The organism is Nocardia sp. NPDC004568 (genome assembly GCF_040609955.1).
In the GTDB taxonomy this organism is placed as follows: domain Bacteria; phylum Actinomycetota; class Actinomycetes; order Mycobacteriales; family Mycobacteriaceae; genus Nocardia.
The window spans coordinates 57,672-106,318 of the sequence record NZ_JBEXLL010000013.1 but is presented as its reverse complement, the minus strand read 5'-3'; the positions used below and the strand labels follow the sequence as shown (position 1 = coordinate 106,318).

Below are 48,647 nucleotides of genomic sequence, written 5' to 3'. Positions count from 1 at the left end.
GTCATCTGGGCGCTCGTTCGTGACAACCGCACCTTCACCATCGAGGCACCAACCCCGATCAGCGTGGCGGCTTGACACGATCATTGAAACTCCTAGCGAACGCTGTGGGGCTCCGGGTGCCTGTCACGTGCTCACGGCATGTCGATCTTCAAGGATTCCATGGTGGGGGCGGCAGCGGCGGTGTCGACACTGTTTCGTAGCCATCTCGCAGTACGGCCGCAATCCGGTCGATAAGAAGCAGGCGGGGCAGGGGCCCGGACCCCGTCGATACCGCAGCGGTGCGAACACTCGCGGGTATCGCAACCGTCGGCGATATCGCGGATCAGGCGGGCGAAGCGTCGCGGTTCGGCCAGCGGTAGGTAGTGCCCGGCCCCGGGCACCACGAGCAATCTTGCCCGGGGCGCGGCCGCGACGAAACGCGTCTCGTGACCGCGGAAATGGTCGCGACTTCCGTTGATCAGCCAGACGGGCCCGGGGTATCGACGGAGTTCGCCGAGCGGATCGAAAGTTGCGGCGGCCCGCACGATATCGGGTATCACCTCGGTGGCGATACCGCCCGCCGCGACAGCTGCGGCGACCTGCGCGGGGAGGGCGGCGTCGAAGATCCGGCGACTGAGCCGCTCCCCTCCGTCGCGTTGAGCCGACAGGACAAGATGAGCGACCCGGAAAGGAATCGTCAGGGCGCCGTTCGGAATACGCGTCGATCCGGCGACCACCAGACCGGCCACCTGTTCGCCGAGTTCGGCGGCCGCCGCAATGGCGACGTATCCGCCCAGCGAGTGGCCGACGACCAGGGCACGGCCACCGACGGAGTCGATCGCCGCGCGGACGGTGTCGATCGCCGCGGGCATGGTGAAACGCTCGCCGCGATACTCACCGTGCCCGGGAAGATCCGGGGCCGCCACCGATCGCTCGGTGCCGATATCGGCCTCGACGGCGACCCAGCAGCGGCCGCTCAGCCGGATGCCGTGCACCAGAACCACGGGAAGAGTCATAACGCCTCCAAAAGCAACGCAACGTTGCGTTGCACTGTAGCGCCATGGAGATATACAACGCAACGTTGCGTTGTATTGTCGGCATATGGACGAGCCGACCGATACGAGCACGACTGCCCGGCCCCGGCGGGCCGAGGCGATCTTCACGGCCACCCTCGAAATTCTCGCCACCGCCGGCTACGAGGGGTTGACCATGGAGTCGGTCGCGCTGCGCGCCGGTGTCAACAAGACGACCCTCTACCGGTGGTGGAAATCCAAGGACGAGGTGCTCGCCGCCGCGCTGACCGGGTCTGACCTGCTCACCTTCCCGGTGCCCGATACGGGAAGCCTCCGGGGCGATCTCGTCGAAACGACCCGGAGCATCCACAGTCTGCTCACCGATGCCGCGACCGCCCCCATCGCGGCCGCCGTCCTGGCGGCCTCCCCCGGCCGGCCGTCGCTGGCGGCGATCGGCCGCATGTTCTTCGCCGACCGCGCCGCCCGGGAACATCCTGTCTTCCGCCGGGCGGTCGAACGAGGGGAGCTCGGTGACGAGACCGATCCCCGCTTGGTCATGGATATGCTCGCCGGGGCGATCTGGTTCCGCCTGTTCCTACGCGCCGAACCGGTCGAGCCGGCCGATATCGACGCGGCTGTCGATATGGTGCTCGGCGGCGTGGCGCCTTAGCAGCGCGAAGCGGCCGGCGGATGCTCGCAATGCGCCGGGAGCCCGATTCGCCGGGTCGGTCCACGGCACAGCTCGACCCCACGACCCGGCTCGGTTACCCCCGTAGGTTGCGGTCGAACAGGGCCAGCAGTTCGCGATAGTGCCGTTCGGCGAACTCGGCGTCGTAGGCGGCGGTATCCGCCTGGGTGTAACCGTGTTTCGCGCCCTCGTACACCTCGGTGCGGTGGCGCTCACCGGCCGCCGCGACCGCCTTGTCGAACCGATCGAAATTGTCGGGCGACTTCTCCACGTCTTCGCCGGCGTGGCCGAAATACAACTTCCCCGTGATGTTCCCGACGAGCAGATGCGGGCTGTCCGCGCTCTCGGTGATCAGCGGTCCGCCGTGGAAGCCGGCCACCGCCGCGACCCGATCGGGGAACCCGGCCGCGACCAGCACCGCGAGGCGCGCACCCATGCAGTAGCCGGTGACACCGACCTTCCCCGCGGCGACCTGGGGCGCCGCGGCCAGCCAGTCGAGATAGGCGGCGGCATCGGACCGCAGCAGTTCGGGTGTCAGCTCGCGGATCATCGGGAGCTGCTGGAAGAGCTCCGGCCGCGCCTCCGGGTCGATGAAATCCGGTAGCTCGAGCACCGGAGCGGGCCCGTGCCGGTAGAAGGCGTTCGGCAGCAGGACGGTGTAGCCGTGCGCGGCGATTCGGTCGGCCATGGCTCGCAGGCTGGGCCGCAGTCCGAAACCGTCCTGGATCAGCAGTACTCCCGGATGGACGGCCCCGTCGTCCGGGTGGGTGACGTACGCGTCGGCGACACCGTCGGGGGTCCGGATTTCGACCGGCATACCGTGGACTTCGGTCATCGTGATCCTCCTGTGGTGTCGAGCGATCTCGAACATACCGGGTTCGCGTCGGCCGATTCGATACGGCGTGGGGCCGACCGACCGTGATTCGGCGCGGACGTTGTCGGCCGTCGACGCCACACGTCGACCCCCCGGCGCCACTTCAGCTCGTACGTGAACGGGCCTGTCCGCCTTCTGCTTCCTGATCGAACCGCATGCGGGCACGTTCGACCTCGGGCAGTGTGCCGGTGGCCCAGTGCAGGAGCGCATCGATGAGGTCCTGTAGGGACCGGCCGAGCGGGGTCAGCCGGTACTCGACGGCGACCGGCCGGGTGTTCGTGACGACCCGGTCGACCATCCCATTGCGTTCCAACCGCCGCAGCGCGGCCGTGAGCGACTTCTGCGTCACCACCGGGATGGCCCGGCGCAAGTCGTTGAAGCGCAGCGGCCCGTGCTCGCACAGCGCGTCGAGCACCTGCAGCGACCATTTGTCGAGAACCTGATCGAGCAGTTCACGATGGGCCTGGGTGAGTTGCGGGCTGCTCGGGGGCAGGGGCGCGGTTTCCGGCATGACACCTAGTCTCGTTGAAGTTCCCTTTGGACACCAGGTAGATATCGGATACCTTGCTCGATCAGCGAAAGGATATCCATGGCAGTCCAGCTGCTCACCCCCGAAGGCATGTTCGCGCCCGTCCCGTACCACCATGTCTCGATCGGCTCGGGCACCCGCCAGGTACACGTGGCCGGCCAGATCGCGCGCGACGCCGACGGCAATCCCGTCGCGACCGGTGATCTCGCGGGCCAGGTCGCCCACGCCCTGCGCAATACGGCACGCGGGCTGGCGGGAGCGGGGGCGAGTTTCGCCGATGTCGTCCGCCTGCGCTTCTTCGTCACGCACTGGACCCCGGACAAGTACGACGACTTCGTCGCGGGTATCGAGCGCGTCGTCGAGGAGCTCGGCATACCCCAACCGTTGCCGCCCTTGTCGGCGATAGGTGTCGACTACCTGTTCGAGCCCGATGTACTGGTCGAGGTGGAGGCGTACGCCGTGCTGGACTGAGTTGCGGTAGGAGCGCGCCCGAAGGTTACGCGTGCAGGGTGGGACGGTAGATGAGCTCTTGGATATCGCCGTCGAGCGTCCGGCTCTCGATCAGCTCCAGATCGAAATCGGCGGCGCCGCCGAAGATCGGGTCGGTGCCGGTCCGCCCGGTGATCACCGGGAAGATCGTCACCTGCACCTGGTCGACGAGGCCGGCGGCCAGCAGCGCCCAGTTCAACGACAGGCTGCCGTGTGACCGCAACGGCACCTCGGACTCCTCCTTGAGCCGGGCGACGATCTCGACGGCGTCGCCGCTCGCGACGGTCGCGTCCGGCCAGTCGAGCGGCCCCGCCAAAGTGCTCGACACCACCGTCATGGGCAGGTTTCGCATCCGGGTGACCCAGGGGTCGCCCACCCCGGACTCTTCGGTGCTCGAGCCCAGCATCTCCACGAACTGCCGGAAAGTGTTGGCGCCGAATATCATCCGTTGCTCGGTGCCGAACAGTTCGTATCGGCGGTCGAGCAGTTCGGGACCCTGCTTCCCCCAGTAGCCGCCCCAGTCGCCGCCTTCTCCGTAGGAGCCGTAGCCGTCGAGGCTGGAGAAGATGTCGAAGGTGTAGGTGGCGGTCATAATGCTCTCCTCGGGTGCGGTGATCGGGCATGTACGGGTACAGACCCGGCACCACGGCGAAACTCATCGGGGGTCGGGCTCCGGATAAGGCCGAGGCGCTCACCCGAGCGGCGCATCGGCGCCACGTTGCTGAAAGGGGCCCTCCCGCAACTTGCGGAAGGGCCCCTTTCGGCGCTGAATCAGCGAACCGCTCAGGCGGTTTCGGTGATCGGCCGGTCGGCCCAGCTCATCAAGTCGTGTCCACCGACGTCATCGGGAACGGCCGAGAGTGGCCAGGAGGTCTTCGTGCAGTTCGAACCAGACACGGTGGGCGGACTCGCGGTCGGTCGCGGTCAGCCAGGCGGGATCCGTTCGAGCGCGATCCACGGCCGTATCGAATCGCTCGTGGTAGCCGCTGTACCGTGGCAAGCGGTTCACCAGACGCTCCTCGAGCACCGCCCACCCTGCGCTGCCGCGGGCGAGGCTCGAGAGGACATCCGCAAGGCTCGCGGGCGGTTCGGTGATGCCCATCTCGGTCAACTGCCAGCGCGTGCACGCGTCGACCACCAGACGGTTGAGTGGCTCGAACTCGGCCATCACGGACTCGACCAGGGGCCGGGCATCCGCGCTCTCCAGCTCCTCCGCCAGAAGTTTTTCTCCCAGCGTCTTACCCGCTTCGGTCAGCGACCATCCGCCGTCGTCCTCGAATCCGCTCCGGGTCACCTGCCCGGCCGCCTGGGCCTCGCGCAGGAATTCCGCAGCCTCGGCGGGCAGGATGCCCGCGCGCTCGCTCACGGGGGTGGTTCCGGCGTAACCGAGGAGGCGCAGTGCGTGGAGGACCTGTCGCCGGACGTCGTGTGGTGAGTTCATCGGGCCTTCTGTGCGGTGATGGTTCCGGTGCTGCCGTCGACGTCGACGAGCATGTCATCGGGCAGGTCCATAGCTGAAGTAACGTCGGTGACGGCGGGGATACGCAATTCGCGGGCGACGATCGCGGCATGGGCGAGCACCCCTCCACGCGTGGTGACGACGGCCGCGGCCCGAGCGAGCAGTGGTGCCCAGGCCGGTGACGTGGCCCGGCACACCAGCACTTCACCCGGTGTGAACCGAGCGAAGTCGTCCAGGCCGTTGACGATGCGTAGAACGCCCCGCGCCTTGCCCGGGCTCGCCGGTGTTCCCGAAGCGACGGTCATCGCGTTCATCACCGGGAGACAGGCCGGACTTCGGTCGCTCCTCGGGGTCGATGTGATCGGCCGGGCTTGCAACACCCAGACCTGACTGCCCGTGAGCGCCCACTCCAGGTCTTGGCCGCCACCGAGGAGTCCCTCCGCGCGCGTCGCGACCCGGCTCACCGTGACCGCCTGCTCGGCGCTGAGGACCTCGGGCGTCTCCGCGGACCCGAGGCCGCGTCGAAGAGTTGACAGGTCTGCGGCCGCCGCCGCTCCGGATTCCAGGATTTCGTGCCGCCTTTCGCAACGTGCGCAACGATATCGCCGAGTTCCATCTCGAGATCGGCAACGATCTCGTGGATGCTGCGGAACTCGATCCGGCACTCCACCATTTCGAGGCGGCCTGCGCGCTGCGTCGCCGCAGCGTCGGCGAATCGCGTAACCCCATCCACCTGATGTTCTTCCTCGAGGCGTTGGCGTCTCGAGCGGATTGCCTGACCCGTCAGGGCCGACTGACCGAAGCGTTGGCGGTGGGCGAGAGGAGGAACTCCGCCTCGGACGCCGACTCCTCAGAGGTTCCGGGAGGCGAGACAGGCTCAAACCGCAGGCCCGGCCGTTCGTGAAGAAGGGTCTGCACAGTTCCTTGACGCGACAGGCCGATCGGTTGTGGCAGCTCGGCCGTGGTGCGGAAGCCGACGAACTCACCGCCGAGGCGCAGTCGCTGGATCGTACGTTATGACGGAGCGGCTCACCCCCTCATCACTCCCGCCATGTTCCTACCGCACGCCCGGTGGATTTACGGCCCCGGCTGCCACCTGCCACCCTGAACTGCCGATCCGCTACGGGCGATTGGGCTGTGTGCGGGTGAACCCACCGTTGCGACCGGACAGCCTGTTGCACAACTCGTCCCGAACACCCACCGGCCGTCGGCCGACTCGCCGATCTCCGCAGCCGCGCAGGAGACCGGACCGGCACGGTAACGTCGACAAGTCACATCGATGGATGTTCCGGCTATTCGGGGCGACGCAACGTGTCGGCCAGAACGAGCAGCACTGTGACATCGGGAATTTCGGACACCGGGACCTTCGACCATTTCAGCCACTTTCCGGCCTGTTCGATCCGGACGACCCCGGCGTTCACATCGATCGTCCCGATCTCGCTCCACGTGAGGGTGCCCCGGCGACCGGACAAACCATGGATATCGACGCTCAGGTCACCGAAGTCCAGCTGTTTCCCTGCCGCCAGCGCTTCCAGCGCTCGCGGCAGGCGTACGGCGCTGATCCGCTGCTCGGCCGCCTCGCCGAGTACGCCCACTTCCCCGCTCGGGAAATGAGCACTGTCCAGTACGAGTTTCGAGCCGTCCTGCCGCAGGAACGTGTACTTGTGGATTGTCTCCCTATAGACACCGTTGTGGTATTTGTCGACGACGGACCGCAGCAGCCGCACCTCATCCCACGCCAACGCGGTCATCGTATCGTCGCCGTCGCGATGAACCAGACCGTGCTCGAACAGGTAGACCTGCTCGGTCACGGCAGGCCGGTCGAAGAACGCGCCCCAGACGAAAAAGGCCACCACCAGTGCCGCGATCACGAACATCACGAGCGACCACACACCGGAGACGAAAACGCCGATCACGATGAACACGGCGGCTACCACCGCACCGAACCCGAGGGCCCAGGCCGGCGAGGGTAGCGTGAAGTTGCCGAACAATTGTTCCGGTGCACCCAGGTTCTTCGAGGTAGCGGCCTGCTGTGCCTCCTTCGGTATGTGCTCGGTCTGCGGTCCACGTTGTGCTAGGCGCTGACGAGCCCGGCGACGGGCGGACTCCGCGGGCGACGAAGCGTTCACGAGATGTCTCCCTTACCCGCCCACCAGTCACTGTCACGCGGCTCGGGCCGCGCCGGACGTTCGCCGGTAAGTATGACGAACCGCGCGATCCAGCCGACTGCCCCCACCGCGGTGAGCACACCGCCGACTGCAACGATGCGTGGGGACCAGCGTGCGTCGGTCGCTTCACCGTCACGTCTGCGCGCGACAAGCTCGTCGTAGGTTCCGGATCTATAGGATTCGGTACTGATGCAGCGGTCACCGGGACGCATCTGCTGACCGTCGCAGAGGATCTTGTCGGAGTCCGGGGTCAGCAGGAAGAACAGCCCCGCCGCGAGGATCAGAATTCCCGCACCGAGGATCATCGCCGCCATAGAGGCGATAGTGTCCGACTTCATCAAAATCCTCCCGTTGTGCCGCACTATACTCTCGTCGAGTACTTTCGTCGTCCGCCGCGGAATACTCGGTCCAGGGCGAGCCGCGCACGGGCACATCCGCCCGGCTACCCGGCCCCGGAGCCGACGCGGCTGGGTATGCGGCACACTCCGGTTCGGACGCCCTCGGGTGGATCGCTGTAGAGCGATGCCGCGGTGCAGGTCGGACCGTTCCCGGCAGTATCATGATCGATGCCGGCGAACCACCCACGATGCAGAAAGGGGCCCTCCCGCAACCCGCGGGAGGGCCCCTTTCTGCCCTGGATCAGCGAACCGCTCAGGCGGTTTCGGTGATCGGCCGGTCCACCCAACTCATCAGATCGCGCAGCTTCTTACCGGTGACCTCGATCGGGTGCTCGGCGTTCTGCTTGCGCAGGCCCTCGAGCTCCTTGTTACCGCCCTCGACATTGGCGACCAGGCGCTTGACGAAGGTGCCGTCCTGGATGTCCTTGAGGATGTCCTGCATCCGCTTCTTGGTGTCGGCGTCGATGACCCGCGGGCCCGACAGGTAGCCACCGAATTCGGCGGTATCGGAAACCGAGTAGTTCATCCGGGCGATACCGCCCTCGTACATCAGGTCGACGATGAGCTTCAGCTCGTGCAGCACCTCGAAGTAGGCCATCTCCGGGGCGTAGCCGGCCTCGACCATGACCTCGAAACCGGTCTTGACCAGTTCCTCGGTGCCACCGCACAGCACGGCCTGCTCACCGAAGAGGTCGGTTTCGGTCTCTTCCTTGAAGGTGGTCTTGATGACGCCGGCGCGGGTACCGCCGATGCCCTTGGCATAGGACAGCGCCAGGGCCTGGCCCTCGCCCTTCGGGTCCTGCTCGATGGCGATCAGGGCGGGGACACCCTTGCCGTCGACGAACTGGCGGCGCACCAGGTGGCCGGGGCCCTTGGGGGCGACCATGCCGATGGTGATCTCGGCGGCCGGCTTGATCAGGCCGAAGTGGATATTGAGGCCGTGGCCGAAGAACAGGGCGTCGCCGTCCTTCAGGTTGGGCTCGATGTCATTGGTGAAGATCGACGCCTGGGCGGTGTCGGGGGCGAGCAGCATGATGACGTCGGCCCACTCCGAGACCTCGGCGGGGGTGCCGACGGTCAGCCCGGCCTCTTCGGCCTTGGCCCGCGACTTGGAGCCTTCCTTGAGGCCGATGCGGACCTCGACACCGGAGTCGCGCAGGCTCAGCGAATGCGCGTGCCCCTGGCTGCCGTAACCGATCACCGCGACCTTACGGCCCTGGATGATCGACAGGTCGGCATCGTCGTCGTAGAACATCTCGACTGCCACTTGGTGGTATCCCTTCTGACTTATTCGAACCCGCGAAACGCGGGAAACGGTAAACGAGGCACGTAATGCGGCCGGGCGCGGGGTGCGCCCGGCCACGGTTCAGCGGGTGGCGGTGATGGACTTGGGCCCGCGGCCCACGGCCACCACGCCGGATTGCACGATCTCCCGGATGCCGTACGGCTCGAGCATGCGCAGCAGCGCGTCGAGCTTGGACCGGGTGCCGGTCGCCTCGACGGTGAGGGCGTCGGGCGAGACGTCGATGACCTTGGCGCGGAACAGGTTGACCGATTCGATCACCTGGGTGCGCACGCTGGCGTCGGCGCGGACCTTCACCAGGATCAGTTCACGGGCCACGGAGGTCTCCGGGTCCTGTTCGACGATCTTGATCACGTTCACCAGCTTGTTGAGCTGTTTGGTGACCTGCTCGAGCGGAAGATCGTCCACTGTGACCACGATGGTCATCCGGGAGATCTCCTTGACCTCGGTGGCACCGACGGCCAGGGATTCGATATTGAATCCGCGGCGGGAGAACAGGCTGGCCACCCGGGCCAGCACACCCGGCTTGTCCTCGACCAGGACGCTGAGGGTGTGGGTGGTGCTCATGACGGGTTCCCCTCGGTCTCGGCCTGCTCGCGGTTCATGGCCTCGTGGATGATGGCGGGTTCGGCGGCCGTCTCGTCCTCGTCGAACAGCGGGCGGATCCCGCGGGCGGCCATGATCTCGTCGTTGCTGGTGCCCGCGGCGACCATCGGCCACACCTGGGCATCCTTGCCGACGATGAAATCGATCACCACGGGACGGTCGTTGATCGACTGTGCCTCGCGGATCGCGGCCTCGACGTCCTCTTCCTTCTCCACCCGGATACCGTGGCAGCCCAGCGCCTCGGCGAGCTTCACGAAATCGGGGATGCGCAGGCCGTGGGTCTTGAGGTCGGTATTGGAGTAGCGCTGGTCGTAGAACAGGGTCTGCCACTGGCGGACCATGCCCAGGTTGCCGTTGTTGATCAGCGCGACCTTGATCGGCACACCCTCCACCGCGCAGGTGGCGAGTTCCTGATTGGTCATCTGGAAGCAGCCGTCACCGTCGACCGCCCACACCTCACGGTCGGGCGCACCCATCTTGGCACCCATCGCGGCCGGAACCGCGTACCCCATGGTTCCGGCACCGCCGGAGTTCAGCCAGGTCCGCGGCTTCTCGTACTTGATGAACTGGGCGGCCCACATCTGGTGCTGGCCGACACCCGCGCAGTAGATGGCATCGGGGCCGGCCAGACGGCCCAGGGTCTCGATGACGTACTCCGGCGACACCGACCCGTCCGACGGCTTGCTCCAGCCGAGCGGGTAGGAGTCGCGGATGCCGTCGAGGTAGGTGCGCCAAGCGGTCAGATCGAGTTCGAAACCGGCCGGATCGGCGCGCAGGGTCTCGATGAGTTCGGTGATCACCTCGCGGCAGTCGCCGACGATCGGCACATCGGCGTGCCGGTTCTTGCCGATCTCGGCCGGGTCGATATCGGCGTGGATGACCTTGGCCCCGGGGGCGAAGGAATCCAGCTGCCCGGTGACACGGTCGTCGAAGCGGGCACCCAGGGTGACCAGCAGATCGGATTTCTGCAGGGCGGCCACCGCGGCCACGGTGCCGTGCATACCCGGCATACCCATATTGAGTTCGTGGCTGTCGGGGAACGCGCCACGCGCCATCAGCGTGGTGACCACCGGGATACCGGTCAGCTCGGCGAGCTCCAGCAGTTCGGCCGACGCATCGGACTTGATCACACCGCCGCCGACGTAGAGCACGGGCTGGGTGGACTCGGCGATCAGCCGGGCGGCCTCGCGCACCTGCTTACCGTGCGGTTTGGTGACCGGACGGTAGCCGGGCAGCCGCATCTCCGGCGGCCAGCTGAAGGTGGTCTGCTCCTGCAGCACATCCTTGGGGATGTCCACCAGCACCACCCCGGGCCGGCCGCTCGAGGCCAGGTAGAAGGCCTCGGCGAGGATCCGCGGGATATCGGCGCCCTCTTTGATCAGGAAGTTGTGCTTGGTGATCGGCATGGTGATGCCGGAGATATCGGCTTCCTGGAAGGCGTCGGTGCCGATGAGGCTGCGGCCGACCTGACCGGTGATCGCGACCATCGGCACCGAGTCCATCTGGGCGTCCGCGATGGGGGTCACCAGGTTGGTCGCGCCGGGACCGGAGGTCGCCATACACACCCCGACCTTGCCGGTGGCCTGGGCGTATCCGGTGGCCGCGTGGCCCGCGCCCTGCTCGTGCCGCACGAGCACATGGCGCACCTTGGTCGAATCGAAGAGCGGATCGTAAACAGGAAGGACAGCACCGCCCGGAATACCGAATACGGTGTCGACGCCGAGCTCCTCGAGGGAGCGGACGACGGACTGCGCGCCGGTGACCCGCTCGGGCGGGACCTGGCGGCGGTTCGCCTGGCTGGTCGGAGCGCCGGCCGGAGCCGACGGGTTCGAAGGCGCGGGCCTGCGGGCCGAAGGCCCGGGCCGGGTAGTTGGTGCGCTCACCGTCTTGGTTCCTTACTGCTTGTCGTTCACTGGTCCCGACATAAAAAAGCCCTCGACAGCCGGCGGCTGTTCGAGGGTGGCGCGTCGCAGTGCGAGCTGACGTATTCGACTCCGGATCGTCTGGCTCAGCGCTGGACGCGCCGGCCGATTACGAGCAACTCGTTTCGATTCACGCGCATGACGGTATGTGTGCGTGTGGTGCGGAGTCAAACAGCTGACCGCTGACTTCCCATTATGTGGGAAGGTAGCGGGTGCTCACGCCGGTCCGCCATGATGCGAGGATGGTGAGGTGTCATCACCGCATCAGTCCGTGCCACCTCCTGAATCGTCCCACAACCCCGCGACCGCGGAGGTAACGGGTGGGGATACGGCGCCGCCCGGACCGCGGCGTGTGATCCGCACGACACGGCTGTCGTTCCTCGGCGTGTTCCTCCTCGCGATGTGCGTGTTCTTCCCCATCGTGGGCTGGCCCGCCGGGCTGTTCTGGCTCGCGCTGATCCCCCTCGCCGTGCTCGTCTGGATCGTGCGGACACAGACGACGGTCTCGCCGGCTGGACTGGATCTGCGGTCGGTCTTCTCCTCCCGGCACATCGACTGGGCACAGGTTAAAGGCCTGAGCATCCCCAAACGCGGATTCGTCCGCGCCCATCTGGACGACGACAGCGAGGTGCCGCTGCCGGCGGTGAGCTACGACCGGCTGCGTGATCTGGTGGACGCCTCCGGCGGGCGTATCCCGGACCCGTTCGCGGTCCCCGATCCCGCCCAGGCAGAATCCGACGCCGACGCCGACGCTGCCGCCACCGACGCTGGTGCGTCCGATGACAGCGCGCCCGGCACCGAGGCAGGCCCCGCGGCCGCCGACCCGGCGAGGGCCGAACCGCAGACCGTTGAACCGTCGGGCACCGCATCGGCGGCGGACGACGCGCCGACCGGCGACGAAGCGGCCGGGAACGCGGCATCGAGTAACGCGACTTCCGAACACCCCACGCCCGGCGACACCGACGCCGACCGTTCCGCGCCCGCGGAGACGACTTCCGATGCCGCGGCCGCCGGTGATACGCCCGCCGACCGGCCCTCGACCGCCGGCTCCGACACGCCGCGTGGCGCGTCCCCCACCGCAGGGGCTGCCGATACCGCCCCCGGGCCGGCTTCCGAACGGGAGTAGCCTGGAAAACCGCCGATCGCACCCGAGCGCGGTCCCCGCGCCGGGCGATACGGCGCTGTCGCAACTTTCAGCCCCGCGACCCGACCGAGGACACTCATGCCACCGCTTCGTTCCCGAACAACCACCATCGGCCGCAATGCCGCCGGCGCCCGCGCCCTGTGGCGGGCCACCGGTATGACCGATTCCGATTTCGGTAAGCCGATCGTCGCCATCGCCAACTCCTACACCCAGTTCGTGCCCGGGCACGTACACCTCAAGGACGTCGGTGAGATCGTGGCCGGCGCGGTGCGGGAAGCGGGCGGGGTACCGCGGGAATTCCACACCATCGCGGTGGACGACGGTATCGCCATGGGTCACGGCGGCATGCTCTATTCGCTGCCCAGCCGGGAGATCATCGCCGATTCGGTGGAGTACATGGTGAACGCGCACACCGCCGACGCGCTGGTGTGCATCTCCAACTGCGACAAGATCACCCCCGGCATGCTGAACGCCGCCATGCGGTTGAACATCCCCACCGTCTTCGTCTCCGGCGGCCCGATGGAGGCCGGTAAGGCCGTGGTAGTGGGCGGTGTCGCGCAGGCCCCGACCGACCTGATCACCGCGATCGCGGCCAGCGCGAATTCCGCGGTGACCGATGACGGATTGAGCGAGGTCGAGCGCAGCGCCTGTCCGACCTGCGGTTCCTGCTCCGGCATGTTCACCGCCAACTCCATGAACTGCCTCACCGAGGCCCTGGGTCTCGCGCTGCCGGGCAACGGGTCGACGCTGGCCACCCACGCGGCCCGCCGTGCCCTGTTCGAGCGCGCGGGCACGATCGTCGTCGATATCGCCACCCGCTGGTACCGCGACGACGACGCCTCGGTGCTGCCGCGCAATGTCGCGAACGAGAAGGCCTTCCGCAACGCCATGGCCCTGGACGTCGCGATGGGCGGGTCCACCAACACCGTGCTGCACACCCTGGCCGCGGCGCAGGAGGGCGAGATCGATTTCGATCTGCACACCATCGAGGCCATCAGCCGCAAGGTGCCGACGCTGTCGAAGGTTTCGCCGAACTCGGACTATCACATGGAGGATGTGCACCGGGCCGGCGGTATCCCCGCCATCCTCGGCGAGCTGCGCCGGGGCGGTCTGCTGGAAACCGATGTGACGACCGTGCACAGCGCGTCGGTGGACGAATGGCTCGACACCTGGGACATCCGTTCCGGCAAGGCGTCCGAGGAAGCGCTGGAACTCTTCCACGCGGCGCCGGGCGGGGTGCGCACCACCGAACCCTTCTCGACCGAGAACCGCTGGTCTTCGCTGGACACCGATGCGGCGGGCGGCTGCATCCGCGATATCGAACACGCCTACACCGCCGAGGGTGGGCTGGTCGTGTTGCGCGGCAATATCGCGGTCGACGGCGCGGTGCTCAAAACCGCCGGTATCGACGAGGAACTGTTCTCCTTCGAGGGCCCCGCCGTGGTGGTGGAGTCCCAGGAGGAAGCCGTCTCGGTGATCCTGGGCAAGAAGATCCAGCCCGGTGATGTGCTCGTGGTGCGCTACGAGGGTCCGGCCGGCGGACCGGGGATGCAGGAGATGCTGCATCCGACCGCGTTCCTCAAGGGCGCGGGCCTGGGCAAACAGTGCGCCCTGATCACCGACGGCCGGTTCTCCGGCGGTACCTCGGGCCTGTCGATCGGCCATATCTCGCCGGAGGCGGCCAGCGGCGGCGTGATCGGCCTGGTGGAGAACGGCGACCGGATCCGCATCGATGTCGCGACCCGCACCCTGGAGGTCGTCGTCGACGAGGCGGTGCTGGCCGAACGCCGGGCCAAGATGGAGGCCCGCGAACGGCCATGGCAGCCGCAGAACCGGGAACGGCCGGTCACCACCGCGCTGCGCGCCTATGCCGCGCTGGCGACCTCCGCCGACAAGGGCGCGGTCCGGCAGGTGCCCTGACGCGCCCCCGCAGCAACGAAAAGGCGCTCCCTCGGATCCGAGGGAGCGCCTTTTCGTCTCGCGATGTCAGTCGAAGGGACCGATACCGGTCAGCGGGTTACCGTTCTGCAGCCACCAGTAGGTGAGCACCGCGGCCGCGACCGCCAGGACGAAGACCACGAACGATCCCGCCCCCGGCCGGACCGCCCAGCCCCGTCCTCGGTCGAGCGACCAGCGTCCGGGCCCGGTGAAGATGATGGCGACCGCGGCGCCGGCCAGGATGCTCTCCATCTCGACCGCGCCCGGGCCGGCCTTGTACTGGAACCCGGGGTACATCCCCTGCTTCCAGAACCAGGCGTCCAGGATCACCGCGAGCACCGCGCCCGCGGCCAGCGGGGTGGCCAGGCCCAGGATCAGCAGCGCCCCGCCACCCACCTCGCCGGCGGTCACCATGGCGGCGGCCAGCGAGGGATGCTGCCAGCCGCTGCTCTCCATCATGGCTTTGGTGCCGTCCAGACCGGGACCGTGGAACCAGCCCGTCAGTTTCTGCAGGCCGTGGTAGAGGAAGGTGGCTCCGACGACCAGCCGCAGGATGAAGAGCCCGAAGTCGAGGGTGCCGCGGCGGAAATCGCCGTTGCGGCGGCGCAGGCCCCCGGTGGGCTGATTACCGGCCGGCGGAATGCTCGCGTAGTCGTAGGTGTCGTCGCGGCCCCCGCCGACGCCGGGGCCGCCGGGGCCCGGTGTGTCGGCCGGTGTGCCACCGGTGGTCGCCGATGCGTTCACCGGAATCTCCTTCGTCATGGCCACTCGGGGGAACTGGCCGGTCGGGGAATCGTAGGGACTCCCGACCCCGCCCGCGGTCGTCGATACCGCGCGCTGCTCTCCGGTAGACAGATTCCCGGGCCCCGCGGCCTCGGAGGACGCGGACCCGTTTCTCGCCTTGGCACTCACTCCTCAACAGTAAGCGGACGAACCGCCCGGCACCGGCTGAATCGGCGGCGTGTCCGTGCCATGCGCCGTCGCGTGTCGCAGGGTGGACGCAACCCGCGTGTGCGGACGCTTCCCGCCGCGACAGGGCCTTCGGGGCACGGCCGGGGTCGTTTCCACTACGTTGGGAGATTATGAGGTCGGTTGGCGCGCGGCGCGTGACGGTGGGGCTGGTACTCGGAGCGTTGGTGCTGAGTGGATGCGCCCGATTCGACGATTCCGCATCCAGTCCGTTCACCCCGGAACCGACGCTGGACGGCGCGGAACTCGAGCCCAAGAAACCCCAGCAGTCCGAGAGCTCCACCACCCGGCCCAGCGGTCCGTGTATCGACCCGGACCCGGCCGTGGTGGTGAGCTGCCTCGACACCACCGGCGGGCTGGTCGAGATGGGCGGGTACGCGCTGGTGGCCGAACGCCGCACCGGCCGGATCCTGCAGGTGACGCCGGAACAGCCACCGGTCGAAGTGGCCCGGGTCGACGTCGATCCCGCGGGGGACGGCGGGTTGAGCGATATCGCGATCTCCCCCACCTACGCCGAGGACGGGTTGATCTACGCCTACGTCACCACGCCCAGCGACAACCGGGTGGTGCGGTTCGCCGAGGGTGGGCCGGCCAAGCCGGTATTGACCGGAATCCCCAAGGGCACCACCGGCAATCGCGGCGCGATCGAATGGTCGAAACCCGATCAGATGCTGGTGCTCACCGGCGATACCGGCGATCCGGCCGCGGCCGCGAATCCCGGCAGCCGCGCCGGGAAACTGCTGCGGGTGAACAATCCGAGCTCCAGCGGAGACGCACCCACTGAGGTCGCGGTCGCCGGAATCGGTTCGGCCGGTGATATCTGCCTCGGTGGCGACCAGATCTGGATCACCGACCGCACCCCCACCATGGACCGGCTCCAGCGGATCGCCCCCGACGGCGCGGTCACCACCGCGTGGACCTGGCCCGACCGGCCGGGGGTGGCCGGATGCGCGGTGACTCCCGAGGGCGTGGCGATCTCGCTGACCGACGCGAAAGCGCTCGCGATGGCCGCGCCGGACCCCAAGACCTACGCGGTGACCGCACCCCCGAGTGTTTTCGTCGCCAACAAGTACGGTCGTCTGCTCGGCGCGTCCCCGGCGATGGACGGGACGATCTGGGTATCGACGGCGAACAAATCCGACGGTGGCGAGCCGACGCCGAACGACGATCGCGTCGTGCGCATCCCGCCGCCGTCCGCCGGTGGCGGCGGACCGGACTAGATGTACTGACCCGAGACATTGATCGAACGGCCGAGTGCGGACCGTTCTGGAGTCGGGCGGTTGCTGAGGGATCTACCTGAGGCTGTTGACCAGTTGCTCGATGCGTGGCTGTTCGAGCAGCGAGTAGATCCCGGCGATCTGCCCGTAGGTGATGACGAAGGCCATGATCGAGACGGGCCGCTGGTTCGCGTAGACGATGACTGCTGCGCTGCCGTTTACCGTGATCGGCTCGAAGGTGGCGTTCGGAATGGCGAATGCCGCTGCGCGCCGGGTCACGTTTTCCGGACGGCGGATGGTGGCGGTCGCGGCGGTTCCGGTGGCTCCGCCCTCGGCGTGGAATGTGATCTCGGGATGCAGCAGCGCGAGGAGTGTGTCGAGGTCACCGTCGCGAGATGCTGCGAAGAAGGCGCTGACCACACTGCGTTGGCCGGCAGGGTCGGTCTCGATCGCGGCCGGGTCCACGGCGTGCACTCGTTGTCGAGCGCGGCTCGCGAGTTTACGGGTCGCTTCAGTCGACATGCCGAGCACGGCGGCGATCTCGCCGAACTGCATTCCGAAGGAGTCGTGGAGCACGAACGCGAGGCGCTCGGGTGGTGTCAGACTCTCCAGCACGATGTGGAGCGCCAGGCTGATCTGCTCGGCGAGAAGGGTCTGGTCCTCTGGGCCCAGGGCCTCCTCCGGACGCAGACGGAGCTCGGGCCCGGTTGCGTCGGTGGGAGATTCGGGCCGCGCGGCGCGTGCTCTCAGCTTGTTGAGGCAGATGCGTGAGACGACCGTGGTCATCCATCCGTCGAGGTTTGTCACGGCCGGGAGATCGGTTGCTCCCGGCCGGCTGAGGCGGACCCAGGCATCTTGGACAGCGTCTTCGGCGTCGCCACGGTTGCCGAGGATCCGGTGCGCCAGTGCGGTCAGTCGTTGGCGGTTGTCCTCGAAGTGTCTGCTGAGCTGTTCGGCGGGGTCCATCGGTCACGTCCTTGTGTTGCGGGGTGTCAGTTCCCATGACACGCCTACCACCGAGAACGTGACAGGAGCCCGATGTGATGACCCCGAACCGATCAACACCAAACCTGGATCCCGGCCAACGGCGGCGGATGACGCTCCTGGCGTTGTGTCTGGCCGGTTTCGTGATCCAGCTCGACGTCACCATCATCAATGTCGCTCTCCCGACGATCCAACACGAGCTCGATGCCGCAACCGGCGCGTTGGAGTGGATCATCAGTGGCTACGCCCTCGGGCTTGCCGCGCTGATCCCCCTGATGGGGGCACTCGGTGATCGCCTCGGGCATCGCCCGGTCCTGTTGGCCGGTCTGGTCGTGTTCGGCCTCTGCTCTGTGGGAGCGGCCCTTGCACCCAGCTCTTCGGTACTCATAGCTGCCCGTATCGGTCAAGGTGTAGGCGGCGCAGCGATCTCGGCGCTCACACTCGCCGTCCTGACCGACACCTACCCGCCCGCCCAGCGCGGTCACGCAATCGGCTGGTGGGCAGCCGTCGGCGGCGTCGGCTTCGGTGCGGGCCCGATCGCAGGCGGCCTATTGCTCTCAACGTTCGGCTGGTCGACGATCTTCTGGGTCAACCTTCCGATCGTCGTCGTCACGGTCGGCTTGGTCCTCCTGGCGGTTCCCGGAGCCGCCTCGCTCTCCGATCCGCAACCACTCGACGTGCCGGGGGTCGTACTCGCGTCGCTGGGTCTGGCAGCAGTGACGTTCGGTCTGATCACCGCGAGCGAGATTCCGTGGAAGCCGGTGCCGACCCTGGTGCCGCTGGTCCTCGGTGCCCTCGCCCTCGCGGCGTTCATGCAGTGGCAGCGCCACGCCGGCGAGCCGTTGGTTCCCCGAGCTGTCCGCGGCAACACGACGTTCATCAGCGCCTGTGCCATCTACTTTCTCAGTTACCTCGCGTTCAGCGGCACGCTCTACTACGTCACCTTGATGTTCCAGAACCTTCTCGGCTGGTCCGCCCTTCGCACCGGGCTGTCCTGGCTGCTGATGAACGTCCCGTTCCTTCTCACGGCCCAGATGGCCGGGAAACTCGCTCAACGCTTCACGTCACGGGCCATCGGCACTACGGGTTGTACAGCCGGAGCGCTCGGGGTCGCAGCGCTGAGCACGTTGACGTCAACTACCCCCTTCGCCGTTGCCGCGGTGGGATACCTGGTCGCTGGAGTCGGCTTCGGGCTCCTGGTTCCCGGAATCACGAACGTGGCCATGCGCGACGTCGCCGGCCCGGTGTCGGGTGCCGCCTCAGCGGTTCTGAACTCCTCCCGTCAGCTCGGTACGGCGGTAGGACTCGCACTCGTCGGGGCCGTCGGCGCGGCCGTCACCCGACACAGCTGGGGAGCATCGCGATACGGGCAAGCCCACATTCCCTCAGGCCCCCTCGCGACGGGGAGCCTCCACGGGCTCCCAGCACGGATGCAGGCGACAGCCAGCAATGCGTTCGAAATCGGATACCACGTCGCGCTCGGGGTCTGCATCGCCGGCCTCCTGGTCGCCGCGTTCCTCTCAGCGCACGCGTTCAAACAGAACACAGCCCCCATAGGGACGGCAACCGCGAAGGAACCGAGCCTGGAAGGCACACCAACGCAGCCCTGACTCCGCGAGCCCGACTCGAGGCCACCCAAATCGGTCGTCAACCCCCGCGCCCCCCAAACCCCGAGGTCGCCGCGCGGTTTCAGTGCTCCCGGCCCACCGTCAAACGGTGGGCTACCCAGTACGCCCCGCGAGGCCGAACGCCGGGCAGGTCAGCCGATGTCGTTCGCGCGTGCCGCGATGATGGCGGCGAGTTCGGCGGGTCGCTCCTCCGGAATCCAGTGTGCGGCGTCGAGGGTTTCGCCGCGAAAAGGTCCGGTCACGTATTCGGCCGTCAGTTCGGCACCCCTACGTGCCATGAAAACGTCCCGGCTGCCCCACACATGCGTCGTCGGGACACCGACAGCGCGCCGCGGCGCGCCGAGTGGCATCGCCCTGTACCAGTTCAGCGCGTAGTGCAGTGCTCCGCCGTCGACGATATCGCGCCGGATCCGGCCGAACTGTTCGTCGTCCATCCGCGACAGTTCCCGGGCCCGGCGTTGCCACTGCGGGCCGCGTGCGGCATCGGCCGCGCGAAATCCGCGCGAGATCACCACTTCGGGTAGCCACGGCGCCTGGAACAACACCATGTAGAACGTGCGGAACAACTGGGCACTGCTGGCGCAGGATCGGACGAAAGCCATGGGATGCGGGACCGATACCGAGGTGAGCGTACGCACCAGGGACGGGTGCGTCGCCGCGGTCGACCAGGCCACAGCCGATCCCCAGTCGTGGCCGACGAGATGGACCGGTCCGGCACCGAGCGTGTCGATCAGCGCCGCCGTATCACCGACCAGCGCGCTCATCCGGTAGGCGAACCGCCCCCGCGGCCGGGCGCCGGGCGAGTACCCGCGCTGATCCGGCGCGATCGTGCGGTAGCCGTGCTCGTGCAGATAGGGCGTGAGACGCGCCCATTGCCGGGAGGTCTGCGGGAATCCGTGCAGTAACACGATCGGAACGCCGTCCGACGGACCGTCGTCGACCACATCGAAGGTGAGCCCGTCGTTGGTGAACGTTGTCAGGCGATTGTTCATGAGGCCCCCGGCCGGTACGCGTCGATCCAACGGTGCCACCGTATCGTCAGGCGCCGGCCGCGGCGACCGGTTGCCGGAGGATGGTGCGGAGTTTCTCGGGCGCCACCTTGCGTGCGTCACCGAGATAGATCTCGTGGTGCCGGCCGACCATCCGGAACCCGTTGTCCGGGACGAACTCGTGGTGCATCCGGGCCAGCACCTCGGCTTCGTCGTCGTAGGAGCCGATATGCAATGTCTGCACACATCGCCCCTCCGAGAGGGTCTCCAGGCGTACGTCGTGCAGTCGCCGCGGGCGATCACCGGCCGCGACCTGCTCGACGACAGCCGCGAACAGGTCCCGGTCGATCCAGTCCGGGACCATGATCATCAACGTCCAGTCCCAGCGGGACTTGTCGCACGCGGCGGTGAAGGCGTCCATCTCGTCGGCCCACCACAGACCTTCCAGCGGCATCACGACATAGTCGCGGCCGAGCTCGCGTTTGCTGGCGAATTTCAGCTTGTAGGCCAGCGGGTAGAGGGCCTCGGTCGCGTGACCGAAGGCAGGGTCGGCATTGGGATCACCGTGCCCGTCGATCATGAGGTACTGCAGATCGGGTACCTCCACCACCTGGAATCGGCCCTGCCGGGCCCGGTAGGCCGGGATCTCCTTCTTGAAGTCGACCTTGCCGGCTGTCGCCTCGTGTGTCATCGGGCACCTGGACTCGCGCGGCGAGCCACGACCTCTCTGCCTCGAGGAGGCTCAGGGAATAGGAGAAGACCTCACGCGCGGGCACCGCGAGAGGTGATTGCGCGGACGCCGCCGCCTCGACGGCGGCGATACGAACCTCCAGCTGCCGGAGCCGGTCGGCGAGTGCGCGCCGGTATTCCGGTTCCGACAGCAGGGGCAGATTCGAGACACCCACGAGAAAGGGATGCGGGACCGGGTGCGGCTCCGCGACGAGCGCGAGCGCTGTACGGGCGGCGACCTCCTGCCCCGCCTCGGTGGCGCGGAAGACGCGGCGCCCCTTCGCGGCGGCGGGCGCCTCGGCGTGCACCAGCCCGCGTTTTTCCAGCTTGGTGAGCAGGTAGTAGATCGACGAGAACCCGATCTCGGTCCACTGCCGTATCCCGCGACGCTCGATAACCTGCTCGAGGTCGTAACCGTGCTGCGGGAACTCGATGATCAGACCGAGGACGACGAGTTCGGCCGGGGTGAGCTCCACGCCGCTATTCTAGCACTAGAATAGGCCGCTCCGCTGAACGCCCCTCAGCGGTGGAGGACCGCCGTACGTGGCGCTACTGGCTTGGCCGCGACGCGAACCGGCCCGTCCCGCACGAGGCGGGACGGGCCGGTATACGAATTCCGCGGGAGCTATCCGCCGCACGCGGCGAGCACGAGCTCCCGCACCCGCGCCGCGTCGGCCTGGCCGCGCGTGGCCTTCATGACATCGCCGACGATCTTGCCTGCCGCCTGCACCTTGCCCGACCGGATCTTGTCGGCGATATCGGGATTGGCGGCCAGCGCCTTGTCGACCTCGGCCTGCAGCGCGCTGTCGTCGCTGACCATGCCCAGGCCCTTGCTGTCCACGATATGAGCCGGGTCCCCCTCACCGTCGAGCACCAGGTCGACCACCTGTTTGGCGACCTTGTTGTTCACCGTCTTCGCTTCGACCAGGCCGATCACCTCGGCCACCTGGGCCGGTGTGATCGGCAGGTCCTCGAGGGCGACACCGCGCTCGTTGGCCTTCTCGGTGAGGTAGGCGACCCACCAGGAACGCGCCTCCTTGGCGGGGGCGCCCGCGTCGACCGTCGCGATGATCAGATCCAGCGCACCGGCGTTCACCAGATCGCGCATCACCTCGTCGGAGACACCCCAATCCGACTGGATACGCGCGCGGCGCAGCCACGGATACTCGGGGATCGTGTCGCGCAGCCCCTCGACCCAGGCCGCGTCGGGCGCGACCGGTTCCAGATCGGGTTCGGGGAAGTAGCGGTAGTCCTCGGCGGTCTCCTTGCGGCGGCCCGGAGAGGTGGACCCGTCGGCCTCGTGGAAGTGCCGGGTCTCCTGGATCACCTCGCCGCCGGTCGCCAGCACCGCGCCCTGGCGGCGCATCTCGAACCGGACCGCGACCTCGACGCTCTTGAGGGAGTTCACGTTCTTGGTCTCGGTGCGGGTACCGAAGACCTCGGCGCCGACCGGCATGAGCGAGACATTGGCGTCGCAGCGCAGCGAACCGTGTTCCATCCGGACATCGGAGACGTTCAGGGATTTCAGCAGATCACGCAGGGCGGTGACATACGCGCGCGCGACCTCGGGCGCACGGTCGCCGGCGCCGGTGACGGGTTTGGTGACGATCTCGATGAGCGGCACCCCGGCCCGGTTGTAGTCGAGCAACGAATGACTCGCCCCGTGGATACGACCGGTCGCGCCGCCGACATGGACCGATTTACCCGTGTCCTCCTCCATGTGCGCGCGCTCGATCTCCACCCGGAAGATGGTGCCGTCGTCGAGCGGGACATCGAGGTATCCCCCGGTGGCGATGGGTTCGTCGTATTGGCTGATCTGGTAGTTCTTCGGCTGGTCGGGGTAGAAGTAGTTCTTGCGCGCGAATCGGCCCCACGGCGTGATGGAACAGTTGAGCGCCAGTCCGATCCGCACCGCCGACTCGACGGCCTGCTGGTTGACCACCGGCAGCGAACCGGGCAGACCCAGGCACACCGGGCAGACCTGGGTGTTGGGGTCGGCGCCGAAGGTGGTCGGGCAACCGCAGAACATCTTGGTCGCGGTGTTCAGCTCGACATGGACCTCCATACCGAGCACCGGCTCGTACCGGGTGACGACCTCGGCGTAATCCATGAGTTCGACGGTGGGTGCGCTCATGGCCCACAGTCTAAGCGTGCAGGTCTGCCTCCTCGGTGGGCGGTCAGTCCCCCCGGACCCGTGCGCCGAGCCAGCCGGTGACCGTATCGAGGGCCAGCGGATCGATGGTCGTCTGGATGGACTCGTACTCGCCGGGCAGGCCGGATGCGGCGGGCTGCATCAGATGGTTGAGCCCGTCCAGTACCGTCACCGTGGCGTCCGGGTCGGCGCCCAGCAGTTCACGCATGGGCTGCTCGTTCTGCGCCGGCGGGACCTGTACATCCTTGGACCCGAAGAACGCCAGCACCGGAATCCGCAGCGCGGCCAGCGCGGGAGCCGGATCATAGGAGACCAGCGCGGCCATATACGGGGTGTTCTCGCCGGTGAGAGCCTCGGAGACAGTGCGCAGATCCTTCGGCAGCGTGCGGTTGTAGGTCTCCGACAGCCGCGCGGCCTTGGTGAGCCGACCGGCCCGCAGCGCGGCGGTCCAGTCCCGCAGGAAGGCGAGATGGGCATCCAGTTGCGCCGGGGTGGCGCCGGCCTCGGCGAAGGTCCGGCGGCCCTGCGCCAGCACGATCTCGGTACCGGGAACGGCGGGTGCGGCCATCAGAATGGAGAACGCGATCCCGTTCTCGGGCCGCGCGGTCACCAGCGGCGCCAGATAACCACCTTCGGAATGCCCGAGCAGGCCGATGCGGCCGGAGTCGATCTCCGGGCGCGCGCGCAGGAAACGCAGCCCGGCCTCGACATCACCGGCCAGATCGGCGTAATTCGCCTGATTCAGGTTGCCGCCGGTGCCACCGACCCCGCGATCGTCGGTGCGCAGCACCGCGTATCCCGCGCGGGTGAGGGTATCGGCCAGTAGGAGGAAGGGCTGGTGCCCGGCGATCTCCTCGTTCCGGTCCTGGGGTCCGCTGCCGCCGATGAGGACGACCGCCGGTAGCGGCCCGGTGTCCGCCGCGGGACGGGTCAGGGTGCCCGCGACGGTGATACCGCCGCTCGGGTACGAGACATCCTCGGAGATATAGGGGTACGGCGGCGCGGGCTGCTGGGGACGGGCCGGCGGACCGACCGGTCGGCGGGCGAGCCGCAACCCGAAACTGTGCCCGGCCTGGCGGAAGTCACCCACGATGGTATCGGCCGATTCGTCGAGTCGGCCCGCGAACCGCGCGTCGCCGGGGACGTCCGGCACCCCGAACTCCACCCGGTCCGGTTCGGCCACCACCTCGGCCAGGGCGTGGCCAGCCACTCGTTCGGCGGGTATGTCGATCCGCCCGCTGTGCCGGCCGGTGAAATCCACCGCGACCACGACCGGCGCACCGGGCACCTCGATCGCCCCGTGCCATTGCCCGCGCACCCGGTCGTCGACGGCGCCGCCCGGGCAACCGGCGACCATCGGGACGAGCATCGAGAGAACCGCAACCAGCAACACTCCCCTGCCATGGCGCATGGACCGACTGTATCCCCGTGCCACGGCCCGACCCGGGCGAAGCACCGAGGTCGCGCCCACGATTTCGGCCGGACGGCCGAAACCGGTCCGGCCGGGCGGCGCTCAGCCGAAGAAGGCCCGGGCTTCGTCGTAGCGGTCGGCCGGAACACGTTTGAGCTGTTTGGTCGCCTCGTGCAACGGCACCAGTCCGATCTCGGTACCCCGCAGGGCCACCATCTGACCGAAATGCCCGGCGTGCACGGCTTCGGCCGCGTGCAGGCCGAATCTGGTCGCCAGCACCCGGTCGTACGGGGAGGGGCTGCCGCCGCGCTGCACATGCCCCAGCACCGTCGTGCGGACCTCCTTGCCGATGCGGCGTTCGATCTCCACCCCCAGCTGCTGCGCGACACCGGTGAACCGTTCGTGCCCGAACTCGTCGACCCCGCCCTCCCGCAGGGTGAACCCGGAATCGGGGGCCGGATGCGAGCCCTCGGCGACCACGCAGATGAAATGTTTGTCCCCGCGCTGGAAGCGGCTCTTGATGAGTGCGCAGACCTCGGTCACGTCGAAGGGCTGTTCGGGGACCAGTGTCAGGTGAGCGCCCGCCGCCATACCGGCGTGCACGGCGATCCAGCCCGCGTGCCGGCCCATGACCTCGACCAGCATGACCCGCTGATGGGATTCCGCGGTGGTGTGCAGCCGGTCGATGGCCTCGGTGGCGATGGACAGGGCCGTGTCGTGGCCGAAGGTGACATCGGTGCAGTCGATATCGTTGTCGATCGTCTTCGGCACGCCGACGACGGGAACGCCTTCCTCGGACAGCCAGCTGGCGGCGGTCAAGGTGCCCTCCCCGCCGATCGGGATGAGCGCCTCGATGCCGTTGTCGTCGAGGGTCCGGCGGATCTGTCCCAGGCCCGCGCGCAGGATATCGGGATTGGTACGCGCTGTACCGAGCATGGTGCCACCCTTGGCGAGCAGGCGGTCGGTGCGATCGTCGTTCTGGATCCGGATCTTGCGGTCCTCCAATAATCCGCGCCAGCCGTCCTCGAAGCCCACGATCGCGTCACCGTAGCGGCCGTTCGCGGTGCGAACGACAGCGCGGATCACCGCGTTCAGTCCCGGGCAGTCCCCACCTCCGGTCAGGATTCCGATGCGCATGGCGCCCATCTTGCCCGCTGCGCGACACCTTCGCCGCGTCGGGCCCGTGAATGTCCGGTAACACCCGCGCACCCTGCGGGCGGGCCGCTCACCGCGCCGGGCAGGACCCGCCGGTGAACTCGCCCAGATGCTGTGAGATCAGGGCCGCCATCTCGTCGAGGAGATCCATCCCGTCGGAGAAGGTGCCCGAATCCGGTTGCGCCGCAAGCGCTATCGCGACCGAACCGCCACTGGCCGGTACCAGGCCGAACTGACGCACCAGATAGGCGCCGTCGGTGTCCGGACCCCAGCCGCCCTTGAACTCGGCCGTATCGAATACCGAACCGAGACCCCACTGCTGGTTCGCGCTGACCGAACCCATCAACTGCACGACCTTGTCCGATCCCGGAAGGCAGGGCAGTTTGGAGGCGAACCGCACCTGGTCGGCGAGCGACCAGTCGGACTGGCCGAACGAGGAGTACTCCGCGCGCTCGGGCTTCTCGGCCACGACGGTGACGCTGTCCCCGCCCTCGCGCAGCACCGCCTGCACCGACTGGGCGGCTTCCCGCGGGGTCCCCAGCGCGGACCACAGGCTGTCCGCGGCGGTGTTGTCCGACGCGGTGATGGCGGCCGAGGCCGCATAGGACTGGCCGCCGGGGTTCTTCCGTTCGGCGGCCACCACCAGCGGAACCTTCATGGTCGACCACGCGGGACCGGTGGTCCACTTGCCCAATCCGACGAACTGCTCACCACCCACCGGCATGATCGCCAGACCCAGCTTCCCTTTCGCCGACTGCTCCAGCACCGTGAAATCGGCGGCCAGCGTGCCCGGGATGGTGATCGAGACTTTTCCGCCCGGCGCTTCGGCCGCCGCCTGGGTGATCGAGGTGGTGAGCGGCCGCTTCTCGGGCTCGGAGCCGCAGGCCGGCGCGACGGCCGCGACGAGCAGGCAGGCGGTGACCGCGAGCAGGCGACGGACCAGTGGGAGTTCCCGTTTCTTTTCGGCCGACACTTCTCTCCGCATGGCTCTTGTGATCTCCCACAGTCCCGATGATTCGTACCCGGTCGGAAAACCGTACTCCATCGGCGGCCCCGGCCCGGCCCGGATGAGCCCCCCGAACCCGCGATCGAGGGCGCGGTTCCTCGTCCACCAGCAGGTCAGTAGAGGTAGACGACGGCGTTGTTCCCGCCTCGGCAGGTGACCACACCGCCCGCGGCGACGCATTCCAGCGTGTAGGCCTGGCCGGTCACCGGACTGGTGGCCTCGACCGACACCGGATCGCCCGCACCCGAGACCACGGCGGGATCGAGGTAGGCCTGCCGGACCGCCTCGGCGAATTCGCAGCTGGTCACCTCGCTACCGGTTGCCGCCGAACCGTATTCGGAGCCGCCCGACGACGCTCCCGAACAGGGCTGCGCACCCGCGGGCAGATCGGCCCGGGACGTGGTGGTCGCCGACGTGGTGGTGGTGGTACGCGCGGAGGTGGTGGCGGAGGGTTCGGTGCTGCTGTCGGCCGCGGAGGTCCGTTCGGGTGCCGAGGTGGTGGCCGCGCCGGTGGTATCGGCGGCGCCGGTGGATTCCGAGCCCTCGGAACCACCGAGGAACTGGATACCGAGTACCGCGAGGATCACCACCACCGCGAACACCCCGACACCGGTCATTATCGGAACGACCCTGGATCGTTCGCCCCCGGGTGCGGCCTCGCGTACCGGCGCGTTCGCGGCATAACTGTCGCGATAGCCGGCCTCGTAGGCGGCCGCGTAGGAGTCGGCCGGGGGCGCACCGGGATCTTCGGCCCGGTAACCGTAGTGGTCGCCGGAGGCCGGAGCGTCGTAGCGGCCGGTCGGCTCGGACGCCGGGTACTGCTCTCGAGAGGCACGGCTCGCGTCCTCCGCGGAATAGGCGAGCCCGGGAGGCGTCCGATCCACCGGCTGATAGGCACGAGTCGCGTCCTCGGCGGAGTAGGCGAGCCCCGCACGACCCTCGCCCACCGGCTGATAGGCACGAGTCGCGTCCTCGGCGGAATAGGCCGGTCCCACAGGTTCCTCGTCCACCGGCTGGAAGACCCGGGTGGGGTCCTCGGCCGCCGGAAGCGGATAGCCGGGTTCACCGTAGACGCGGGTGGCCTGATCGTGCGGGTAGAAATCCGCGACCGGCATACCCCCGGTCGCGGGCGCCGGGTTCTCGTACTGTAACGGATCGACGGCCGGGTGCAACTGCTCGTTCTGATAGAGATGCGCGTCCGGGAACGGCCGGATACCGCCGGGCGGGGCCTCGGGGTCGGCGGGGACGGGATCGTCGGCCGGCAGCGGAGTGAATTCGGTTTCGGTGGGCCGGAACGAGGTCGGGTCGCCGGGGATGATGGCGGGCAAGGTGGTGGCCGGGTCGTGCGCATCCTCCTCGCGCGGTATCCGGACCACCAGGGTGGGAATTCCGCCGGTCGGCGGCGCCGACGGACCGGGTACCGCGTGGGTAGCGGGAGATTCGCCGGAGTGCGACTCGGGGCCGACGGGGTACGGGGGGCGCGCCGGAGAGTTCAACGCGGTGCGGGCGGCTACAGCTAGTTCACCTGCCGTAGCGAAACGCTCGTGCGGATCCTTGGCCATACCCCATGCGATCACATCATCGAGCGCGGCCGGTAATCCGGTTCGCTGCACGCTTGCTCGCGGTGGCGGTGCGGTGAGATGCGAGCGGATCAACACGCCCACACTGCTCGCCGGAAACGGCGTCGCACCGGTGAGACATTCGTGCAGCACACAGGCGAGGGAATAGATATCGGCGCGCGGGGTCACCGGGCCGCTGTCGAACCGCTCCGGCGCCATGTACGTATAGGACCCGATCGCCACACCCGCCTGCGTCACGCCGGTATCGCTCTCGTGGCGGGCGATCCCGAAATCGGCCAGATAGGCGAAGTCGGCCGGGGTGACGAGGATATTCGCCGGTTTCACATCACGGTGCACCAGACCGCCCTCGTGCGCGGCGTCCAGCGCGGCGGCGATCTGCTCGATCACGCCGACCGCGCGCTGCGGGCTCAGCGGCCCCTCCGCCTGCAACAGGGCCCGCAGGTCGGTGCCCTGGACCAAGCGCATATCGATGAACAGCCGGCCGTCGATAACACCCCAGTCGTGGATCGGGATGATGTGCGGTTCGGCGAGGCGGGCCGCGGCCTGCGATTCCCGGCGGAAGCGGATCTGGTACTCGGGGTCCCCGGCGAGCGCGTCGGACAGCAGTTTGAGCGCGACGACCCGTTCCTTCACGGTGTCGTAGGCCTCGTAGACCTCGCCCATCCCGCCTTTACCCAGCAGTGAGCGCAGTTCGTAAGGACCGAACCACCGACCGACTTCGGAGCCAGGCGCCTGCACCCGTCCATCCTCTCCACACGCGGGCACCGTCTCAGCCGGCCGCGGATCGCACCCGGGCTGCCCGTCAGACCCTGGATTGTCCCGGGGAGACCACACCGTGGTCAAACGCGTAGACGATGGCCGCCGCGCGGTCGCGCACGCCCAGCTTCCCGAAGATATGACCCACATGGGATTTCACGGTCACCTCGGAGATTCCGAGCGCGTGGGCGATCTCACTGTTGGCCCGGCCGCGGCCGATCAGGGCCAGCACCTCGCGTTCCCGGGAGGTCAGCTCGACGGCCACCGAGGGTGCGGCCGGAGCGGCGGCGGTACTGCGGTAGGTGGACAGCACCCGTCCGGTGACTGCGGGGTCGAGCCAGGCACCGCCGGCGGCGACGGTGCGGACAGCGCGAATCAGATCCTCGGCGGGGGAATCCTTGAGCAGGAACCCGGCCGCGCCCGCGCGCAGGGCACCGGACAGCAACTGGTCGTCGTCGAAGGTGGTGAGCACCAGTACCGGGGGTTCGGGAGCGCGGGCCCGCAGCATGCGGGTGGCCTCGATACCGCCGACCCGTTTCATTCGCAGATCCATCAGCACGATATCGGGGCTGTGCGCGGCGACCGCCGCGAGCACCTCGTCACCGTCGGCGCATTCGCTGATCCGGAAACCGTCGCGCCGCCGCAGGATGCGTCGCAGCCCGCCGCGGACGAGTTCCTGATCATCGGCGATCAGCACCTCGACCGCCTGCGGGTCGGTATCGGCAGCCCTGGTCAACGTTCCTCCTTCGGAGCGGTTAGCCGCGGTCCGCGGCGGCCGTGGCGAAGACGGAGGTGTCGCCTCATCGTGCCTCCCCTGGGTTCGCGGTCGCGGAGACGGTGGATCCGCGCTCGATGGTCGGTCGTCGGTGCCGGACCGCCGTGGCGCCCGGTCGAGCCGGGCGTGGTCGCCGGACCCGGGCCCTCATGCCGGACGGGGTTCGTCGCCGGGGTGGGTGTCCGGGGCGTGGTCGGCGATGATCTCCGAGATCGGGCAGCGCAGCCTCTCCCGGCTCGGGGCCGCGGCCCGCGCGGGACTCTCGTCCAGCGGGAACTCCGCCCGCACGATCCACCCGCCGGCCTCCGGCCCGACCCGGATCCGACCGCCCAGCCCGTCGGATCGGTGCCGCATTCCGGCGACCCCGGTCCCCTGGCCGAGCTGCGGGGGCAGGCCGCGCGGGATCGTATTACGGACACGCACGACGGCCGAACCACCGTCCACGGCCACGCTCAACTCCACATCCGCGCCCGGAGCGTGTTTGGCGATATTGGCCAGCGATTCCTGGCAGATGCGATAGAGCGCCAGCCCGACCGCCGCCGAGACGCCGTTCAGGTCGCCGGTGAAACGCCGGTTCACCGTCAGGCCGGCGTGGGCGAAGTCATCGACCAGGGCGGGGATATCGCCGGCCCCGGGTTCGACCCCGGCCGCCGACGGCACCGAATCCAGCAGGCCGACCGTACGCCGGATATCGGCCATGGCCTGGCGGCCCAATCGTTCGGCGTCGACGAGGGCGTCGGCCGCCTCGTCCACATCCCGGTCGGCGGTCAGCGCGTGCCGGGCGGCCGTCACGTGCAGCAGGGTCACGGTGAGCGAGTGGGCGATGACATCGTGTACTTCGCGTGCGATCCGATTGCGTTCGGCGGCCGCGGCCTGCGCGGCCCGCGCGCTCTGGTTCTCCCGTTCCTGGTACAGGAACAGCCGCTGATACTGGAGCATCACTCCCACCAGCCAGCCGAGCAGGATGCCGAGCGCGTACATGGGGAAGCCCGTGCGCAGCGAATGGTCACCCCACAGCGCCTGCCCGACGAACGCGAAGGCGAGCAGTTCGACCGCGGCGAGTACGGCCAGCAGGATACTCATCCGCTTCGGTGCGATCGCCGCGATCTCGGCGATCCCGACCATCAGCACGAAGGGCGCGAAATCGGCGTCCACCGGCTGGACGAAGAACAGCGCCGCCGCGAGCATCGTGGCGGTGAACAGCGGCAGCGGCCGCGGCACGATCCCGAACAGTACGTAGATCGGGCCGGAGGCGAAGAGCAGCGCCAGCGCGATCAAGGGCAGTGCGGTGGGGAAATACTCGTGTCGCTGCAGACAGGCGACGACGCCGATGACGAAGAACGCCAGATCCGTGAACAGCACGACCTTGGGCGGGTAGTCGAAGGGCAGTTCGCGCAGTGGGTACGGGGCTCCCGGGAGCAGTTTCGCCGGCAACGCGCCCAGCCGGCGCCGCCCCCGCACCCACCATCCGGACCGGCCCGCGCCGCCCGGGACCGGGTCCGTCGAGGGCGGGGAATCCGCGGCGTGCGGATCGACTCCGACGCCGCCCGCCGGCCCTCCGCGGTCCCCCGCGGCGGCACCCGGTGTGAGGCGGCTCTCAGTCACCTGTCCAGGGTAAACACCCCTGGCGGCACTCGGCATCCTGCTACGGCCGGTTCCCGGGTCCGACCAGGGTAGGACATCGATTCACGTCCACGGCACGACGATTTACCGGCGCCGGATTCCTAGCGTGGAACACGAGGTCGCCGCACCAGGCCGGCGAACACCAGGCCCCCGACCGAAAGGGCTCGGATCATGTCTTGGGAAGATCAGCACTTGCGCACCGAGATCCTGCACACCGTCCTCGACCGCGCCGCCCACGATCCGGCGCGCCCGGACCTCTTCGACGACATCCCGCACCTCGACCGGCTGTTCGGCGGACCGCGGGGAGTACTCGCGGCACTGCGCTACCGGTGGAACATCCATATGGACGCCAAGCTGGAACTCGACCCGGGCCGCTGCTGGACCACCGCGGAGGCCCGGCGCGAACTGGCGGCCGAACAACCTGTGCTCTACGCGGTCCTCGACGCCCGCACGGCATCACCCGTGCCGGTGTCCTGATCGGACCGCGCGGCACGAACAAGCACCGCAAGCCCTCACAGTGGGGCCTTCGACCACCACCGGTCGATATCGCCGCGGGCTCCCGCCCCCCAGTAGCGGACGAACAGGAGGGAGTTGCTCCGGGGCGAATCGGTCCTGGCGCCGAAGCCGACCACCATGTTCGCGGTGGACCGGCCCCGATCGCCGGGCTCCTCCCACAGATGGGCGGTGTAGGGTTCCCCGCTCTTGGCGCCGGAGACGGAATCGTGCGGCGGCAGGCTCTCGATCACCTCCAGGGTGTCCTCGGCGTCCGGGTAGGTGATGATCGTGTAGTCGAGCCGGGTGGCCTCCAGCGACCGCTGCCGACAATCCCAGATCGAGTCCCACGGGCGGGTTTCCAGGATTTCGTCGAACACCGGAACCACTTCGAGGATCGGGATCTGGTCACCGGGCTCGTACTGACTGCACAGCGCCTCCTGGTACCCGAAACCGTCCAGCTCCGACCCCTGCGGCAGCAGCGTGGGGAACAACCGCCGGGTGCGGTCGCCCGGCTCGGTACCCGGCGACTGGCCGGTCTCGGATCCGCCCGGACCGGTGGTGCCGGCCGGTCCCCGCTCCAGCGTGGAGGGCTGGGCCGCGGCCGGCGCGCCGTCGGAGTCGGACTCATCGGTCCCCAGTACCACCAGGACAGCCGCCACGATCACGGCCAGCACGATGAGCGGGATGAGGATGGCCACGGCGATCCACGGTGCCCGGCCGCGCCGGCGCGCGACCGGAGCGGGATGGTAGCCGTGGTACTGCCCGGGCGCCGGCGGCCGCGGAACGGCCTGCACCGGTATCCCGCCGGTGTGCTCGACCCCCACACTCTGCGGTGCGGCGGCGGGGCCGGTGTGTTCCACGGCTGTGCCGGGGCGCGCCCCCGGACCCGGCGCTGTCACGACCGTCCGGGCGCCGGTGTGTTCGACATCCCCCGACCGCACCGGCGCACCCGCCGGGACGATCGTCGCGCCGCCGGTGCGGTCCACGGCCGGCCCCGGTGCACCGGCCGGACCACCGGGAGGCAGCCCACCAGCGTGTGGGGCCGGCCCGCCCGGGTATCCACTCTCGCCGTAACCGGTCGTCGCCCCCGCGACCGAGCCCGGCGATCCCGCCGACGCACCCGGGGGTCCCGCGGGCGCGCCGGGCGATCCCGGAGACACCGGCGCGGTACCGGGTGGGGCCGGATATCCGCCCGCCGCACCGGGATACACCGTGCCCGGGCCACTGGCCTCGACCGGCGGCACATAGGTCTGCGTGGGCGCCGGGGCGGTGAGCGCCTGTTCGGCGGCCCGCGCGAACTCGACACAGGTGCGGTATCGGTGCCCTGGGTGTTTGGCCATCGCCTTCGCCAGCACCGGATCCAGCCCCGGCGCCAGACCCCGTCGTTTCACCGCGAGCGGCGGCGGGGCGAGTTGCAGATTGCCGTGGATGATGTCGGCGGGGTTGGGTGAATCGAACGGGGCCATACCGGTGAGCAGCCAGTACAGCGCGCAGGCCAGCGAATACTGATCCGAGCGGCCGTCCATGTCGCCGCCGGTCATCTGTTCCGGCGAGGCGAAGGCGAGGGTGGCGGTGAACATTCCGGTCTGGGTCAGCCGCACCGTTTCCGCGCGTAACCGGGCCAATCCGAAGTCGGTGAGGAAAACGCGTTCGCCCTGCCCGGGATTGGCGCGGGCGAGCAGGATATTGGACGGTTTCACATCGCGATGCAGAACACCCATACCGTGCGCGTAGTCCAGCGCGTCGGCGACACCGGCGATGATCTGCACCGCCTTGTCCGGGGGCAGGGCCAGCGGATTGACCGTACCGGCGTCCGCGCCGTCGATGTACTGCATGCACATCCACAGGTGATCGCCCTCCACGCCGCGGTCGTAGACCGTGACGATGCTCGGATGGTCGAGCGCGGCGGCGAGATCGGCTTCCCGTTCGAACCGGGTGCGGATGGCGGCGTCGGCGAACAATTCCGGTTTGAGCAGCTTCAACGCGGTCTGTTTCCCGAGACGGGGATGCCTGGCCAGATATACGGCGCCCATTCCGCCTTCGCCGAGCAACCGCTCGACGGTGAACCCGGCGAACACGTCACCGTTGTTGAGCAACACGACCCCCTTCAGGCGACCGACAGACTGGTGAGCCTACCGGGCACAGCGCGCCGTTTCCGCCGTGACAACGGGAATCGGGGCACTTCATGGAATACCTGACAGTCCGTTTCAGCCGGGGGTGACCAACCCGGATTCGTAGGCCAGCACCACGGCCTGCGCGCGGTCACGCAAATCCAATTTGGTGAAGACCTTGGACACATGTGTTTTCACGGTCTGCTCGGCTATGAACAGCGCCGTGGCGATTTCGGTATTCGACATACCGCGGGCGACGAGTTCCAGTATCTCGCGCTCGCGCGGGGTCAGCGACGCCAGCGCCGGGGCCGGGGCGCGCCGGGCCGCGCGGCGGGTCGTCACTTCCGCGATGAGCCGCCGGGTGACGGTCGGCGCGAGCAGCGCCTCACCGGCGGCGACGACCCGCACCGCCCGCACCAGTTCCTCGGCCGGGGCGTCCTTGAGCAGGAACCCGCTGGCACCGATTCCGAGGGCCTCGTACACGTAGTCGTCGATATCGAAGGTGGTGAGCATGAGTACGCGCACCGGCGGATCGAATCCGGCCCCCAGAATCGAGCGGGCCGCGTCGAGCCCGTTCATCTCCGGCATACGGACGTCCATCAGCACCACATCGGGTCGCAACCGCGCCGATTCGGCGACCGCCACTTTTCCGTTGGGCGCGTCGCCGACGACACTGATATCGGGCTGGGCGGCGAGCAGTGCTCCGAATCCCTGCCGCACCATGGCCTGATCGTCGGCGATCAACACGGTTATTGCCACGGGCCCAGCTTAATTCCCGGACGAAACCGGCGTGCGCCGAGCGTCCGGCGGCGCAGACCGCCGCCGGGGCCGGTATCGCCCGTGCCCGCGGTGCGATCCCGGGAGCCGGGACGCCACCGGCGCGTCTCGGTCAGCGCGCGACCGGCTGGGCGGCCGTGGGCAACGCGAACTCCGCGGCGGGTGTGAGCGGTAACCGGGCGTGGACCCGGAATCCGCCGTCGGCGGTGGGTCCCGCGTCGAGCCGGCCGCCGACGGCGAGCGCGCGGGCCTGCATACCCGGGATACCGTGCCCACCCGAACCGCCGCCGGGGGTACCGCTGCCGGGGCCGTTGACCACGGTGAGCTCGACCTCACCGGTGCAGGCGATCGTCACCCGCACCGGGGCGCCCGGGGCGTGCCGGCCGGTATTGGCCAGCGACTCCTGGACGATCCGATACAGCGCGGAACCGACCGTGTCCGGGATCGCGGCCGCGGTCCCGTCGATCGACCAGGTGAGATCCACACCGGCACGGGCCGCACCGACGAACAGCGCCTCCAGATCGGCGGCGGTCGGCTGCGGGGCGTGCTCGGCGAGTTGTCCGTCGCTGCGCAGCACCCCGAGCAGACCGCGGATCTCGTTCAGCGCCTCCCGGGCGGTGGCTCCGATCGATTCGAACTCCGCGCGCGCCGCGTCGGTCACGCCCTCCACCCGGTAGGGCGCGGTCTGTGCCTGCACGACCACCAGCGACATATGGTGTGCCACCACGTCGTGCAGGTCGCGCGCGATCCGCGCCTTCTCCTCGAGTATGGTGCGGCGCGCCCGTTCCAGCTCGCTGAGCTCGGTCTGCTTGCTCAGCTCGAACCGGGAGCGGATCAACGACCGCACCAGCAGTGCGACGAAGACCAGCCCGCCCAGCGATACCGGCCAGGCCCACGGATCGGCGTCGATCCCCTCCGCCGACAGTGCCGCGCCGAGCAGCAGCGAGGTCGCCCCCCACACCACCGCGACCAGTTGCAGTGGCGAGCGCAGGGCCACCGCGAACACCAGGAAGTACAGCGCGACGATATGGACGACCTGGAACGGGATCTCCTGCCCCGGCAGGTTCGGTACCGCCAGCGCGATGAACAGCGCCGAGCCCGCCGAGACCGCCCAGCCCAGCAGCGCGTTCCGGCTCATCAGCAGGACCGGCAACGCGGCGAACGCGGCGATCAGCGGTGCGAGCGGCGAGGGCACCTGGTGGGTGAGGTGCAGGGTGGGCCACGCCACCGAGAACAGCACCACTGCCGTCAGGACCGAGGCGGCGTCGAGCCACCAGCGCAGACCCAGGCCGACGATCAGGCCCCACAGACCCCGCCGACGCACCGGCACCGCGACGCTCGTTTCGTTCATTCCTTCGACACTAGGAACTCCGGCCCCGGCGCACCTCATACCGTGGGGTGAATTCCGCCCGGTACACCGGGGGCAGCCCCCTACCGGCGTAGGTTCCGGGACCGGCGCCGAAACCCCTCCCGAGCGGGACGGCCGCGACCGTCTTCCGTTCATAACGTCCTCGGCCATGGCTGTCTCGAACATTGCCGTGCGCCACCCGGCCCGGCCTTCCCCGCAGACCGCGCGGCGCGCGGCGACCGCAGCGGCCGGATGCGCGGCGGTGGTATCGCTGCTGGCGGCGCCCGCGGCCGATGCCGCCGGTCCCGCGCCCCGGCCGGCCGCCGCGGCGGCGGCGGTACGCGCGCTGACCACGCCGGGAGCGGTCGCCGCGATACCCGCCGATTTCCGGGCGATCACCGGATACACGCCGGCGCGAGTGGACGGGATACTGGTCGCGCCGCACGGATCGTGTTCCTCCCCGGTCCCGCTGCCCGCGGAGTTCGATACCGCCTGCAAGGCCCACGACCTCGGCTACGACCTGCTGCGATACGCCGACCGCACCGGCGCCCCGCTCGGCCCCTGGGCCCGGCAGGAGCTGGACCGGACCCTCGCCACGCGGATGCACACCGCGTGCGCGCAGCGGCCCCGGTGGCTGCCGCGCACCCGCTGCGCCGCGATGGCCGAGGTCGCCGCGATCGCGGTGGACCTCAATTCGATGCGGCAGGACTACGGCGTACCGGTGGTGGAGGACTTCCCACTGGCCGATACCGCCGCCGCCTGGCTGCCGCGGTTGTGCGGCCTGCTCCTACTGGTGATCGCGGTCCTGTTCCTGGGCCGTCCGGTCGCCGCGCCGCTGCTCCCGGCGGCCGGGACCCGTCTTCCGCTCCGCTCGTACCACGCCGTCACCAGGGGTTCCCATGTCTGATACGACCACGGCCGGACCCGTCCCGGCGCCGTCGCACGCGCGACCCCGCGCCGGCCGGCCCCGACCCATTCCGGCACCCCGGCAACCTCGCCCCCGCAACGGCCGACCCGACGAGGTCTCACCGCCCTCGGAGCATCGGCTCCGCCCCGACGATGTCCCGGCACCCGCGCGGTGCCGACCCACCGACCTACCCGGCGACGGCCCGCTCTTTTCGCAATCCTCGCCCGGCGACCACCCCGCGGCCCCGCAGTCCCGGCCACACGTCGGCCTGCCCGGCGGCCCGGCACCCGCACAGTCCCGACCGGGCACCGGCGTGCCCGACAACCGCCCCACACCTTCGCGGTCCCGCCACCGTACCGACCCATCCGATGGCCCGATGTCCTCCCGGACCCGCCTCGACCCGTCCGACGACGCCCCGGCCCTCGCGCAACCCCTACCCCGCACCGACCTGTCCGATGTGGCCCCGGCCCTCGCGCAACCCCTACCCCGCACCGACCTGTCCGATGTGGCCCCGGCCCTCGCACGACCCCGACCTCGCACCGATCTGTCCGATATGGTCCCGCCACGCTCGCGACTCCGGCTCCGCGCGAGGTTGCTCGATCGTCTGCGGACCCGGTCGCCGCGCCAATGGCCACCGATCGCGACCACACTCGCCGTCGGTGCCGGGACCGCGGTGTCCCTGGCACCCGGCCTGCTGCCCCGGTCCGCGACCGCACAGGCCGTCTTGACCGCGGTGACCGTGGTCCTCGCGCTGGGTGTCGCACGCCTCGTCCGCCTCGCGACCCGGTACACCGCGGGGCGCACGCCCGTCGCCACCGCGCGAACCCGCCGACTGGTGTTCGCGGCCACCGCGGCCGGCGTCCTCGGCGCTGTCGGGTACGCCGCACGCTGGCAGCACATACTCCGGTCGGCGATGGAGGTGGTACCGACCGGACCGGGGTACTGGGTGGGTTGGGCGACCGGCGCGAGCCTGCTCACCGTGGCCGTGGTGGCGGTGCTCCGTGGCTGCGTCCGCTCGCTCCGGCGTATCGGCTGGTCCCGGGCGCTGGTGACGGCGGTGGTGGCGAGTCTGCCGATGGCCCTGTTCGCGGTACCGGCGGCGGTGGGCTGGGCCGACCGGACCTATGCCGCCGCGAACGCCACCGCCGACCCGGGCCTGGTGCGTCCGGTCGCGGTGACCCGGTCCGGGAGCGCCGAATCGATGGTGGGCTGGTCGACGCTGGGTCGCGAGGGCCAGCGGTTCGTCACCGCCGGGCCGCCGGGCGCGGTCCGGGTCTACATCGGCCTCCGCTCGGCGCCGGACCTGGCCGCCCGCGCCGCGCTGGCGGTCCGGGAACTCGACCGGGCCGGGGGATTCGACCGCTCGGATCTGGTGATCGCCGTGCCCACCGGATCGGGCTGGGTGGACGCGGGGGCACTGCGCGGTTTCGGCACGAGGTTCGGCAACGATGTGGCGGTGGTCGCGCTGCAGTACTCCTACGCGCCGAGCTGGGCCACCTTCGTCTTCGGCCGGGACGCGGCGACGGACTCGGCGCGGGCGCTGGTCACCGCCGTCGAGCAGCACATCGCCACCCTGTCCGATCCGCCCCGGTTGCACCTGTACGGGCAGAGCCTGGGTGCGTTCGGCGGTAGCGCGGTATTCGCGGGGTCCGCCGAGCAGAACCGCCGGGTGTGCTCGGCACTGTGGGCCGGTAGGCCGGGCGGCGGTGGCCCCGAGCCCGGTGCGCGCACCGCGGTCCTGGCCAATACCTCCGACCCGGTCGTGCACTGGTCACTCGACCTGCTGTGGCGGCCGCCGGACCTGACCGCCGCTCGCCGCGACGCGCCCACCCCGCCCTGGCTGCCCGTGGTCGGGTTCCTGCAGACCACCGCGGATCTGATGGGCGCCCTCGGCGCACCGCCGGGACACGGCCATCGATACGGCACCGATCAGGGGACGGCACTGCCCGGCTGCGGCCCGGAGTGACATGAGCGGGGACGCCCGGGGCGCGGGTTTGCCGACCGGATGCGGGCGGTCGCCGCGCGGATGGCAGTTACCGGGAGCAGGACCTGCCGTGCGGGCCCCCCGCTCCGTAACGCTTAAGGTGTCCCACCATGGCTTCACCCCGTAACGATCCCCCGCGCCGGCCTCGGCGCCGGTTCCGGCGGATCTCGCTGCCGGCGTTCACCGGTGCCGCGCTGTTCGGCCTGGTGATCACCGCCGTGCCGGCGCCGACCTCCGAGGCCGTCGGGATCGACGCATCGGTCACGGCGCCGGCCGGGCTGGCGGTGGTGGATCTGACCTCGGGTGACGCGGTGGTGGACACCGTGGCGGCCATCCCGCGGGATTTCGCGACCTACTTCGGCTATCAGCCCGTCGTCCGGCAGGGTGTGCTGGTGGCGCCGGACGGCAGTTGTTCCTCGCCGGTCGAACTGCCGCCGGAATTCGATACCGCCTGTATGGCCCACGACCTCGGCTACGACCTGCTGCGATACGCCGACCGCACCGGCGCCCCGCTGGGGCCGTGGGCCAGGCAGGCCCTGGACCGGACGTTGAGCGTCCGGTTGCACCAGGCCTGCGAAACCCATACCGAACCGGTGGTGCGCACCCGCTGCGAAACCCTCGCCGGTATCGCGGCGACCGCGGTGGAGCTGAACTCACGCCGGCAGCACTACGGGGTCCCGGTGGTGGAGACACTGACCCAGGTGGCGGCCCAGGCCGCCACCGACCATCCGACCCGGCCCTGGCTGCTGCGCGCGGTCGCGCTCGGTCTGGCGACCATGGCCGCTCTGGTCTTCGGGATCCGCCGCCTGCACCGGCGGATCCGGCGCACGGCGGCGCCCGGCGTCCGCATCCCGGTCGGGGTTGTCCGGCCCGGTCGCGCCACCGGCCTGCCGCGACCCGCGTTCACCCGCCTGCTGCTACCGGGTGCCCGATGGTTGCCCGGTCTCGTGCGTCCGCCCGCGGCCGTCCCGCCCGATCCCGCCTTCCCGAGCGGCGCGCACCTGGTGCCGGCCACCACGCCGCGACCCGCCCGGACCGGCTGACCACGGTTGACCCGACTTGCAACACGTTCTAATTTGGGGGCGTGCGTGTTGTGGACGATGTGGTCGAAGTGGACGCTCCCGCCGATGTGGTGTGGTCGGTGCTCACCGATTTCGACCGGTACGGCGACTGGAATCCGTTCATCAGCCGCTGCCGGGCGGACCTGGCGGTGGGCGCACCGATCGAGATGACGGTCCAGCAGCTCGCACCCCGGCCGATCCGGATGCGCGAATGGATCCGCAGCGTGGACGCGGGCCGGGAATTCAGCTACTCGATGAAACCGATCCCCCTCGGCGCGCTGCGCAGCAAACGCGCCCACACGCTGACCCCGCTCTCGGGTGACCGCACCCGCTACGAATCGCATTTCGAACTCGACGGCTGGCTCGCCCCGCTGGTCGGCCTGCTGTTCGGACGCGGTTTCGAGAAAGGATTTCCCGGGATGACCACCGCGGTGCAGCGGGAAGCCGAGCGTCTGCACACCGACTGACCCGACCGCGCACCGCCCGTGCCGCGATGCCTACCGAGGCCGTCGGCCGTCTGCGGACGAGACGCGCCCGCCGCCGTACGCTTCTCTCGCCGAGACGCGGGGCAGCCGGATGCTGTCGCCCACGCCGAGCGGGATCGGATCGACCGGCAGCATCCCGGAACACCGAGGGCGGTGATCCGTCCGGATCACCGCCCTCGGTGAATTCACGCCGCTACCGGCAGGATCGGCGTCAGGCGATATCGCCGCGAGCGGCCTCGTAGGCCGCGCCCACCCGGTACAACCGGTCGTCGGCCAGCGCCGGCGCCATGATCTGCAGACCCACCGGCATGCCGTCGTCGGCGCTCAGCCCGGACGGGACCGACATGGCCGGGTGCCCGGCCAGATTGGTGGGCAGTGTGCACAGATCGGACAGGTACATGGCCAGCGGGTCGTCGACCTTCTCGCCCAGCTTCCACGGCGTGAACGGGCTGGTCGGCGACACCAGCACGTCGACCTGCTCGTAGGCCTTGTCGAAGTCACGCGCGATCAGGGTGCGGACCTTGAGTGCCTGTCCGTAGTAGGCGTCGTAGTACCCCGCCGACAGGGCGTAGGTGCCGATCATGATCCGGCGCTTGACCTCCGGGCCGAACCCGGCGGCGCGGGTCGCGGCCATGACCTGCTCGGCGCTGTGGTGGCCGTCGTCGGACACCCGCAGGCCGTAGCGCATGGCGTCGAACCGGGCCAGGTTGGAGGAGACCTCGCTGGGCAGGATCAGGTAGTAGGAGGCCAGGGCGTATTCGAAATGCGGGCAGGACACCTCGACCACTTCGGCGCCCAGATCCTTCAGCACGCCGACCGCCGCGTCGAAGGAGGCGAGCACGCCGTGCTGGTAGCTGTCGGAGTGCAGTTCCTTCACCACGCCGACCTTCACCCCGCGCAGATCGCCCGCGGCGCCCTGCCGGGCGGCGTCGACCACGGCCGGGACCGCGACATCGCGGGAGGTGGAATCGCGCGGATCGTGTCCGGCGATCACCTCGTGCAGCAACGCGGTGTCCAGTACCGTCCGGCCACACGGGCCGCCCTGGTCGAGCGAGGACGCGCAGGCGACGAGTCCGTACCGGGACACGGTGCCGTAGGTCGGTTTGGTACCGACGGTCGCCGTGACCGCGGCCGGCTGCCGGATCGAGCCGCCGGTGTCGGTGCCGATGGCCAGCGGCGCCTGATAGGACGCCAGCGCCGCCGCCGAACCGCCGCCGGAACCGCCCGGGATGCGGGTGGTGTCCCACGGGTTGCGGGTCGGCCCGTAGGCCGAGTTCTCGGTGGAGGATCCCATCGCGAACTCGTCCATATTGGTCTTGCCCAGAATCGGGATCCCCGCGGCACGCAGCCGGGTGGTCAGCGTGGCGTCGTAGGGCGCCACCCAGTTCTCCAGGATCTTCGACGCGCAGGTGGTGGGCATATCGGTGGTGGTGAACACGTCCTTGAGCGCCAGCGGTACGCCGGCCAGCGGCGAGGCCGGCACCTGCCCGGCGGCCAGCGCGGCGTCCACCTCGGCCGCGGCGGCGAGCGCTTGCTCTTCGGCGACGTGCAGGAACGCGTGGTACTCCCCGTCGACCTCGGCGATCCGGTCCAGATGGGCCCGGGTCACCTCCACCGAGGAGACTTCGCCGCCGTGGATACGGCTCGCGAGGTCGGCCGCACCGAGCCGGGTCAGTTCGCTCGCGCTCATTCGCCCTCCCCCAGGATCTGCGGAACCAGGAACCGCTGTTCCTCGGCGGCGGGTGCGCCGGACAGCGCCTGATCCGGGGTGAGTCCGGGACGGACCTCGTCGGGACGGGTCACGTTCGTCACCGGATCCGGTGACGCGGTGGCCGGGACATCGGCGGCGGCCACCTCGGAGATGGTCTGCACATGGCTGAGGATCGAATCCAGCTGCCCGGCGAACTGGTCGAGTTCGTCCTCGGACAGGGCGAGCCTGGACAGCCGGGCGAGGTGTGCGACCTCGTCGCGGGAGATGGCGGTCACCGCGAACCCCTTTCGGCGATAGTTTGGACTGCGGATCACAAGCATCGAACAGCCTAATGGTGTGGCCGGACCGGGCTGTCCGGCAGGCCGCGCGGGCGCCGCCGTGGGCCCGCCGGGCGCCGGCTCGGCACCGCGCCCGATTTCGAAATTTGTCCGTTTCACACCATTTGTCACCGGCGACCCCGCTACCGGGCGCACAATTCGACTCGATAACCCTCGGCAATGGGTGTAAGGATGGGCAGACCGGGTATTCGTTGTAAGCCTCGGCCGCAGAAGGAAAGGGAAACGCACGTGTCTTATCTGCTCCGCGTGCAACTTCCGGATCGTCCGGGAAGCCTCGGGTCGCTAGCCGTAGCACTGGGCACGGTCGGCGCCGATATCCTTTCCCTGGACGTGGTGGAGCGTGGTGCCGGCTACGCGGTCGACGATCTCGTGGTCGAGATCGCCCCCAATGCCCTGCCCGACACCCTCATCACCGCCGCGGAATCGCTCGGTGACGTACGCGTCGATTCCATCCGTCCCTACTCCGGCGTGCTCGACACCCATCGTGAGCTCGAACTGATCGACAATGTGGCCAACGCCCGCGACGATCGGCTCCAGGTGCTGGTCGACGGGGTTCCGCGAGTGCTGCGGGTCGGTTGGAGCACCGTACTGGACATGGGTACGCACGGCGCCTACCGCGTGGTCGGCAGTCAGAGCGCGCCGCAGACCCAGGCGGCGTCGGTGCCGTGGATGCCGCTGCAGAAACCGACCGCGCTCGACGGCAACGCCGACTGGGTCCCCGAGATCTGGCGCGATATGGACACCAAACTGGCGGCCGCGCCACTCGGGCCCTCCAGCAAGGCGCTCCTGCTCGGCCGTCCCGGCGGCCCCGATTTCCGGCCCTCGGAGATCGCGCGGCTGGGCTACCTGGCGGGGATCGTCGCCACCGTCCTGGGCTGAGCCCCGCGGCGGGGCCTACCCGCCGGTACCCGGTTCCACGACACGCCACCGGTCGGGTCTACCCGGCGGATAGGCGACGGTGAGAGTGTCCCCGACCGCCGGCCAGTAGGCGGCATCCCAGACCATGCGCCCGTAGACCACCTTGCCCGGCTCGGACGGCCCCGACAGGTTCCCGGTGACGGTGACGAACTGCTCACCCATCGCCTCGGGACGCGGGCTCACCCCCGTCAGATAGAGCGACCCGACCTCCGCATCCGCGGGCATACGTCCACCCCGCCGCCCACGGAACACCAGTACGAGCATTCCCACCAGTGCGGCCACCATGATCGCCAGCATCGCCAGTTCGAACACTCCACCATGCTAGGCCGCGCGGGCGCCGGCGTGGCCGCTGACGCCCCGGCGTCGCGATTCGGTGGCCGACGCCACTCCGGGTGGGCGCCCGGACCTGCGGCCCCCGAACCTCCCGTCCGCCGGCGCAACGGCCCGGGGATGCGGGTCGACGGAGTCTCGGTTCGTCGACCGGCCGCTGGGAACGGTCGCACCGCGGCCCGGCTCTGCTTTCGCGCGCGTGAACTTGTCCACCCGAATGCGCTGCGGCGGCGAAGTGTTCGGGTGCCCGGCCCGCCGACCCTCACTTCGCGGAGACGAACGGCCCCGCGCATGAGTCGCGCGGGACGGGGTATTTCAGATCCACCGGACATGGAAGGAAGCGATCGTCATGCCGGAATCAACGATTCGAGCAGGTGCAATGGGTAGCCGAGTAGCAAGCCTCGTAGTACTGGTCTGGTTCGTGGCGGGGATCGTCGCCGCGTGGCAACGAGGCTATTTCAATGATCCACCGGAGCAGTGCTCCCACTTCGCGACGCTGGCGGTGACCGTGGTGGCCGGTCCGCTCAACTACGTCGGCCTCAATCCGAAGATGGGCTGCAACCTCCCGGAACCCAGCCAGTAGGACCGGATCCCGGTCGCCGCCCGGCGGCGACCGGGATTCAGGACACCGTGAGAATACTGGCACCGCCCGCGCAACGCCGGACGGTCCAGACACTGGTGCGGGTGCGCGCGGATCGGCCGTTGCCCCGGTCGACCAGTGCCCGATCGCCGGTGGTGTACACCAGTTGCGCACCGCGCGTGTTGGTTTCCGGATTCTGGAACAGCTGCACGAGCCGGTCGGTCTCCTCCACCGTCAGCCGCGCGCCGATATCGTCGACCACGAGTACTTTCCCCGCGTCGAGCGAGTCGAGCAGTATCGGTAGCAGCCGCAGCAGGGCCCGGGTCGCCGAGGACTCCTCGGCCAGGGTGAAAACCGGTTCCACATCGGCGTGTACGAGCCGTAATCCGACCCCGTGCCGCGCGACCATCCGGGTGTAGAGCGCATCGCGCGCATTGCGCATATTGGTCAGTTCGCGGGCCAGCGCGGCGGCGTTCAGACCGCTGTCCTGTTCCAGCTGCGCGGCATAGGCCGCCGAGCCGGCCGCCCGATCGCTCTGTTCCCCGAGTACGGCGATATCGGCGTCGAGGTCGCGCAGGTAGTCGGCGTAGCCGGGATCGTTCTGAGCGATCAGCAGATCGGTGATACCGAGGTCCGCGGATTGCAGCAGGGTCAGCAGCCGGGCGGCGTTCTCGGCGGATCGCGACAGATGCGAGCCCAGCCGCAGTTCGATCGCGGCGATATCGGCGGAACCGGCCGTCACCTCGAGCATGGTCTCGAACCACCGGTAGGCCGGGACCAGCGCCTCGGCGTACATCTGCCCCGCCAGGCTCAGCAGCAGGGCGTTCGGGCGCACCAACGGCACCAGTGCGGTGATCCCGAACCGCGCCGGTTCGAACATCGGCCCGACCCGGATCGCCTCACCCTCGCGTTCGAAGACGATCCGCTTGCGGGACCGCGGATGGCTGTAGAGCCATTCGGCGGCGACATCGGCGGCGTCCAATCGGAAACCGTAGGTGTAGGGCACACCCTCGGCGACGAAAACCGCCTCGAAATCACTCGGCTGCCCGGGGAGCGCGAGATGCGGAGCCCGGACCGGACCCGCGTAGGGATCCCAGCCGCTCACCGAGTGCAGCACCGCGTCCCGCATATGTCCCAGAGCGTCGACCAGATTGGATTTGCCGGCGGCCGGGCCCCCGTGGACGGCGGTCACCGGCACCGCGACCGGTGCGGCGGCGCCGCGGGTCAACCGCAATTCCTGTAGATCGGCCAGCGATTTGTGGTTGGACACCCGAAAACTGCGCAACATCCCGCCATCCTGCCGTGTATGGTCCCGGTTCCGCAGGACCGGGACCGGGTCGTGTCCCGGTCCGCGCCGCCGCTACTCCGCCGATTCGACCTCCGTCGCGGTCTCGGCCCGGACGGCGTCCGGGCCGGCTTCGAGCAGCAGGCGGAAACCGTCCTCGTCCAAGATCGGCACCCCGAGTTCCTCGGCCTTGGCGGCCTTGGAACCGGGCGATTCACCGATGACGACGAAGGCCGTCTTCTTCGATACCGACCCCGCGGCCTTGCCGCCACGCAAGAGGATCGCCTCCTTGGCGCCGTCTCGGGAGAATCCCTCCAGTGAACCGGTCACCACGATGGACAGGCCCTCGAGCGTGCGCGGGATGGATTCGTCGCGTTCGTCCGCCATCCGCACCCCCGCGGCCCGCCACTTGTCCACGATGGCGCGGTGCCAGTCGACGGTGAACCATTCCGCGACCGCGGTGGCGATGGTCGGCCCGACGCCCTCGGCGGCCGCCAGTTCCGCCAGCGATGCCTGTTCGATCCGTTCCAGACTGCCGAACTCGGCCGCGAGCGCCCGCGCGGCGGTCGGCCCGACATGCCGGATGGACAGCGCGACCAGGACCCGCCACAGCGGCCGGTCCTTGGCGGCGGCCAGATTGCTCAGCAGCCGGTTGCCGTTGGCCGAGAGACTGCCGTTCTTGTTGACGAACAGCGCGACATTGCGCAACCGCTCGGCGTCGAGATCGAACAGATCGCCTTCGTCGGTGATCGCCCCGGAGTTCAGCAGCGCGATCGCCGCCTCGTAGCCCAGTGCCTCGATATCGAAGGCGCCGCGACCGGCCACGTGGAACACCCGCTCCCGCAGCTGCGCGGGACAGGACCGCTGGTTGGGGCAGCGGATATCGGCGTCGCCCTCTTTCTCGTAGGCGAGTTCGGTCCCGCATTCGGGACAGTGGGTGGGCATCACGAAGGGCCGCTCGTCACCGGTGCGGGCGTCCACCACCGGGCCCAGCACCTCCGGGATCACATCGCCCGCCTTCCGGATGGTGACCGTGTCCCCGATCAGCACCCCCTTGCGCACGACCTCGGCCGCATTGTGCAGGGTCGCCATGGAGACCGTGGAACCCGCGATCACGACCGGTTCCATCATCGCGAACGGCGTGACCCGGCCGGTCCGGCCCACGTTCACCGCGATATTGCGCAGTGTGGTGGTGGCCTCCTCGGGCGGGTACTTGTAGGCGATCGCCCAGCGCGGCGCCCGCGAGGTGGAACCGAGCCGCCGCTGCAAGGACCGTTCGTCGACCTTCACCACCACACCGTCGATCTCGTGCTCGATATCGTGGCGGTGCTCGGCCCAGTAGGAGATCCGTTCGAGAACGGCGTCCACACCGCGCACCAGTGTGGTGTGCGTGGACACCGGCAGACCCCAGGCCGCCAGCGCACGGTAGGCCTCATGCAGCGACCGCGGCGTGAACCCCTCGGTGCGACCGACTCCGTGGCAGATCATCCGCAACCGCCGCCGCGCGGTGACCGCCGGGTCCTTCTGCCGCAGCGAACCGGCCGCGGTGTTGCGCGGGTTCGCGTACGGCGGTTTGCCCTCGGCCACGATGGCCGCGTTGAGCGTTTCGAAATCCTCCAGCCGGAAGTACACCTCACCGCGCACTTCCAGCAACTCCGGGACCGGGAACTCGGTATCGGTGTCCAGTTCGCGCGGGATGTCCTCGATGGTGCGGGCATTGAGGGTGACGTCCTCGCCCGTGCGCCCGTCGCCCCGGGTGGCGCCCCGCTCCAGTTTCCCGTTGCGGTACACCAGGTTCAACGCCACCCCGTCGATCTTCACCTCGCACAGATAGTGCAGAGCCGGACCGGTTTCCTCCTCGACCCGGGCGGCCCAGGCCCGCATATCCGCCGCGGAGAACACATTGTCCAGCGACAGCATCCGCTCCAGATGGTCCACCGGGGTGAAGTCGGTGGCGAATCCCCCGCCCACCAGCTGCGTCGGCGAATCGGGAGCGCGCAGGTCGGGATGACGCTCCTCCAGCGCCAGCAACTGCTGGAACAGCGTGTCGAATTCGCCGTCGGAGATGATCGGCGCGTCGCGCACGTAGTAGCGGAACTGGTGCTCGCGCACCGTATCGGCGAGTTCCTGCCAGCGCGCCCGCTCCGCACCGGCGGCCGGGGCGGGAGCGGCCGCTCCGGAGACATCGTCCTGTTCGATGGGGCCAACGGTGTCACTCACATCTCGCAGGGTAGTCCAGCCGACCGACACCCTCGGAGCACCGTAACCGCACGTCGCCCGGTATTCCCGGACCCCGGGGCCCGTCCCGGGAAGCATGTGCACCCGATCACCGGACCGCGGCCGGCCGATGGCGCCGCGCCGCCCGGCGTGCCGTGTGCCGGTGGTCCGTCGCGGTTTCCGTCGCCCGGTGCACCGCGCCGGACCGGCGCGGGGGCGTGAGGCCATATGCCGCCGGAGCCGGCACCGGTCGCGAAGGGGCGCCGGAGCCGAGCCGGCCCGGAGTGCTCCGGCTCCCGACCGGGATCACCCGGCGACGAGCGACTCCGGATCCTGCGCGAACGCCTTCGCCGTATCGACGGCCAGCCGCAACGCGGTCCGAGCCCAGCTCAGCGGTGCCCCGGCCAGACCGCACGCGGGACTCACCGTCACCCGGCGCGCCAGATCGGCCCGGGGGAAACCGAGCCGATCGACGAGCCGGGCACCCGGTTCGGCGATATCGCGCCAGGTCATCTCGGCGGCCGGGCGGGTGGTGGGGACGAGTCCGAGAACCAGCTGTTTGCCACCGTCCAGCGCCTCCCCCAGCGCGTCCAAACCGGCGGTTCCCGATACCGTG

Annotated in this window: 46 protein-coding genes and 2 pseudogenes (1 of these 48 only partly in view); 15 read left to right on the top strand and 33 right to left on the bottom strand. The window is 69.3% G+C overall.

Going from position 1 to position 48,647, the window contains the following annotated elements; translation table 11 throughout:
- Positions 1–131: 131 nt before the first annotated feature.
- Positions 132–995, bottom strand: a complete 864-nt coding sequence (locus ABZV91_RS09515) for an alpha/beta hydrolase (RefSeq protein WP_355237979.1) — start codon at positions 993–995, stop codon at positions 132–134.
- An 85-nt stretch (positions 996–1,080) separates the two neighbouring features.
- On the opposite strand from ABZV91_RS09515, the gene ABZV91_RS09510 reads away from it, so the two are divergent.
- Complete coding sequence (locus ABZV91_RS09510) at positions 1,081–1,662, top strand: TetR/AcrR family transcriptional regulator (RefSeq protein WP_355237977.1); 582 nt, start codon at positions 1,081–1,083, stop codon at positions 1,660–1,662.
- Positions 1,663–1,756: 94 nt separating this feature from the next.
- Here the strand turns inward: ABZV91_RS09510 and ABZV91_RS09505 are convergent, their stop codons facing one another.
- Complete coding sequence (locus ABZV91_RS09505; protein WP_355237974.1) at positions 1,757–2,515, bottom strand: dienelactone hydrolase family protein; 759 nt, start codon at positions 2,513–2,515, stop codon at positions 1,757–1,759.
- Between the two features lie 142 nt (positions 2,516–2,657).
- Positions 2,658–3,065: a helix-turn-helix domain-containing protein gene (locus ABZV91_RS09500; protein WP_355237971.1), complete on the bottom strand. Its 408-nt coding sequence runs from the start codon at positions 3,063–3,065 to the stop codon at positions 2,658–2,660.
- Positions 3,066–3,143: 78 nt separating this feature from the next.
- Here ABZV91_RS09500 and ABZV91_RS09495 point away from each other — a divergent pair, with 78 nt between their 5' ends.
- The gene (locus tag ABZV91_RS09495) at positions 3,144–3,554 is read left to right on the top strand and encodes a RidA family protein (RefSeq protein WP_355237968.1); all 411 of its coding nucleotides are present in this window, start codon (positions 3,144–3,146) and stop codon (positions 3,552–3,554) included.
- Between the two features lie 25 nt (positions 3,555–3,579).
- Here the strand turns inward: ABZV91_RS09495 and ABZV91_RS09490 are convergent, their stop codons facing one another.
- The 4 genes and pseudogenes from ABZV91_RS09490 to ABZV91_RS09475 all read right to left on the bottom strand — a co-directional run.
- On the bottom strand, positions 3,580–4,164 hold the full coding sequence (locus tag ABZV91_RS09490) for a dihydrofolate reductase family protein (RefSeq protein ID WP_355237965.1): 585 nt from the start codon (positions 4,162–4,164) through the stop codon (positions 3,580–3,582).
- Between the two features lie 249 nt (positions 4,165–4,413).
- A complete protein-coding gene (locus tag ABZV91_RS09485; RefSeq protein WP_355237963.1) occupies positions 4,414–5,013 on the bottom strand; it encodes a hypothetical protein in 600 nt (199 codons plus the stop codon).
- On the bottom strand, positions 5,010–5,336 hold the full coding sequence (locus tag ABZV91_RS09480; protein ID WP_355237992.1) for a PEP-utilizing enzyme: 327 nt from the start codon (positions 5,334–5,336) through the stop codon (positions 5,010–5,012). Before ABZV91_RS09480 ends, ABZV91_RS09485 begins: the two co-directional genes overlap by 4 nt.
- 42 nt (positions 5,337–5,378) lie before the next feature.
- Positions 5,379–5,696: pseudogene (locus ABZV91_RS09475) on the bottom strand (PEP/pyruvate-binding domain-containing protein); the annotation flags it as partial.
- Here ABZV91_RS09475 and ABZV91_RS09470 point away from each other — a divergent pair.
- The gene (locus tag ABZV91_RS09470) at positions 5,621–5,935 is read left to right on the top strand and encodes a hypothetical protein (RefSeq protein ID WP_355237995.1); all 315 of its coding nucleotides are present in this window, start codon (positions 5,621–5,623) and stop codon (positions 5,933–5,935) included. The pseudogene ABZV91_RS09475 and the gene ABZV91_RS09470 overlap by 76 nt on opposite strands.
- Before the next feature lie 388 nt (positions 5,936–6,323).
- Here ABZV91_RS09470 and ABZV91_RS09465 read toward each other — a convergent pair whose 3' ends face one another.
- From ABZV91_RS09465 to ABZV91_RS09445, 5 genes are all read right to left on the bottom strand, one after another.
- Positions 6,324–7,160, bottom strand: coding sequence for a DUF6585 family protein (locus ABZV91_RS09465; protein ID WP_355237960.1), 837 nt, complete (start codon positions 7,158–7,160; stop codon positions 6,324–6,326).
- The gene (locus ABZV91_RS09460) at positions 7,157–7,537 is read right to left on the bottom strand and encodes a hypothetical protein (protein WP_355237957.1); all 381 of its coding nucleotides are present in this window, start codon (positions 7,535–7,537) and stop codon (positions 7,157–7,159) included. The genes ABZV91_RS09465 and ABZV91_RS09460 overlap by 4 nt, the downstream gene beginning before the upstream one ends.
- Before the next feature lie 313 nt (positions 7,538–7,850).
- Positions 7,851–8,852, bottom strand: coding sequence for a ketol-acid reductoisomerase (ilvC, locus tag ABZV91_RS09455; RefSeq protein ID WP_195055121.1), 1,002 nt, complete (start codon positions 8,850–8,852; stop codon positions 7,851–7,853).
- Positions 8,853–8,963: 111 nt separating this feature from the next.
- Positions 8,964–9,467 carry an acetolactate synthase small subunit gene (ilvN, locus tag ABZV91_RS09450; RefSeq protein WP_030521893.1) on the bottom strand — a complete coding sequence of 168 codons (504 nt, stop codon included), beginning with the start codon at positions 9,465–9,467 and terminating at the stop codon, positions 8,964–8,966.
- Positions 9,464–11,389 (bottom strand): acetolactate synthase large subunit, encoded by a 1,926-nt coding sequence (locus tag ABZV91_RS09445; RefSeq protein WP_355237954.1) that lies wholly within the window; start codon positions 11,387–11,389, stop codon positions 9,464–9,466. Before ABZV91_RS09445 ends, ilvN begins: the two co-directional genes overlap by 4 nt.
- 391 nt (positions 11,390–11,780) lie before the next feature.
- Between ABZV91_RS09445 and ABZV91_RS09440 the strand changes: the two genes are divergently transcribed.
- Positions 11,781–12,554, top strand: a complete 774-nt coding sequence (locus tag ABZV91_RS09440; RefSeq protein WP_355237951.1) for a PH domain-containing protein — start codon at positions 11,781–11,783, stop codon at positions 12,552–12,554.
- A 96-nt stretch (positions 12,555–12,650) separates the two neighbouring features.
- On the top strand, positions 12,651–14,492 hold the full coding sequence (gene ilvD / locus ABZV91_RS09435) for a dihydroxy-acid dehydratase (protein ID WP_355237949.1): 1,842 nt from the start codon (positions 12,651–12,653) through the stop codon (positions 14,490–14,492).
- 66 nt (positions 14,493–14,558) lie between these two features.
- Here the strand turns inward: ilvD and ABZV91_RS09430 are convergent, their stop codons facing one another.
- Positions 14,559–15,254 carry a DoxX family protein gene (locus tag ABZV91_RS09430; RefSeq protein ID WP_355237946.1) on the bottom strand — a complete coding sequence of 232 codons (696 nt, stop codon included), beginning with the start codon at positions 15,252–15,254 and terminating at the stop codon, positions 14,559–14,561.
- A gap of 338 nt (positions 15,255–15,592) precedes the next feature.
- Between ABZV91_RS09430 and ABZV91_RS09425 the strand changes: the two genes are divergently transcribed.
- Positions 15,593–16,699, top strand: a complete 1,107-nt coding sequence (locus ABZV91_RS09425) for a PQQ-dependent sugar dehydrogenase (protein WP_355237943.1) — start codon at positions 15,593–15,595, stop codon at positions 16,697–16,699.
- 72 nt (positions 16,700–16,771) lie between these two features.
- Here ABZV91_RS09425 and ABZV91_RS09420 read toward each other — a convergent pair whose 3' ends face one another.
- Positions 16,772–17,662 carry a sigma-70 family RNA polymerase sigma factor gene (locus ABZV91_RS09420; protein ID WP_355237940.1) on the bottom strand — a complete coding sequence of 297 codons (891 nt, stop codon included), beginning with the start codon at positions 17,660–17,662 and terminating at the stop codon, positions 16,772–16,774.
- A 77-nt stretch (positions 17,663–17,739) separates the two neighbouring features.
- Between ABZV91_RS09420 and ABZV91_RS09415 the strand changes: the two genes are divergently transcribed.
- Both ABZV91_RS09415 and ABZV91_RS09410 read left to right on the top strand, forming a co-directional pair.
- Entirely contained in the window at positions 17,740–19,290 is a 1,551-nt protein-coding gene (locus ABZV91_RS09415; protein ID WP_355237988.1) for an MFS transporter, read from the top strand.
- Positions 19,287–19,415, top strand: a pseudogene (locus ABZV91_RS09410) (IS481 family transposase); the annotation flags it as partial. The gene ABZV91_RS09415 and the pseudogene ABZV91_RS09410, both read left to right, overlap by 4 nt.
- 24 nt (positions 19,416–19,439) lie before the next feature.
- On the opposite strand, the gene ABZV91_RS09405 reads toward ABZV91_RS09410, so the two are convergent.
- From ABZV91_RS09405 to ABZV91_RS09360, 10 genes are all read right to left on the bottom strand, one after another.
- Complete coding sequence (locus ABZV91_RS09405) at positions 19,440–20,300, bottom strand: alpha/beta fold hydrolase (protein WP_355237985.1); 861 nt, start codon at positions 20,298–20,300, stop codon at positions 19,440–19,442.
- A 46-nt stretch (positions 20,301–20,346) separates the two neighbouring features.
- Positions 20,347–20,907, bottom strand: a complete 561-nt coding sequence (locus ABZV91_RS09400; RefSeq protein WP_355237937.1) for a GyrI-like domain-containing protein — start codon at positions 20,905–20,907, stop codon at positions 20,347–20,349.
- Positions 20,858–21,502 (bottom strand): PadR family transcriptional regulator, encoded by a 645-nt coding sequence (locus tag ABZV91_RS09395; RefSeq protein ID WP_355237934.1) that lies wholly within the window; start codon positions 21,500–21,502, stop codon positions 20,858–20,860. Before ABZV91_RS09395 ends, ABZV91_RS09400 begins: the two co-directional genes overlap by 50 nt.
- A gap of 149 nt (positions 21,503–21,651) precedes the next feature.
- Positions 21,652–23,160, bottom strand: a complete 1,509-nt coding sequence (gene gatB, locus ABZV91_RS09390) for an Asp-tRNA(Asn)/Glu-tRNA(Gln) amidotransferase subunit GatB (protein ID WP_355237931.1) — start codon at positions 23,158–23,160, stop codon at positions 21,652–21,654.
- Positions 23,161–23,203: 43 nt separating this feature from the next.
- Positions 23,204–24,589 carry an alpha/beta fold hydrolase gene (locus ABZV91_RS09385; RefSeq protein WP_355237928.1) on the bottom strand — a complete coding sequence of 462 codons (1,386 nt, stop codon included), beginning with the start codon at positions 24,587–24,589 and terminating at the stop codon, positions 23,204–23,206.
- Between the two features lie 102 nt (positions 24,590–24,691).
- Positions 24,692–25,726 carry an ATP-dependent 6-phosphofructokinase gene (locus ABZV91_RS09380; protein WP_039825973.1) on the bottom strand — a complete coding sequence of 345 codons (1,035 nt, stop codon included), beginning with the start codon at positions 25,724–25,726 and terminating at the stop codon, positions 24,692–24,694.
- 88 nt (positions 25,727–25,814) lie between these two features.
- A complete protein-coding gene (locus ABZV91_RS09375) occupies positions 25,815–26,717 on the bottom strand; it encodes a hypothetical protein (RefSeq protein ID WP_355237925.1) in 903 nt (300 codons plus the stop codon).
- A 146-nt stretch (positions 26,718–26,863) separates the two neighbouring features.
- The gene (locus tag ABZV91_RS09370) at positions 26,864–29,068 is read right to left on the bottom strand and encodes a protein kinase (RefSeq protein ID WP_355237922.1); all 2,205 of its coding nucleotides are present in this window, start codon (positions 29,066–29,068) and stop codon (positions 26,864–26,866) included.
- Positions 29,069–29,132: 64 nt separating this feature from the next.
- Positions 29,133–29,783, bottom strand: coding sequence for a response regulator transcription factor (locus tag ABZV91_RS09365; protein WP_355237982.1), 651 nt, complete (start codon positions 29,781–29,783; stop codon positions 29,133–29,135).
- Positions 29,784–30,008: 225 nt separating this feature from the next.
- The gene (locus ABZV91_RS09360) at positions 30,009–31,466 is read right to left on the bottom strand and encodes a histidine kinase (RefSeq protein ID WP_355237919.1); all 1,458 of its coding nucleotides are present in this window, start codon (positions 31,464–31,466) and stop codon (positions 30,009–30,011) included.
- A gap of 189 nt (positions 31,467–31,655) precedes the next feature.
- Between ABZV91_RS09360 and ABZV91_RS09355 the strand changes: the two genes are divergently transcribed.
- Positions 31,656–31,961 carry a hypothetical protein gene (locus ABZV91_RS09355; RefSeq protein WP_355237917.1) on the top strand — a complete coding sequence of 102 codons (306 nt, stop codon included), beginning with the start codon at positions 31,656–31,658 and terminating at the stop codon, positions 31,959–31,961.
- 35 nt (positions 31,962–31,996) lie between these two features.
- Here ABZV91_RS09355 and ABZV91_RS09350 read toward each other — a convergent pair whose 3' ends face one another.
- From ABZV91_RS09350 to ABZV91_RS09340, 3 genes are all read right to left on the bottom strand, one after another.
- Positions 31,997–34,075: a protein kinase gene (locus tag ABZV91_RS09350; RefSeq protein WP_355237914.1), complete on the bottom strand. Its 2,079-nt coding sequence runs from the start codon at positions 34,073–34,075 to the stop codon at positions 31,997–31,999.
- Between the two features lie 111 nt (positions 34,076–34,186).
- Entirely contained in the window at positions 34,187–34,849 is a 663-nt protein-coding gene (locus ABZV91_RS09345; protein ID WP_039825978.1) for a response regulator transcription factor, read from the bottom strand.
- 130 nt (positions 34,850–34,979) lie between these two features.
- Complete coding sequence (locus tag ABZV91_RS09340; RefSeq protein WP_355237911.1) at positions 34,980–36,218, bottom strand: histidine kinase; 1,239 nt, start codon at positions 36,216–36,218, stop codon at positions 34,980–34,982.
- Between the two features lie 166 nt (positions 36,219–36,384).
- Between ABZV91_RS09340 and ABZV91_RS09335 the strand changes: the two genes are divergently transcribed.
- The 4 genes from ABZV91_RS09335 (at position 36,385) to ABZV91_RS09320 (ending at position 40,634) form a co-directional block, all read left to right on the top strand.
- Positions 36,385–37,122, top strand: coding sequence for a hypothetical protein (locus ABZV91_RS09335; protein WP_355237908.1), 738 nt, complete (start codon positions 36,385–36,387; stop codon positions 37,120–37,122).
- A gap of 376 nt (positions 37,123–37,498) precedes the next feature.
- Positions 37,499–39,088, top strand: coding sequence for an alpha/beta-hydrolase family protein (locus ABZV91_RS09330; protein ID WP_355237905.1), 1,590 nt, complete (start codon positions 37,499–37,501; stop codon positions 39,086–39,088).
- A 128-nt stretch (positions 39,089–39,216) separates the two neighbouring features.
- Positions 39,217–40,149, top strand: a complete 933-nt coding sequence (locus ABZV91_RS09325) for a hypothetical protein (protein ID WP_355237902.1) — start codon at positions 39,217–39,219, stop codon at positions 40,147–40,149.
- A gap of 41 nt (positions 40,150–40,190) precedes the next feature.
- Complete coding sequence (locus ABZV91_RS09320) at positions 40,191–40,634, top strand: SRPBCC domain-containing protein (protein ID WP_355237899.1); 444 nt, start codon at positions 40,191–40,193, stop codon at positions 40,632–40,634.
- 229 nt (positions 40,635–40,863) lie between these two features.
- Here the strand turns inward: ABZV91_RS09320 and gatA are convergent, their stop codons facing one another.
- Positions 40,864–42,342 carry an Asp-tRNA(Asn)/Glu-tRNA(Gln) amidotransferase subunit GatA gene (gatA, locus tag ABZV91_RS09315; RefSeq protein WP_355237896.1) on the bottom strand — a complete coding sequence of 493 codons (1,479 nt, stop codon included), beginning with the start codon at positions 42,340–42,342 and terminating at the stop codon, positions 40,864–40,866.
- Positions 42,339–42,638 carry an Asp-tRNA(Asn)/Glu-tRNA(Gln) amidotransferase subunit GatC gene (gene gatC / locus ABZV91_RS09310; protein ID WP_355237893.1) on the bottom strand — a complete coding sequence of 100 codons (300 nt, stop codon included), beginning with the start codon at positions 42,636–42,638 and terminating at the stop codon, positions 42,339–42,341. Before gatC ends, gatA begins: the two co-directional genes overlap by 4 nt.
- Before the next feature lie 291 nt (positions 42,639–42,929).
- Between gatC and ABZV91_RS09305 the strand changes: the two genes are divergently transcribed.
- Entirely contained in the window at positions 42,930–43,580 is a 651-nt protein-coding gene (locus tag ABZV91_RS09305; protein WP_039825984.1) for an amino acid-binding protein, read from the top strand.
- Between the two features lie 15 nt (positions 43,581–43,595).
- Here the strand turns inward: ABZV91_RS09305 and ABZV91_RS09300 are convergent, their stop codons facing one another.
- The gene (locus ABZV91_RS09300; protein WP_355237890.1) at positions 43,596–43,931 is read right to left on the bottom strand and encodes a hypothetical protein; all 336 of its coding nucleotides are present in this window, start codon (positions 43,929–43,931) and stop codon (positions 43,596–43,598) included.
- 397 nt (positions 43,932–44,328) lie between these two features.
- Between ABZV91_RS09300 and ABZV91_RS09295 the strand changes: the two genes are divergently transcribed.
- A complete protein-coding gene (locus tag ABZV91_RS09295; protein ID WP_063041476.1) occupies positions 44,329–44,532 on the top strand; it encodes a hypothetical protein in 204 nt (67 codons plus the stop codon).
- A 37-nt stretch (positions 44,533–44,569) separates the two neighbouring features.
- Here ABZV91_RS09295 and ABZV91_RS09290 read toward each other — a convergent pair whose 3' ends face one another.
- The 3 genes from ABZV91_RS09290 to ABZV91_RS09280 all read right to left on the bottom strand — a co-directional run.
- The gene (locus tag ABZV91_RS09290) at positions 44,570–45,817 is read right to left on the bottom strand and encodes an AAA family ATPase (protein WP_355237887.1); all 1,248 of its coding nucleotides are present in this window, start codon (positions 45,815–45,817) and stop codon (positions 44,570–44,572) included.
- Between the two features lie 72 nt (positions 45,818–45,889).
- The gene (ligA, locus tag ABZV91_RS09285; RefSeq protein ID WP_355237884.1) at positions 45,890–48,034 is read right to left on the bottom strand and encodes an NAD-dependent DNA ligase LigA; all 2,145 of its coding nucleotides are present in this window, start codon (positions 48,032–48,034) and stop codon (positions 45,890–45,892) included.
- A 303-nt stretch (positions 48,035–48,337) separates the two neighbouring features.
- Positions 48,338–48,647, bottom strand: partial view of a methionine synthase gene (locus ABZV91_RS09280; RefSeq protein WP_355237881.1) — the 3' portion only. The gene runs 725 nt beyond the window's last position; only the last 310 of its 1,035 coding nucleotides appear in the window; the start codon falls outside the window, past its right edge — the gene reads right to left on this strand; the stop codon is at positions 48,338–48,340.

Coding starts and splice junctions, on each gene's coding strand:
- ABZV91_RS09505 (WP_355237974.1), bottom strand. CDS start 2,515: ATGACCGAAGTCCACGGTATGCCGGTCGAAATCCGGACCCCCGACGGT.
- ABZV91_RS09295 (WP_063041476.1), top strand. CDS start 44,329: ATGGGTAGCCGAGTAGCAAGCCTCGTAGTACTGGTCTGGTTCGTGGCG.
- ABZV91_RS09420 (WP_355237940.1), bottom strand. CDS start 17,662: ATGGACCCCGCCGAACAGCTCAGCAGACACTTCGAGGACAACCGCCAA.
- gatB (WP_355237931.1), bottom strand. CDS start 23,160: ATGAGCGCACCCACCGTCGAACTCATGGATTACGCCGAGGTCGTCACC.
- ABZV91_RS09355 (WP_355237917.1), top strand. CDS start 31,656: ATGTCTTGGGAAGATCAGCACTTGCGCACCGAGATCCTGCACACCGTC.
- gatA (WP_355237896.1), bottom strand. CDS start 42,342: ATGAGCGCGAGCGAACTGACCCGGCTCGGTGCGGCCGACCTCGCGAGC.
- ABZV91_RS09415 (WP_355237988.1), top strand. CDS start 17,740: ATGACCCCGAACCGATCAACACCAAACCTGGATCCCGGCCAACGGCGG.
- ABZV91_RS09495 (WP_355237968.1), top strand. CDS start 3,144: ATGGCAGTCCAGCTGCTCACCCCCGAAGGCATGTTCGCGCCCGTCCCG.
- ABZV91_RS09380 (WP_039825973.1), bottom strand. CDS start 25,726: ATGCGCATCGGAATCCTGACCGGAGGTGGGGACTGCCCGGGACTGAAC.
- ABZV91_RS09460 (WP_355237957.1), bottom strand. CDS start 7,537: ATGAAGTCGGACACTATCGCCTCTATGGCGGCGATGATCCTCGGTGCG.
- ABZV91_RS09290 (WP_355237887.1), bottom strand. CDS start 45,817: ATGTTGCGCAGTTTTCGGGTGTCCAACCACAAATCGCTGGCCGATCTA.
- ABZV91_RS09335 (WP_355237908.1), top strand. CDS start 36,385: ATGGCTGTCTCGAACATTGCCGTGCGCCACCCGGCCCGGCCTTCCCCG.
- ilvD (WP_355237949.1), top strand. CDS start 12,651: ATGCCACCGCTTCGTTCCCGAACAACCACCATCGGCCGCAATGCCGCC.
- ABZV91_RS09385 (WP_355237928.1), bottom strand. CDS start 24,589: ATGCGCCATGGCAGGGGAGTGTTGCTGGTTGCGGTTCTCTCGATGCTC.
- ABZV91_RS09500 (WP_355237971.1), bottom strand. CDS start 3,065: ATGCCGGAAACCGCGCCCCTGCCCCCGAGCAGCCCGCAACTCACCCAG.
- ABZV91_RS09405 (WP_355237985.1), bottom strand. CDS start 20,300: ATGAACAATCGCCTGACAACGTTCACCAACGACGGGCTCACCTTCGAT.
- ilvN (WP_030521893.1), bottom strand. CDS start 9,467: ATGAGCACCACCCACACCCTCAGCGTCCTGGTCGAGGACAAGCCGGGT.
- ilvC (WP_195055121.1), bottom strand. CDS start 8,852: ATGTTCTACGACGACGATGCCGACCTGTCGATCATCCAGGGCCGTAAG.
- ABZV91_RS09340 (WP_355237911.1), bottom strand. CDS start 36,218: ATGAACGAAACGAGCGTCGCGGTGCCGGTGCGTCGGCGGGGTCTGTGG.
- ABZV91_RS09510 (WP_355237977.1), top strand. CDS start 1,081: ATGGACGAGCCGACCGATACGAGCACGACTGCCCGGCCCCGGCGGGCC.
- ABZV91_RS09515 (WP_355237979.1), bottom strand. CDS start 995: ATGACTCTTCCCGTGGTTCTGGTGCACGGCATCCGGCTGAGCGGCCGC.
- ABZV91_RS09485 (WP_355237963.1), bottom strand. CDS start 5,013: ATGAACTCACCACACGACGTCCGGCGACAGGTCCTCCACGCACTGCGC.
- ABZV91_RS09490 (WP_355237965.1), bottom strand. CDS start 4,164: ATGACCGCCACCTACACCTTCGACATCTTCTCCAGCCTCGACGGCTAC.
- ABZV91_RS09325 (WP_355237902.1), top strand. CDS start 39,217: ATGGCTTCACCCCGTAACGATCCCCCGCGCCGGCCTCGGCGCCGGTTC.
- ABZV91_RS09330 (WP_355237905.1), top strand. CDS start 37,499: ATGTCCTCCCGGACCCGCCTCGACCCGTCCGACGACGCCCCGGCCCTC.
- ABZV91_RS09425 (WP_355237943.1), top strand. CDS start 15,593: ATGAGGTCGGTTGGCGCGCGGCGCGTGACGGTGGGGCTGGTACTCGGA.
- ABZV91_RS09480 (WP_355237992.1), bottom strand. CDS start 5,336: ATGACCGTCGCTTCGGGAACACCGGCGAGCCCGGGCAAGGCGCGGGGC.